The organism is Rhizobium sp. AN80A, from assembly GCF_030053015.1.
Classification (GTDB): Bacteria; Pseudomonadota; Alphaproteobacteria; order Rhizobiales; family Rhizobiaceae; genus Rhizobium; species Rhizobium metallidurans.
On record NZ_JASJPX010000003.1, the window covers coordinates 3567128 to 3621648 of the forward strand.

Here is a 54521-nt window from a genome sequence, read left to right on the forward strand (position 1 = left end):
CGCACCTTCGATCGTGCGCTCGACGTCATCGGTGAAGCTCTTCTTGATCTTGCCGGTTCCGGTCCCCGTGCCCCATTTCCATTCGACATCAGTGCCGATGCGGTACTTGCGCATGACGATCTCCTTTCGAGATGCCAATGCGCGAAGCGGGGCACAGTTCCCTCAATCGTCCTGCTGGAACAGGCGGAACTGGGCGGCTTCGAGATCCTTCGGCGGCTGCATGCCGAGATGCTTCCAGGCGGTGGCCGTCAGCACGCGCCCGCGCGGAGTGCGCTGGATGAACCCCTGCTGGATCATATAGGGCTCGATGATATCCTCGATCGCGTCGCGCGGCTCGGATAGCCCGGCGGCGATCGTCTCGATGCCGACGGGGCCGCCGCCGAAATTCACCGCGATCATGTTGAGATAGCGCTTGTCGAGCTGGTCGAGGCCGAGATTGTCGACCAGCAGACGGGTCAGCGCCTCGTCGGCGATCTCGCGGGTGACGGCTTCGGCCTTCGCGACCTCGGCGAAATCGCGCACGCGGCGCAGCAGGCGGCCGGCGATGCGGGGCGTGCCGCGGGCGCGGCGGGCAATTTCGCGCGCACCCTCGTCGGTCATCGGCAGGTTCATCAGCCGGGCGCCGCGACGCACGATCAGCTCCAATTCGTCGACGGTGTAGAAGGAGAGGCGCACGGGGATGCCGAAGCGGTCTCGCAGCGGTGTCGTCAAAAGGCCGAGGCGGGTGGTGGCGGCGACAAGCGTGAATTTCGACAGGTCGATCTTCACCGAGCGGGCGGCCGGGCCTTCGCCGATGATCAAATCGAGCTGGAAGTCTTCCATGGCAGGATAGAGAATTTCCTCGACGGCGGGGCTCAAACGATGGATCTCGTCGATGAAGAGCACGTCGCGCTCCTCGAGATTGGTGAGCAACGCCGCGAGATCTCCGGCCTTGGCGATGACGGGGCCCGACGTCGAGCGGAAATTGACGCCGAGTTCCTTGGCCATGATCTGCGCCAGCGTCGTCTTGCCGAGGCCGGGCGGGCCGACAAAGAGGACGTGATCGAGCGCCTCGCCACGGTTCTTCGCCGCCTCGATGAAGATCTTCAGATTGGCGCGGGCCTCGGCTTGGCCGGTGAACTCGTCGAGCGACTGCGGCCGCAACGTCGCGTCGAAATCCTCGCCGCGTTTTTCCGGGGTGATGAGGCGGGCGGTGTCGGTCATGCGAGAAGTTCCATTCCGGGAATTTTGCGGGCGGCCTTGCGGTCGAAGGTAAAGGTTTTGGCGCAGCCGGCATTGGCGGCGGCCCAGACAACAAGATAGTCCGCGATATCGGCGATCGGACGGGACGCATCGGCGATCAAAAGCTTCAGCTCGTCCGCATGTTCGACAATGATTTCATCCGTTTGAGCAAGCAGTCCCAACACCGTGGCGATCTCGGACTTGGCGTAACCGAGACGCCGGCTGAGCAGCCAGATAGTTTCGGCGAGCACGACCGCGCTCACATATGCTGGATCGTCGGCGGTTCGCTCTGACATGAGTTGCCGAGCCATCGCGCCTTGCGTCGGCTCATCATCGAGAAGAAACCGCAGCAGGATGTTCGTGTCTATCCCGATCATTTACGGCCTTCGCGCCATTGCCGCTGGATACGCTCCTCGTCTTCGGTCACCGCGTCCATGATGGCCTCATCGATTTCGTCCATGTTCAAGCTTCTGCCATTGCGGGGCTTGCCGAGAATGCCTGCGAAATCCATCAGTCTTTTCGTTTCCGGTAATGAGGCGCGCTTTGGCGTTGCCAACAGTCTTCCGCCTTCGACCGTCAGGTAGAATTCGGTGCCTGGCGCGATATCCAGCTTCTCCCGAATTCCCTTCGGGATCGTAAGCTGTCCTTTCGAACTTAGTTTGGTCAAAGCGCTCATCGTTGAAGCCTCTTTCGGTCGAGTGCATCAATAGTAATTGCAAACCTGCTTCCAGCCAATCACCGTGACAGCTCCTTCAGCCCAAGCCGGATCAGCTTGGCGCTGTCGGCGCCTTCTCCCGCCGTCTTCATGGCGGCGGCAACGGCGTTGGCGGCCTGGTCTCTGCTGTAGCCGAGGTTGGTCAGCGCCGAGACGGCGTCGGCGACCGGCGCGGAGGCGACACCTTCGCCGAGTTCCTGCTTAAGGCCGATATTGGCGGATGCCTCGCCGGCGAAGGCGGGGGCCTTGTTCTTGAGTTCGGTGACGATGCGGACCGCGACCTTGGGGCCGACGCCGTTGGCGCGGGAAATCGATGTCTTGTCCTGCAGGGCGATGGCGTTGGCGAGTTCGCCCGGCGTCAGCGTCGAAAGCACCGCCAGGGCCACCTTGGCGCCGACGCCCTGGACGCTCTGCAGCAGGTTGAACCATTCACGCTCAAGCGCGGTCATGAAGCCGAAGAGCTTCAGTTGGTCTTCGCGCACATAGGTCTCGATGAAGAGAATGCAGGCTTCGCCCACCGAGCCGATGCGCGACAGGGTGCGCGCCGAGCAATGGGCGACGTAGCAGACGCCGTGCACGTCGACGAGCACATAGTCGTCGCCGATTTCGTCGATGGTGCCTTTGAGCTTGCCGATCATGTTTGGTGGTCCGCCGGTTAAGAATTCAGATGGGATGGGTTTCGGGCGTGATGAGGTGGAGAGTCGGGAAGTAGGCCCGGTAGCGCCCGGGATCGCGGGTGAGCAGACGGTGGGAGCGAACGGATGCATGCGCGCCGATCAGGAAATCGGGTAGGGTGCGCTCGCGCGCGCCGCCGGCGCGGCGGTAGGCGATGTGTGCCATCCCAGCCTGATAGGCCGCAGGAAAGGGTAGCGCTTCGCGCGCCAGATTAAGACGCGCCAGCATGAACATGAGCTGATCCTCACTCGGCGCCATGCTCGCCAACTCGGCCCAGACGATCGGCGTGAGAATGAGCTGCGCTTGCGGGCGCAGCCTCAAGATCATCTCCGATGACCACTCCTTGAATTGCGTTTCCGGCCCAAAAACGTCGATGAAGACGTTGGTATCAACGAGGACCGAGGTCATCGCGCGGCCCCCTCAGCCATTCCATATATTCATCCGTGGTCATGCCGAGCGTGTCGAACGTACCCGACACACTTTTCAGCCACGTCGCGAATTCTTCGTCCGATGTGGATTTGCCTTCGGCAACAACGACGAGCCGAGCGCCTTTCTCGTCCGCGACAAAATCCACCTCCGACCCCGGGCCGATATTCAATCGGTCGCGGATCTCCTTGGGGATCGTCACCTGGCCTTTTTCGGTTACACGCATGGTAATACCTCTCAGGTATTACTTACCACGAAACGAGAACAAGTCAAGAACAAGCTAGCCGGCGAGCGCTGCCATGCGCATGCGGGCGCCGCCACGGTTATGGGCGTGGCAGATGGCGATGGCGAGTGCGTCGGCGGCGTCGTCGCCCTTGAACTCGGCTTTCGGCATCAGGATCTTCAGCATCATGTGGATCTGCTTCTTCTCGGCGTGGCCGACGCCGATGACGGCCTTCTTCACCGCGTTCGGGGCGTATTCCGAGACCTGCAGGCCGGCGCGGGCGGGGACCAGCATGGCGATGCCACGGGCCTGACCGAGCTTCAGCGTCGCCACGGCGTCCTTGTTGACGAAGGTCTGCTCAACGGCGGCTTCGTCGGGCTGGTGACTGTGGACGACGTCGGCGAGGCCGTCATGCAGCTGGCAGAGGCGCGAGGCGAGGTCCATGTCGCCATCCGACGTGACCGTGCCGGAGGCGACGAAGCGCAGCGAATTGCCGAGCGTCTCGATGACGCCCCAGCCGGTGCGGCGCAGGCCGGGATCGATGCCGATGATACGAATCGCGCTTTGCATGGCGTAATCCTATTGCAGATCAGCGATAACTGCCATCGATATGTGAACAAAACAAAAACATGCCATCGTTTTTGATGGGCCATATTTACGTGAATTTAAATTCCCTCGGTAACTTATGATCCACAAGAGATGAGAGGAGCCAGCTTTTTCGAGCGAAGGCTCCCCGTGTTCTGTTTTCAGGCCTGCCTGTGGGGCGTCCGCCTTGCCGGTATCAGCCGTTCCGGAAGGGGTTCGAGTTTTTCCATGGTTCAGAGATTCCAGTCGCTGTCCTTCAAGGTCATCGCTACTTTCATTCTGCTTACGGCGCTGTCGATCGCCGCCATCAATTGTCTCGCCTATTTCGCCAGCAGCCGGATTTCCGGCGAGCAGGCGCTGAAGGCGAAGGAGAGCGTGCTGATCTTTCGCGGCGACATGCTGCGCGATCAGCTGGCGCAGCTGGACAATCAGGCCAATTCGATTGCGCGCATCGAGGCGCTGCAGATGTCCATCACCAGCCTGAAGAGCGGCTGGAAGACGATCGAGAAGACCTCGGGGGATGCGCGCGCCGAGCTGAAGAAGGTGTTCATCACCGACAATCCCAACCCGGCCGGCGAGCGCGAGAAGCTGCTGAAGCCGGATGCGCCGAGCGGCTTCTATTATTCGAACCATGAGAAGACGCAGGGCGAGGTGGCGCGCGATCTGCAGAACACCCCGTTCAGCGATCTGCTGATCGCCGATCTCGATGGTTTCGTGCTTTACTCCTACAAGAAGAACGACGACTTCGCCGAAAACCTGAAATCGGATGCCTGGAAATCGACCGGCGCCGGTCTGGCGTTTGCCAAGGCGATCGAAAACACCGCCAAGGCGACCGACGATGGCGCGCCCGCCGGCTTCTCGGGCCTGCGGGTGGATGCGAATGGCGCGGCGGCCATCTTCTACGCTGTGCCTGTCGTCAAGCTCGGCCAGCCGAAGGGCGTGATGCTCTTCAAGGTGCGCGACGATGTCGTTGCCAGTATCCTCTCCAAGGGCATCGTTGCCGGAAGCACGGCGCAGGCCGCGATCGTCTCGGAAGACGGCTCGGCGGTCACGGTCAACGAGGCAGGTCGGCTGGCGACGCTCGATACCGCGCCCTTCACCTTCCTGAAGAATGCGTTTGCCAATTCCGCGATGTCGGTCGACGATTTCAGCCGCGCCGATGGCGCCGCGCGTGCCTATATGAAGCCCGTTGACTATGAGGGCGCGCGCTATCTGGTGGTCGAGAGCATGCGTCTCAGCGAGATCAATGCCGGCTCGCTGGAGATCGCGATGCTCCTGACGATGATCGGCTTCGGCGTGCTCGTGGTCATGGCGGTCGCCACCGGGATCATCACGAAAATGCTGTTCTCGCCGCTCGCCAGGCTTGCCGGCGTCACCCGCGCGGTGGCCGATGGCGATCTCGACGTCGAGATCGGCAGCCAGAACCGCCACGACGAGATCGGCACGATGGCCAAGGCGCTCGCCCGCTTCAAGCAGTCGCTGATCGACAGCCGCGCGCTGGAAGCTGCCAGCGCCGAGACGCGCGAACGCGCCGACCGCGACCGCCAGCAGCACATGGTCGAGCGCGAGGCGGAAGCGAAGACGCTGCAGGACGTGGTCGAGGCGATCGACGAGGGGCTGCTGCATCTGGCGAACGGCGATCTCGCCTACCAGATCGACCGCCGCTTCCCGAACGAGCTCGAGGGATTGCGCCTCAATTTCAACCAGGCGCTGGCGACGCTCAGCGACACGATGACGGCGATCGGCGGCAATTCGGCGGCGGTACGCGCGGGGTCGGAAGAGATGCGCGCCGGCTCGGACGATCTTGCCGGCCGCACCGAGCGGCAGGCCGCGTCGATCACCGAGACGGCAAGCGCCATCGACGCGATCACCCAGTCTGTCCGCGCGCAGCTCGCGCGTGCCGAAGAGGCCGAGCGGATCGCCCGCGACGCCAAGAACGAGACGTCGGGCTCCGGCCAGATCATGCGCGACACGATCGCGGCGATGGAGGCGATCCAGGCATCGTCGCGGCAGATCAACTCGATCATCTCGGTCATCGATTCCATCGCCTTCCAGACCAACCTCCTGGCGCTCAATGCTGGCGTCGAGGCCGCACGCGCCGGCGAGGCTGGCAAGGGCTTCGCGGTCGTGGCGCAGGAAGTGCGTGAGCTTGCCCAGCGCTCGTCGGGCGCCGCCAAGGAGATCTCGCATCTGCTGCAGAAATCCACGCACGAAGTAGAGGCCGGCGTGTCGCTGGTCGAGCGCGCGGGCGTCGCGCTGACGGGCATCGGCGGCCATGTCGAGGCGATCAACGGCCAGATCAGCGAGATCATGGATGCGACCCGCGAGGAGGCCGAGACGCTGCGCCAGATCAACACGGCGGTCGCGGAACTCGATCAGATGACGCAGCAGAACGCGGCGATGGTCGAAGAGAGCACGGCCGCCATTCATCTGCTCGCCACCGAAGCGGTCGAGATGGACCGCCAGCTCGCCAATTTCACGCTGGCGCAGGGCGAACACCAGCACAGCGCCGAAGTGCATGTGCTGCGGCGGCGGAGATAGGGTGTTCCTCGATGGCGCCGCTTTCCGACGAAGGCGGCGCCATCGTGAATGCCGTTCGTGAGCAGGGATTGACTGTCCGAAATTCCGAACAGCCCGTGCGGATTGTATCGGCTTATCGATGGAACCAGACTGGCCTATTTCTCGTCTTAGTCGAAACGGAGAAAGACCATGTCCAACCTCGAAAAGCCCAATCTTGAAAAGTCCGGAACATTCAAACTCGGCACGCGTTCGGTGAAACGGCTCGGCTATGGCGCCATGCAGCTTGCCGGCAAGGGGGTCTTCGGGCCGCCGAGGGATCGCGCCGAGGCGGTGACGGTGCTGCGCGAGGCGGTCGAGAGCGGGGTCGATCATATCGACACCAGCGATTTCTACGGCCCCCACGTCACCAACCAGATCATCAAGGAAGCGCTGCATCCCTATAAGGACGACCTTGTGATCGTCACCAAGATCGGCGCCACGCGCGGGGCGGATGCGTCCTGGAACCCTGCTTTCTCGAAGGAGGCGCTGACACAAGCGGTGCACGACAACCTCAGGAACCTCGGCCTGGACGTGATCGAGGTGGTCAACCTGCGCGCCATGTTCGACGTGCACGGCCCGGCCGAGGGCTCGCTGGAAGAGCCACTGAGCGCGCTTGCGGATCTGCAGCGCCAGGGGCTCGTCAAGCATGTCGGCCTCTCCAACGTCACCGCCAGGCAGATCGCCGATGGGCGCAAGATCACCGAGATCGTCTGCGTGCAGAACCAGTACAATCTCGCGCACCGGGAGGACGATGCGCTGATCGAACAGCTTGCGGGCGAGGGGACGGCCTATGTGCCCTTCTTCCCGCTCGGCGGTTTCTCGCCGCTGCAGTCCTCGACGCTGTCCGATGTCGCGGCCGATCTCGGCGCATCGCCGCTGCAGGTGGCGCTGGCCTGGCTGCTGCAGCGTGCGCCGAACATCCTGCTCATCCCGGGCACTTCGTCGCGCGGGCATCTGCGGGAGAACCTCGCGGTCGCCGATCTCGTGCTGCCGCCCGATGCCGTGGCCAAGCTCGATGGCATCGCATCGGCAAAGGCGGGTTGATCCCTTAAACTCGATGACAGGCCCGCGCCGGCAGCCGTGAGCGACCGGCGCGGGCTTTTCTCATGCTCGGCTTTTTGGCGGTGAAACCTTTGGTCGCGCCGGTCGGGCACCTACATAGGATGTCCAGTCCAATCACCGACAGGCCGCGCCATGGTTCCCTTCTCGATCCTCGATCTCTCGCCCGTTGCCGAAGGCAGCACAATCAGGCAGTCGCTTGAGAGCTCGGCGCGAATGGCGCAGAAGGCCGAGGCGTTCGGTTACAACCGGTTCTGGCTGGCCGAGCACCACGGCATGCCGGGGATCGCCAGTGCCGCCACCGCCGTGGTCATCGGCCATGTCGGGGCCGCCACGAAGAAGATCAGGATCGGCTCGGGCGGCATCATGCTGCCGAACCACTCGCCGCTCGTCATCGCCGAGCAGTTCGGCACGCTGGAGGCACTGTTTCCGGGGCGTGTCGATCTCGGGCTCGGGCGGGCGCCCGGCACCGACATGCGCACCGCGCAGGCGCTTCGGCGCAATCTCGATGCCGGCAGCTTTCCCAACGATGTCGTCGAATTGCAGCAGCTGCTCGGCGCGCCGGTCGAAAACCAGGCGATCCTCTCCGTGCCCGGCATGAACAGCAACGTGCCGATCTGGCTGCTCGGTTCCAGCCTCTACAGCGCGCAGCTCGCCGGCATGCTCGGGCTTCCCTACGCCTTTGCCTCGCATTTCGCGCCCGACTCCCTGATGGAGGCGCTCGATATCTATCGCGACCGGTTCCAGCCGTCCGCCGTGCTCGACAAGCCCTATGCGATGGTGGGCGTCATGGGATCGGTGGCGGAGACCGACGCGGAAGCCGAATATCACTTTACCTCGGCGCAGCAGCAGTTCGTCAACCTGCGCCGCAACGTGCGTGGCCAGTTCCCGAGACCGCTTGAGGACATGGAGAGCTTCTGGTCGCCGATGGAAAAGATGACGGTCGAGCATACGCTGCGCTACGCCGTGGTGGGGTCGCCGAGAACGGCGGAGGCCAAGCTCGGTCAGTTTCTGCGCGACACGCAGGCCGACGAGCTGATCATCTCGATGCCGATCCACGATATTGAGGCGCGGCTGAGATCCGTCGAACTGTTCGCGGGGCTCGATACGCTGATGCAGGCGGCCGCCTGACCGAGCGCGGCTCGGCCAACATGCGGGTCCCGCCGCGCCGCGTGTCGCGGGCCTCGACCGTCACTTTATCGTTTCGTTCGGGTAGACGCCCCAGAGCGCGGTCTGCCTGACGAAGCCGCTCAGATCGTGACCTGGCACCTCGACGTCGCACCAGCTGCCGTCGCAGGTGTTGATCGAAAGACGCACGCGCGCGGCGAGCGAAGCCAGCGTGCGAGCGGAGGATCGCGGTTCGGCTCGAAGGCTGACGTTGGACGCGGCCCAGGGGCCGATCGTGGCGGTGCGCTTGCCCGATAGCAGGGCGCGGTGCATCCAGCCCGATACGCCGTCGCTGTCGCGTACCTGGCGCCAGTTGCCATATTCCTCGATGATCTCCAGCGGCAGGCCGGGAACGCGGTAGATCCAGGCGATGCCGTAGTCGAGCGAGGGACCGACGCGCATGCGGGCCTCGCGGGACCGAAGGGATACGAAGCGAGGAACCGTCAAGCCGCTCTCACGCCCCTTTGGTTCCTGATCGGTCCGCGCCGGGGGCTCTACGCTCGCCGGCGATTGCTGGCTGGCCGCCATGGACGGGCCCGTCAGCGCGATGCCGAGGAAGCAGAGCGCCAGCGTTTTCTTCCAGCCCGTGCCCCAAGCTTGGCCGAGGTGTCGGGCAAGGGGACCGGAGGCCGGTCCCGCCCGTTCCAGTCTTGCGCGGGGCATGCTCAGTTGCACTGGGCCATGCGCTTCAGCGCGGCGGTAACGCCGTTCAGGGAGTAGGTGTAGCTGGTGGCGGTGCCGCGGCGCGAGATGGCGTCGACGGTCATGTCGCTGCCGCCGCGCATGGACTGGATCAGCTCCGGCTCCTTGCTTTCCTCCAGCACCCAGGCGGAATTGTCCTTGGTGAACATGGCGAATTCCTTGTCGCCGATCTGGACCTTGGCGCGCGAGCCGGACTTCAGCTCGTAGCCCATGATCGCCTGCGGTTCGTAGTTGGTGCCGCGGCCGGGCGCGCGACCGACCACGAAGTAGTTGCGGCCGTGTTCGACGGCCGCGGGCTGCATGGTCTTCGGCACCGTCAGAATATAGCAGACCGTCTTGCCCGAGCGGTCGTAGGAATAGACGCCCCAATCGTCGAACTGCTTGACCATGGATGGCTGCGCATGAGCCGTGATCGCGCCCGCGAGCGTGCCTGCGAGTGCGATGGAGAGCGAAAGGGCTTGTCTTTTCATGGGTCGTTTTCCCGCCGAGAGTGTGAGTTAGGCTGGCCTTGAGGCAGACCGGCTGGGTTAGCGAGGGCATTGACGGGCGGTAGCGTTACCGCTTCCTTAAAAACGGCCCGCGGTTCACAGAGTTGTGAACCGCTTTGATCCGGATCTGGACGGACCTCACAGGAAAGCGGCGATCGGCGCCGGGCCGCTTCGCTTCAGCCATGCGTCGATCGACAGCGATCCGGCGCCCGATATCGCCAGCACGAACATGCCGCCGGCGATGGCGAAGTCCTTCTCGAAATGCAGGAGTTCGTTGCGGCTGGCGAAGTCCGTGTGAAAGAGCACGGCGGTCAGCAGGCAGAAGACGCCGAGGGCCGTTGCACCCAGCCGCGTTGCCAATCCGGCGGCGACCGAAAGACCGGCGGCGAGCTGCAGCAGGATGACACCGATGGCGACGGGCAGGTCGAGACCGAGCCTGGCGAAGGTTTCGACGGTGGCGCTGAAATCGAGCGCCAGCGTTGCGCCTTCATGCAGGAAGATCGCCGAGAGCAGCAGGCGCCCGGCGAGCAGCATCGTGTTTGCGCCCGCGGATCGGATGAGTGAGCGTTCCATGATCATCTCCTTGTTGAAGCGGGGCGAGCGGCTGGGCCACCCGCCCCGGGGCAGGGGCCCTCAGTTGCCTCCCCGTGCGGCGATCGCTTGCTGCAGGTCCTCGAGCTCCTCGCAGCCCGCCGGGCAAAGCTGCTTCAGCGAAGCGAGCTGTTCGTTCGCCTTGTCCGGCTTGCCGGTTTGCAGGTAGAGCTCGCCGAGATACTCGCGGGCGGCCTTGTGATCCGGCTGCAAATCGAGCGCCTTGGTGTAGTAGGTCAGCGACGTCTCGTAGTCGCCGGTCATGCGCAGCGTGTAGCCGAGCAGATTGTAGACGTCGGCCTGCTGGTTATCCTCGGCGAGGCCGCGCAGTTCGGTGAGAGCCGCCTGATAGTCCTTGGCGGCGATCTTGGCGCGGACGGAGGTGAGGTCCGGGCCATCGCCGGTCTCCATGTTGTCGACCGCGTAGGCGGGCATCGCGGTCAGTGCCGACACGGCGGAGCCGGCCGCGCACAGCGCGTAGAAACCCATGACGCCGAGAACGGCATAGCTGGTGAACGAGCGTTTCATGACTGTTGTCTCCTCAGGCGTCAGGCCTGGCTTGTGGGGGTGAAGGCATAGGCGTTTCCGTCCTTGACGAAGCTGCCGGAGCCGGGGAAGGGGAAGTGCGAGCCGCAGACGGCGATCTTGTCCGCGATGACGCGATCGATCAGCTTGCGGCGGCTGGTGATGGCAAGCGGCCCGTCCTGATCGTAGCTGCCTTGCCATTGCGGATGCGGGGCGAGCAGCGCGGGCACGTACATGATGTCTGCCGAGACCAGCAGCTGGCTGCTTCCGGAATTCACCAGATAGGTCGAATGTCCGGGCGTATGTCCCGGCGCCGAGACCAGTTGGATGCCGGGCGCCACGTCCGCGCCGTCTTCGACCAGCTTCCAATTCTTCCATTTCGGGAAGACCTCGGCGATGCGCTTTCCGGCGGGCTTGCGTCCCTCGGCAAGCTTGTCGACCCGGCCCGGATCGGTCCACCAGTTGTATTCGGCGGAATGGACGACGAGTTCGGCGTTCGGGAAGACCGGCGCGTTCGACCCCTTCTCCATCAGGCCCCAGACGTGGTCGGGATGGAAATGCGAGATCATGACCGTGTCGATCTTCCTGTAGTCGATACCGGCGGCGGCCATGTTGCCGGGCAGGTGGGTGGCGTTTGCCTGCCACTGGCCGACGCCCGAGCCGGCGTCCATCATGATCAGCCGTCCGCCGACGTTCAGCACGATCACCGTGAGCGGGATCGGCATGAAATCGGTCGGCAGGTGGGCGTTGGCGAGCGCCTGCCTGGTCTCGTCGACGGACACGCCCCTGATGAAGGCGGGATCGTGCGGCTTGCGCCAGATTCCGTCATAGATGGCGGTCACTTCGATATCGCCGACCTTGTAGCGGTAGAAACCGGTCGACGGCTCATCCGGCGATGCGGCCAAGGCGGGTGCGGCGATTTCGAGCTTCGATGCGAGGCCGAATGCAGCTGCCGCGGCGGCCGAACCGAGCAGCGTACGGCGTGACATTGCGAACATGGGGATGCCTCCTCTGGCTTGTCCATTGTTTCAGCGGGATCGGGATGGGTTCGACGTTCCCGCTGCGGAACTAGACCGGAGTGGCCATGGGCTTATTCCCCGATGCCGCCGGGTTTCTCATCAAGATATTGAAAGTGTTCGCCTATTTTTATCGACGTGGACGCTGCGCGAAAAAATCCCGGCGGGAGGGAATAAAACACGGCCATCGTCGATCTATCCGATAAAGGGCCGCGTTGCCTGCGAGGCGGTCCAGGGATTAGAATCGGCTGGGCTGCAGCCGCGGGGACGTGATGACCCAAGTCAGTATTGCCTACCCCATGCCATCGGACGATCAGCTGGCCGAATCCGTTCTGCGGTGGCGGCGGCGGTCGCGCGCGCTGGCCGGGCGTGCCGGCCGATTGCTCGGCGAGGCTGCTTCCATCCTCATCGGCTATATGGAGATGGCCCGGGACCAAAGGCGGGCTCGCGCCGCCCAGCCGCTGCAGGCCGACCAGACGCTGCGCTTCCAGCAGAACATCCTGCCTCACATGGATGCCGCCTATAATTTCGCACGCTTCCTCAGCCGCGACCGGGATGCGGCGCAGGATATCGTGCAGGATGCCTTCCTGCGCGCCTATCGCAGTTTCGAGACATACAGGGGTGGAGATCCCCGGGCCTGGGTGTTCTCCATCGTCCGCAACTGCCACCTCGCCTGGCAGCAGCAGGGGCGGCGCAAGGCGCGCTTCGAAACGCCGCTCGACAGCGATGCCGGAAGCGAAGGCGCGGCACATGAGATCGCTTCCGATGACGATACGGCGGAGACGGCGATGATCCGCGAGAGCGAATCCTCGCGCGTGCGTCATGTCATCGGCATGCTGCCGGAGGCGATGCGCGAGATCCTGGTGCTGCGCGAGCTGGAGGAGCTGTCCTACAAGCAGATCGCCGACGTGATCGACGTGCCGATCGGCACCGTGATGTCACGCATCGCCCGCGCGCGGCGCGAATTCGGCGAAGCCTGGGATGCATTCGAAAGTCGCGGGGCCGAAAATCGCGGGGCCGAGAATGGCGGGGCGGGGACATGAGCGACGCGCCGAAGCAGGGCTGCGACCAGTGGGGACCGGTGCTGCACGCCTTCATCGATGGCGAACTCGATCTGGTGCGGGCGGCGGAGCTGGAGGCTCATCTTGCCTTGTGCACGGATTGCCGGGAGGAGGTGGAAAGGGTGCGTGGGGCGCGGCAACGGATCGGACGGGAGGGCGTGCGCTTCACGATGCCGGAAGAGGCACGCTTGCAGGTGCTTGATGCGCTGGCGCGCGAGCAGGGCGTGGGCGTACCGGCGCAAAGGTCCGGCGCGGCGGCATCGTCATGGAGCCGCTTCTTCCGCTTCGTGCGTGACTGGAGTTTCGTGCCGTCGCTGGCGGCGCTTGCCGCGAGCGCCATGCTGTTCGTCAACGCGCCGGCGCCCGAGCTCGGCATCCGGGATCAGTTGCTCGCCAGCCATGTGCAGTCGATGCTTGCCGATCACCTCGTCGACGTGCAGACCTCCGACCAGCATACCGTGAAGCCCTGGTTCAACGGCCGCATCGATTTCTCGCCGCCGGTCAATGATCTCGCCAAGGACGGCTTTCCGCTGGTCGGCGGCCGCGTCGATTATGTCGGCGGCAGGGTCGTGGCGGTGCTCGTCTACCGGCGCAACGGCCACGTCATCAATCTCTTCGTCTGGCCGCAGACGGCGGGCAGGCAGACGGACGGCGAACACGACGGCTACAACATGGTCGAATGGTCGGCGAACGGGCTGGTCTTCTGGGCGGTGTCGGATGCCAGCGTCGGCGACCTTTCCGCCTTCCGCTCAAGCTTCATGCGCGCAGCGTCCGGAACGTAAGGCAAGAAAAAGGCGGACCGGAGCCCGCCTTTCGACCATTGTTCGGAGGACAGGTCAGGCCGAGAGCTTGGCCAGCACTTCTTCCGAGACTTCGAAGTTCGAATAGACGTTCTGCACGTCGTCGTCGTCCTCGAGGCTGTCGATCAGCTTCAGCAGCGATTGGGCACGCTCCTCGTCGACCGGCACGTTGTTCTGGGCGCGCCAGACGGCTTTGACGGTTTCGGCTTCGCCGAGCGAGGCTTCCAGCGCCTTGGCGACTTCGCCGAGAGCTTCGAAACCGCAGGTGATGTAGTGGCCGTCCTCGTCGGTCTCGACGTCGTCGGCGCCGGCTTCGATCGCCGCTTCCATCATCTTGTCGGCATCGCCGGCCGCAAGCTTGTAGGTGATTTCGCCGACATGGTCGAAGGAGAAGGATACCGAGCCGGTTTCGCCCAATGCGCCGCCGGCCTTGGTGAAGATCGAGCGGACGTTGGAGGCGGTGCGGTTGCGGTTGTCGGTCAGCGCTTCGACGATGATCGCGGTGCCGCCGGGGCCGTAGCCTTCGTAGCGCACTTCATCGTAGTTCTCGCCATCGGCGCCGGCAGCCTTCTTGATGGCGCGGTCGATGTTGTCCTTCGGCATCGACTGGGCCTTGGCGTTCTGGATCGCCAGGCGCAGGCGGGCGTTCATCGTCGGGTCGGGCAGACCGGCCTTGGCGGCAACGGTGATTTCGCGCGCGAGCTTGGAGAACATTTTCGACCGCACGGCATCCTGACGGCCCTTGCGATGCATGATGTTTTTAAACTGTGAATGGCCAGCCATGGCACCCCTGTTCACGTCTTATTGTTGGGAATGGGCCGCCTTATAAGAGCGAAACGGGGCGCGTTCAAGGGAAAACAGGCGTATCGGACGGCCGCGCCGCCGCCGTGCGCTATCAATCGACGCTGTATCCGTCGCGGTTCGCGAAGAAGCCGTGTCCGCCCTTGCGGCGGCAGGTGAGGCCGGTCTCGGCGGAGGTGCAGGTGAATGGTCCGGCCTTCCAGCGCTCGCCGTAGTTCAGGACGTTGACATCGTCGCAACAGGCGGTGTCGCCCTCCATCTCGAAGATGAAGGCCTTGCCCGAGGCCGACAGGATCAGCCGGATGTATTTCGGCTCGATGCGGTCGCAGCCGAGCTCGGGGCCGCCGTCATCGGGCCTGTACATTTCGGTGCCGCCCTTGGGGATGTAGGTGCAGCCGATGTTTCTGGATGGCGTGACGAAGATGATCTGGCCGTACGCGTCGGGCATGAAGCTGCGGTCGGCGGCGGCGGTCGGCATGGCCGGCGCGAGAGACAGTGCCGCAGCAGCCAAACCCAGCGTGACCAATGCCGCGACGCGCATGACGATCCCCCCTATCCCCACGATACCAGGAGCGTAGCATCAGTTCGCGCCTTGGGGAACAAAGCCCGCGAGATGACGTTTCAAACACGGACCATTCGAAACGGAAGGAAGCGCTATGGCTAGTTTCAACGAGGCGCGGGAGCACCCGGCACGCCAGCTCTGGGATCAGGTCAACAACATTCATGCCGGCATGCTTGGTGTCGATGGCACCGACATGCACATGCAGCCCATGGCGCCGAACGCCGACCCCAAGACCAATACGATCTGGTTCTACACCAAGTCGGACGCGGAGATCGTGCGGGCGATCAAGCCCGGAACGCGCGCGCGTTTCTGCGTTGTCGGCAAGGATCACGACTATCATGCCTGCCTCGCCGGCAAGATCGAGGTTCGCCAGGATGCTTCGAAGATCGAGGAATACTGGAACTCGGTGGTGGCCGCCTGGTACGAGGACGGCAAGAAGGACCCGAAACTGACGATGCTCGCCATGCATGTCGACGATGCGGAAATCTGGGTGTCGACCGGCAGCAAGTTGAAATTCGGCTGGGAAATCGCCAAGGCCAATCTCGACGAGGACAAGATGCCCGACGTCGGCGTGCGTCAGCATTTGCAGTTTGCTTGAGGCAGGCTTTGCTGCGAGGTCGATCGAGGCCCGGGAGCTTTGGCTCCTGGGCTTTTTTGTTGCTGGCATGGCCTTGGTCGGCGGGTTTGACGCGTCTGCTGGTATGACGTAGCTTGCGTTGCAACCGGAGGTAAGGTGATGAGCAGTTATGAGCTTTCAGACCCGATCACCATGCGTCTGCCTGCCGATGTGCTCGCGGGGATCGAGCAGATCGCTGGTATTTGTGATCGGAAGAGCAGCTGGGTGTTCGTGCGCGCTCTGAAATCCTATCTCGCGTCGGAAGGCCGGCAAATCATTGAGTTGGATCAGGCACGCAAGGATATCGACGCAGGCCTTGGACATGACCTGGACGACGTGATCGATGAGGTTGATGCCATCGTGAAAGGTCCAGTCGCGTGAAGGTGGCGCCGCTTCTCTCCATGCCGACGAACGAGGCGGAGTATGATCGCCTCGTCGGGCAGCTTGACGAAATCTTTGCCGAGATCGGTGATGACGAGGATCATCCGCTCGCCTTGCTGGCGTCGCGGATCGGCGATCTTGTCGAAGCCTATGACGAAAAGAACCGCCCGATATTCCCGTCGCTCTGAGTGGCCGAGGCACCCCCTCTACTGCATCCCCTTGGCCACATAGATCTGCGGCTTCTTCGGCAGCGTGCGGATCGAGATGTCGATGCTGTTTGAAGGTGCGTAGACGACGTCGAAGTCGGGGCCGAACATCGAGAGGAAGTTGGCCAGCGGTCGTTGCTGGTGCATTGGCAGTATGAGCGACGACCGCAGGCGCTTGATGACGCGGCTCATGCTGTCGGCGCCCATGGTGAGGCCGCCGTCGACGGGCACCATGACGACGTCGAGCCGGCCGATCGCGGTGTATTGGGCGTCGGTCAGTTCATAGTGCAGGTGGCCGAGATGGCCGATACAGAGCCCCGCGACCTCGAAGATGAAGATCGAATTTCCATCCGGCTGCGGCGCGCCGTAGCCGCCCCTGATGTCGGTGGTGACGTTGCGGATGTAGGTGTCGCCGACCATGAGGTCGATCTTGGCCTTTTCTCCCGGCACGTCGCTCCAGCCATGCAGCACTTGTTCGATCGCCGGATCGGGCGTCAGCGTGTAGTGCGAGGAATGAGCGCGGTTCATCGTCGCCACCATCGGCGGCTGCGGTGTCGGGTACCAGCCGCTGTAGTCGGTGGCGATGCTGACGCCGCCGGGCGTCTCGATCAGAAAGGTCGAATGGCCGATATAGGTCAGCGTCACGGTCTCATTGTCCGCCGCGATCGGCACGGCGCCTGAGAAGCTTGCGAATGTCGCCTTGGGAATGGATTGCGCGATCGCCTGGCATTGGCTGACGTTTCGGCGCGCTTCCTGCGCCTGCGCGGTGCCGGGGCTCAACCAGCCGGGCAGCAGGCCCGACAGGATGGTCATTGCGAAGACAAGAAAATGCAGCTTCATGCCACGTCCCCAGCGCTTTCACTGGCAAAAGGATGCGGCAAGGGTCGGCGGCGGTCCAGATCAAATCCCGAAACCGCTGCTCACTTTTCCGTCACTGGCAGGCCATGCCCGGTTTAGCGCCAGAACTCCGGAATGGTCTCCGACAGTCTGGGGCCGAGGCGCAGCGGCGCGATCTTTTCGGCAAGCCCGGTCGCATCCGAGATCTCCACGCCGACGCCGCAGATGGTGGCGGGGCCGGTGGCGGCCTCCATGCGGCCTTTCGGCATCTTCGAGATGAAGCGGTTGAGCGGCTCTTCCTTGTCCATGCCGAGCGAACTGTCATAGTCGCCGCACATGCCGGCATCGGAAAGATAGGCGGTGCCGCCGTTCAGGATCTGGTGGTCGGCGGTGGGCACATGGGTGTGGGTGCCGACGACGAAGGAGGCGCGACCATCGACGAAATGGCCGAAGCACTGCTTCTCGCTGGTGGCTTCGGCGTGGAAGTCGAAGATGATCGCATCGGCCTGTTCCTTCAGCGGGCAGGCGTCGAGAATGGTTTCGGCCGCCTTGAAGGGATCGTCGAGCTCGGGATGCATGAAGACACGACCCATGACGTTGGCGACGAGCACGCGGGCGCCGTTGCGGGCGTAGAACAGGCCGGAGCCGCGACCGGGCGTGCCCTGCGGATAGTTGGCGGGGCGCAGGAACTGGTCGTTGCGGCCGGCGAAGGCGACGGCCTCCTTCTGGTCCCAGACGTGGTTGCCCGTCGTCACCACGTCGGCGCCGGCATTGATGGTCTCGAGAAAGATGTCCTCGGTGATGCCGAAGCCGCCGGCGGCGTTTTCGCCGTTGACGATGACGAAGTCGAGCTTCAGGTCCGATATCAGGCCGGGGAGGCGATCCCAGACCGCCGTGCGTCCCGTCTTGCCGACCATGTCACCCAAAAAAAGCAGTCGCATTGCTATCCAATCCAAGAGGCAAAAAAGCGCAGGCCGCTTTCTGTCAGGATGGCATCCAGGCTTACATCGTGCGGCTCGTCGGGCACATGTGCCACTTCCTGGCAGTCGAATGCAATGCCGATGAGTTTCGGATGCATGCCTTTTTGCCTGATACGGTCGATCGCGCGGTCATAATGGCCGGCGCCGTAGCCGATGCGGTGGCCGCGTCTGTCGAAGGCCGACAGCGGCACCAGCAGGATCTCGGGATCGAGAACCGGCGCGTCGGGGCCGGGACCGGATGTGCCGAAGCCGGTCGAGACCAGCGGCGCGCCATCCACGAGTTCGCGGAAGGCTATCGTCTGTCGGTCGAGAATGGCGGGCACGCACAGTCGCGCGCCGCGTGCGCGAAACCGCGCCATCAGCGGGCGAAGATCGGCTTCCGAGCGGATCGGCAGGAAGCCGGAGATGATCGTGCCTGGTTCGAAGGCAACGGCCTCGCCGGCGTGTTCGGCCATGGCAAGGCTCATCGCGGCCCTGGTCTCCGCGGGAATGGCGTCTCTCAGCGCCAGCCTTTCGGCGCGTATCGCGGCCTTGATGTCTTTCATGTTCATGGTGTCCGCCTTGCTCTTTCGGCGGGACAATAGAACGGACGGCGCGCAATGCAACGCGCGAATGCAAATGCAACGCGCGTATGCGACGTTCGTGCGTCAGGCCGCCGGCTGTGTCGCGAGCGCGTGGATGGTTTCCTCGAAGAGCGGCAGTCCGCCCGGCTGCCAGCCCAGCGCCTGCAGCTTGGTCGTGTCCATCGGCGTCAGCAGCGATTTGTCGGCGGCTACAGGCAGGCGGTTGGCGCAATCGTGCTCCCAGCGGATCGGCTCGAGGATATCCCAGGTGTCGAGCGCGAGATCGGAGACGTTGAAGGTCTCGCCGGAGATGCGACCGGCATCGGCCTCGAGCATGACGCGCACGGCCTTGCCGACATCCTGGCCGTGCACTTCGGTTCCTGCCCGTGCGGGGATCGGCCGGCCGCTCAGATAGTCGCCGAACAGCTTGTCCCATTTGTTGGGACGCAGATTGCCGTAGACGCCGGTAAGCCGCAGGCTGGCTGTCGCGAAGCCGGGGGCGGCCAGATGCGCCAGGCTGCGCTCGGCGTCGAGCTTGGTCTGGCCGTAGAGCGTTTCCGGCTTTTCCTGCGTCGCCTCGGTCAGCGTGGTTCCCGGCGGGTGCTCGCCATAGGCCGCGCGACTGGAGATGAAAATGCAGCGGCGCGTGCCGGCGCGCTTGGCGGCCTCGAACAGGCGCACGGTGCCATCGAGATTGAAGCGCCTGAAGGTCTCGGGATCATCGCCTTCGCCGCCGCGATATTTGCCGGGCGCATGGTGAAATGCGGCATGAACGAAGAAATAGGCGTCGTCGAAGGCCTCGATGTGGTCCTTTTCGGGGTCGAGCGACAGGGGCGCGAAATCGACGGGGCGGGAGAAGGCGCGCGGCAGCGGGGCATGGCGGCCACCGATGATGACCGAATATCCGGCTGCAAGCAGTTCCTCGACGATATAGCGACCGACAAGTCCTGTTCCACCCGATACCAGTACCTTCATGCTGCCCCTTTCGGATTGGCCATGGCCGATATGTCCGGCACGTCCTTGCCCGTATGGAATGCCTGCCACAGGTCGATCAGCGGCCGCAGGCTTTCGGCCTTCGGATGATCCGTTTCCCATGGCTTTTCATACTGGTAGTGCAGGATGGAAATGCTGTTCCAGTCCCAAAGCGCCGGCATGGTAAACCAGACATATTGTAGCATGTTGAAATAAACAGGTAGACCATGCCATTCCGGGAAAAACGCCTGCAGGAAGGTCTGGTCGGTGCGTTTCCACAGGATTTCCGGCTGGTCGAGCCGCTCCAGCATGGCGCTGAATGTTTCGCTCGAAGGCTTGGCGACGAAGACGCCGGAGTTCATGCGGTGAAAATCGGCCAGCGATTCGTAGACATTCGGTGCGGCGGAGAACTCGGGATAGGCGAACAACCGGTCGATATTGCGCAGCACGATGGCATCGGCGTCGATGAAGACACAGGTCGCGTATTCGGTCAGTTCCCAGAGGCGGAGCTTGCAGAAATTGTCGAGCGGCGAGTGGAACAGCGGCTTGCGGCCCTTGGTGAAGGGGGCGGCGGCATGGAGTTTGCCGCGCGCGTGGCGCTCGTTGAAGGCGTCCGACAGCGGCAGATGTTCGACGGGGATGAGGCGGCAGCCGAGGGTGCTCAAGGGTTCGAGGTCAGCGTCGGTCACGCCGCCGGTGTGGAGGACGACGATGTCGGCGGTGGTATGGGTCATGCGCAGCGAGCGGGCGAGCGCGGTGGCACCCATGGCGTAGTCGGCATTGGTGACGAGGGTGACGTAGGCGTTGGGGGAGGTCATCGTGCGTGGGTCTCGGGGAGGGCTGTGAGGGTGGCCTTCGCTTGCCGCTCAGGCCGCTCGGCATGCCTCGCCCCCCTCATCGCCTCGCTGGCGCTCCGGCACTTCTCCCCGTTGGGGAGAAGAGGCAGGTGGTGAGCGTTCTGCGCTATTGCAGGAGCGGTGAGGTTAGACGACGTCGAGCGCGCGCCACGAGTCTCTTCTTCCCAATGGGGAGAAGGTGCCGGCAGGCGGATGAGGGGGCTCCGGGCAGCAACGTCAAAACTATTCCCCTTCACGACACCGACTTCAATCGCTTGCCCTCGGGGTCGTGGTTGATGGTCGGCGCGATGTCCCGTGTCCAGGCCGACACCGCCGGCACGCGGCTGCGGTCGACGCGATAGGCGAACTTCTTCGCGACGTCGACGATCTCGCCCATCAGTCCCGTTTTCAGCGTGATCGGATCGAGGCCGAGATTGCGGAACTTGTCGTTTTTCACGATCAGCTCGTTCTCCGGCGCTTCCTTGCGCGGATTGGGCAACCAGGCGATCTCGGCGCCGGTGAGCTTCGAAATCATCTCGGCGAGGTCGCGGACGCGGTGGGTTTCGGTCATCTGGTTGAAGATCTCGACGCGGGCGCCGCGGGCCGGCGGGTTCTTCAGCGCCAGCTCGATGCAGCGCACGGAATCCTGGATGTGGATGAAGGCGCGGGTCTGGCCGCCGGTGCCGTGGACGGTCAGCGGATAGCCGATCGCGGCCTGGATCAGGAAGCGGTTCAGAACGGTGCCGTAGTCGCCGTCATAATCGAAGCGGTTGACCAACTGCTCGTGCCGGCGGGTCTGTTCGGTGTGGGTGCCCCAGACGATGCCCTGGTGCAGGTCGGTGATCCTGAGGCCGTCGTTTTTGGCGTAGAAATGGAAGAGCGTCTGATCCAGGCACTTGGTCATGTGGTAAATGGAGCCCGGATTGGCGGGGTAAAGGATTTCCTGCCTGACCGTCTCGCCACTGGTCGTCTCGATGCCGACGGGGAGGTAGCCCTCGGGGATGGCGGCGCCGACCGTCGAATAGCCGTAGACGCCCATGGTGCCCAGGTGGATCAGATGCGCGTCGAGCTGCAGTTCGACCAGCGCGTTCAGGAGATTGTGGGTGGCGTTGATGTTGTTGTTGACCGTGTAGTTCTTGTGGCGGTCGCTCTTCATCGAATAGGGCGCGGCGCGCTGCTCGGCGAAATGGATGATGGCGTCGGGACGGTTTTCGGCAAGCCACTTCTTCAGGAGCTCGTAATCCCTGGCGAGATCGATCAGGTTGAAGTGGATGCGGCGGCCGGTCTCGGCGTGCCAGATGCGGGTGCGCTCCTGGATCGAGTCCATCGGGGTGAGCGACTGGACGCCGAGTTCTGTGTCGATCCAGCGTCTGGAGAGGTTGTCGAGGATGTGAACATCGTGGCCGGCGTCCGACAGATGCAATGATGTTGGCCAGCCGATAAATCCATCTCCGCCCATCACCGCAATCTTCATCGTGTCGTCTCCTTGTTGGCCTTCGGTATCGAGGATTACTTAGAAAGCGTGACAATTGTTCAATGCTTGCAAGGCGGAATGTCTTCAGCCAAAGAGGGCGCGCGACTTTGGAGAAAATTATGGCGGACGGTGTGCATTCGATCTCTCATTCGATCTCGGGCGAACTGACGGAAGCGGGCCATCGCCTGCTGCAGCGGGTCTATTACGAGGACACCGACTTCTCCGGTCTCGTCTACCACGCCCGCTATCTGCACTTCCTCGAACGCGGCCGCACCGACTATCTGCGCTGCCTCGGCGTCGAGCAGCGCGAGCTGATCAGCGCCGACGAGGAGGGGCTCGTCTTCGTCGTCCACCGCATGGAGATCGACTTCAAGTCGCCGGCGCGCATGGACGATATCCTGACGGTGACGACGCGCACCGAAAAGGCCGGCGGCGCCAAGATGGTGCTGGCGCAGGAGATCCGCCGCGACGACACGCTCTTGATCGCGGCCAAGGTGATCATCGCCGTCATCAACGCCAGCGGCCGTCCTCGGCGGTTGCCGGAGGGGCTGGCGAAGCAGATGATGATCGAGGTCTGACGTCGGCGGTTCATTGAAATTTCTCGAGCGGACTGCTATGTAGTTACTTGTGGTCACACTGAGGTCTCGATGACGACAGTTACGCTTCGCGATGCAAAGGCAACCTTCTCCAGTCTCGTCGATGAAGCGATGAGCGGCGAGTTCGTGACGATTACTCGGCACGGAAAGCCGGTCGCCGCTATCGTTTCGCTTGAAGCGGCGGAGGAGGCGAAGAAGGCGCTTGCCAGGACGAAGCTCAATCTTGGCGAATATCTGATGTCATTTCCCGGCGGTCTCGACGATGACCTCGATCTGCGTCGGAACACGTCCGGCATGCGTGATATCGAGCTGTGACTGGTTACCTGCTCGATACAAACGTCATCTCGCTGTTCGCGCCCGGTCGGCCGGCAATCTCACCCGGCCTTCGAGACTGGATATTTGAACGGGGTGCCGAAGGAGCGCTCTATCTCTCGGCCATAACCATCGCCGAAATCCAGCGCGGTATCAAAAAGCTGGAACGCAAAGGCGCTGATGCGAGGGCCGCCAAGCTCGCGGAATGGCTTTCCGGGTTGACGGGTCAGTTCGGCGATCACGTTCTGGCTGTCGACGCGGATATCGCGATGGCGGCCGGTACGATCGAGGAGCAGGCAGAGGCAGTTGGGCAAAGGCCGGGCTTGGCTGACGTGCTGATCGCGGCAACGGCTTCGGTGCGCAATCTGACGGTTGTCACGTCGAATGTCCGTCATTTCGCGCCGTTGGGCGTGATCTTGCTCAGCCCTGACGACATGGCAGTTTTCTGAAAACGCTGCTTGCAAAAACATGACTTTCATGTGAAGGAATTGCCGCGCGCAAGATTTGTGCGGTTTTGGTCATCGATTAGAGATCTGGCCAAGTATTCCAAGGGATCATCCTCTCGCCAATAGTCAGCCTTTTATGATCCGGCGCTAACGAACTATTAACGATAATAGTGTCTTACTCGGATTGTCAGAGTTTGTGCGGTGCACGCCTTCCTTTGACCAAATTTGACGGCAAGGAAGGCGGATAAGAGCTTGGAAGCTTGACCAAGGCTTTAGGCGGCGGCAGCCAGACATATCTTGCGAGATCATTTTGTGCCGCCCGGTCAAGTGCCGGGCGTTTGGATTCGGGGATTTTGGATCAATGGAACAAGTAGGATTGGCAGCAGCAACGACGGACGTCAGCCTCTGGTCGCTGTTCATGCAGGCAGGTCTCGTCGTCAAGCTGGTCATGCTCGGGCTGGTCGCGGCGTCCGTGTGGACCTGGGCGATCGTCATCGACAAGTATCTGGCCTTCGCCCGCGCACGCCGGCAGTTCGACAAGTTCGAGCAGGTTTTCTGGTCGGGCCAGTCGCTCGAAGAACTCTACCGCTCGCTGTCGGAACGCAACAATACCGGCCTCGCCTCGATCTTCGTCGCCGCCATGCGCGAGTGGAAGAAGTCGTTCGAGCGCGGCGCGCGCTCGCCGATCGGCCTGCAGATGCGTATCGACCGCGCCATGGACGTGACGCTGGCGCGTGAAGCCGAAGGGCTGACGGCGCGTCTCGGCTCGCTGGCGACGATCGGTTCGGCCGGCCCGTTCATCGGTCTGTTCGGCACCGTCGTCGGCATCATGACATCGTTCCAGGCCATCGCCGGTTCGAAGTCGACCAACCTCGCCGTCGTCGCGCCGGGTATCGCCGAGGCGCTACTCGCAACCGCGATCGGTCTCGTGGCCGCTATCCCGGCGGTTATCGCCTACAACAAATTCTCCGCCGACGCGGGCAAGCTCTCGGCGCGCATGGAAGGTTTCGCGGATGAATTCTCCGCCATCCTTTCGCGCCAAATCGACGAGAAGCTGCAGCCACGCCAGGCCGCGCAGTAAACGACGGACACGGGGAGAACGACATGGGTATGGGTGCTCCAAGCGGTGGCGGAGGCGGTGGCAACCGCCGGCGTCGTCGCGGTGGCCACAGAGGTGGCGCCATTTCCGAAATCAACGTGACGCCGCTCGTCGACGTCATGCTCGTGCTTCTGATCATCTTCATGGTCGCCGCGCCGATGATGACCGTCGGCGTGCCGATCGACCTGCCGGAAACGCAGGCCAAGGCGCTGAATTCCGAAACGCAGCCGATCACGATCTCCGTCAAGAACGACGGCACCGCGTTCCTGCAGGAAACGCCGATCCCGGTCGAGGAAATCGCCGCCAAGCTCGAGGCGATCGCCACCACCGGCTACAACGAGCGCATTTTCGTTCGTGGCGATTCGGCCGCGCCTTACGGCGTGATCGCCGATGTCATGGCGCGTATCCAGGGTGCCGGCTTCAAGAACATCGGTCTGGTCACCCAAGAGAAGAAGGGCCCGTAGTAGACCTATGAAGGCCAGTCTCGTCTCATCTGCTGTCCTGCATTCCGCCGTGGTCGCCTGGCTGCTGGTTTCGATCGGCTCGCCATCCGACTTCAAGGTCGAGGATTTCGAGGCCATGCCCGTCAACCTCGTGCCTGTCGAGGACCTGACGCAGCTGCAGCAGGGCGACAAGACGGCCAAGCCGAGCGACAAGCCGGCGCCGAAGCCGACCTCCAAGCCGACCAATGTGGCCAATGCCGAGAACATGGGCGAGAACAAGGTCGACCTGAAGACGCCGCCGATTCCGAACGCCAAGCCGAGCAACAACGAGTCGGCAGCGGCTCCCAAGGCATCCGAAAAGCCGCTTCCCCAGAATGATCCCGTGCCCAACGAGGTGAAGGAGATCATGAAGGAGGATACGGCGGTCGAGCCGAGCCAGGTCGCGTCGATCACGCCGCCGAAGCCGGAGATCGCGCCGACACCGACGCCGCCCAAGGCCGAGGAAAAGCCGCAGGACATGCCCGAGCCGCCGAAGCCGGATGCGGAAGCATTGCCGGACAAGGTGCCGACGCCGGTGATCAAGCCGCAGCCGAAGCCGCCGGAACAGAAGCCGGCCGAAAAGCCGCCGGAGAAGAAGACGGAAGACAAGGCGCAGACCCAAGAGAAGCCGTCCGACAAGAAGAAGTCCGACAAGAAGCAGGAAAAGGCCAAGGCCTCGTCCTCGCAGCAGAGCGACTTCAACGCCGACGATATCTCGGCCCTTCTCAACAAGCAGGATCCGTCGAACGGCGGCGCCAAGAGCTCGACCGAAGAGGCATCGCTCGGCGCCAAGAAGGCGACCGGCGGGTCCAAGCTGTCGATGAGCGAAATGGATGCGCTGCGCAGCGCGATCGCCGGCAACTGGTCGGTCATTCCCGGCATGGAAGGCGCCGGCGACGTTCGCATCAGGGTGCGCATGAAGCTCGATCCCGACGGCAACATCGTCGGTTCGCCCGAGGTCGAGGCCATCGGCGGCACGAACGAGGCGACCCGCATGGCGCTTGCCAGCGGCGCCAAGCGCGCCGTCATGAAGTCCTCGCCGTTTTCCAATCTGCCAAAAGACAAATACGACGCCTGGGGCGAAGTCATCGTCAATTTCGACCCCAGCGATCTAGCCCTTTAAAATGCTGAAAGGCTTGTGCTCAATGACCAAGTGTTCCCTTTTCCGCGCCCTGATGGTCGCCGTCGGCATGATGAGCGCCGCGGTTATCGCCACGCCGGCGCACGCGCTTGTCGAAATCAACATCAACAAGGGCAATGTCGAGCCCCTGCCGATCGCGATTACCGACTTCCAGGGCGACATGGGCGCCCAGGTTTCGCAGGTTATCGCCGCGGATCTGCAGCGCTCGGGCCTGTTCAAGCCGATCGACAAGAACGCCTTCATCGAGAAGATCTCCAATCCCGACGGCGCGCCGCGCTTCGAGGACTGGAAGGTCATCAACGCGCAGGCGCTGGTCACCGGCCGCGTCACGAAGGAGGCCGACGGCCGCCTTCGCGCCGAGTTCCGCCTCTGGGACACGTTCGGCGGCACCCAGATGACCGGACAGCAGTTCTACACGCAGCCGGAAAACTGGCGCCGCGTGGCCCACATCATCGCCGACGCGATCTACAAGCAGATCACCGGTGAAGAAGGCTATTTCGATACCCGCGTCGTCTTCGTCTCCGAATCCGGCAGCAAGCAGCAGCGCAAGCGCCAGCTGGCGATCATGGACCAGGACGGCTTCAACGTCCGCATGCTGACCAATGGCAGCGACCTGGTTCTGACCCCGCGCTTCTCGCCGAACCGGCAGGAAGTCACCTACATGTCGTTCGCCAACCAGCAGCCGCGCGTCTATCTGCTGCAGCTGGAGACCGGACAGCGCGAAGTGGTGGGCAACTTCCCCGGCATGACGTTCTCGCCGCGCTTCTCGCCCGACGGCCAGAAGGTGGTGATGAGCCTGCAGCAGGAGGGCAATGCGAACATCTACACGATGGACCTGCGTTCGCGCACCACGACCCGCCTGACCTCGACGGCGGCGATCGATACCTCGCCATCCTATTCGCCCGACGGTGGCCAGATCGTGTTCGAAAGCGATCGCGGCGGTCGCCAGCAGCTCTACAAGATGAATTCCGACGGCTCCGGCCAGACGCGTATCTCGTTCGGCGACGGCTCCTATTCCACGCCGGTCTGGTCTCCGCGCGGCGATCTCATCGCCTTCACCAAGCAGTCGGGTGGCAAGTTCTCGATCGGCGTGATGAAGCCGGATGGTTCGGGTGAGCGCATCCTGACCACGGGCTTCCACAATGAGGGCCCGACCTGGGCGCCGAACGGACGCGTCATCATGTTCTTCCGCCAGGCGGCGGGCGCAGGTGGCCCACAGCTCTATTCGATCGATCTGACCGGCTACAACGAGCAGATGATCAAGACCCCCGCATACGCTTCGGACCCGGCCTGGTCGCCGCTTCTGGAGTAGGAAGTTTGGATGCCTGCCTTCTTGTCGCCTCAAAAATCTACGAATTGGGCGGCAGAGGGCCGAATCAACCACTCGTTAACCATAGTTGTTGAAAGCCGATTAACCGAGAACGGTTACAGTCCGGCAACCCTAATCAAGTCGCAAGGAGACCGGCCATGAGCCGAATTCATACCCCGGCAGTGAGCCGCATGCAGAACTTCGCCCGCAACCCGGTCATGATCGCGCTCGTCGCCGGTCTGGCACTGGCTGGTTGCGCCAACAAAAAGAACATGGCCAACAGCGCCGGTGACCTCGGCCTCGGCGCAGGCGCCGCGACGCCGGGCTCGACCCAGGACTTCACCGTCAATGTCGGCGACCGCATCTTCTTCGACACCGACTCGACCTCGATCCGCGCCGACGCCGCCCAGACGCTCGACCGTCAGGCTCAGTGGCTCGGCCGTTATCCGAAGTACGCCGTCACGGTCGAAGGCCATGCCGACGAACGCGGCACGCGCGAATACAACCTTGCTCTCGGCGCTCGTCGTGCCGCCGCCGCCAAGGACTATCTCGCTTCGCGCGGCGTTCCGGCTCAGCGCATGAAGACGATCTCCTACGGCAAGGAACGCCCGGTCGCCGTCTGCGACGACATTTCCTGCTGGTCGCAGAACCGTCGCGCCGTTACCGTTCTCGGCGGCGCCGGCATGTAATTGCCGATCCGGCGGCAAAAGCCGGGTTTCATTACAAATCGGAAAGGCGGCTCCATCGCGGGCCGCCTTTTCTTTTTGACCACACTTTGGCCGAACTCCGTTGCTTTTTGAAAGCAATTGGAAAAATCTCCTGTTCGTGCCATCGAGGCGCGAAGAATCACTGGGACAGGACGAACCAAATGAAGAAATTTGTCGTGGCGGGCATGCTCTGCCTCGCAACGGTGGCCGGGGTTGGCCCGTCGGCGAACGCGTCGTCGCTATTCGGCTTGCATTTAGGAAGCAAGGCAGCAAGCCAGGCGCCCGCGCAGGCGCCTGTTATCAACGTTCAGGCCGGCGGCCCGGAAGTGCGCATCCAGCAGCTCGAAGACCAGCTTCGCCAGCTCAACGGTCGTATCGAGGAAATGAGCTTCCAGCTGCTGCAGATGCAGGAGACGATCCGCAAGGCGCAGGAAGACAATGAATTCCGCTTCCAGGAGCTCGAAAAGGGCGGCGCCAGCAGCGCCGGCGGCGGAGCCAAGCCGATGAAGAAAAGCGAAGCCGATATCCCGGCTTCCAACCAGACGGCGCAGGGCCAGGGAATGGGCCAGGGTGGTGGCGACGATGTCGCCCGCACCATCCAGGCCTCGAGGGCACCCGAAACGGCGCCCTCGACCGACGTTCCCGAGAATACCGGCCTCGGCCAGCCGCCGCAGCAGCTCGGTTCCATGCAGTTCGACCAGAACGGCAACCCGATCGGCGGTTCGGTCAATCCGGGCGCCGAGGTCGGCTCCAGCCCGTTGCCGCCGGTCGGCGGCGCCGGCTCGCAGACGGCCTCGCTCGGCAGCGGATCGGATCAGTACAAGGCCGCCTATGGCCTTGTGCTTGCCGGCGACTACGCGACCGCCGAGAAGGAATTCAACGCCTATATCCGCCAGTATCCGAACAGCTCGCGTTCGGCGGACGCCAATTTCTGGCTCGGCGAGGCGCTCTATTCGCAGGGCAAGTTCAACGAATCGGCCAAGACCTTCCTGAACGCGCACCAGAAGTACGGGACCTCCGAGAAGGCGCCGGAAATGCTGCTCAAGCTCGGCATGTCGCTGGCCGCTCTCGACAATACCGAAACCGCCTGCGCGACGCTCCGGGAAGTGCCGAAGCGTTACCCGAAGGCATCGCGCGCCGTCATATCCAAGGTCGCCAGCGAACAGAAGCGTCTTTCCTGCTAAGGTTTTCCGGTCTTGCGCCCGGACGGTATCCTACCTCTCGAGACGGCGACACGCCGCTTTCTCTCCTCGCTTGACCAGCCCTCGCGCATTCTCGTCGCGATCTCGGGCGGCAGCGATTCCACCGGCCTGCTGATCGCGCTCTTCGATGCGCTGAAGGCCGAACCAGCTTCCGCAATTTCTCTTTGTGCCGCGACTGTCGATCACGCGTTGCGCCCGCAATCGGCCGATGAAGCGCGCGATGTCGCCGCTCTTTGCCGATCGCTCGATATTCCTCATGTCATCAAGGTCTGGCGCGGCGCCAAGCCGAAGGCCGGCATCATGGCCGCGGCACGCGACGCCCGCTACGCGCTGCTCGCCGAGGCGGCGACCGAGTTCGGCGCCGACATCATCGTGACCGGCCATACGCTGGACGATCAGCGCGAGACATTTGCCATGCGCGGCCAGCGCTCGGCCCTCAACATGACCGGAATCGCCGACGCGATGCTGTTTGACCGCCGCGTCTGGATCGCGCGGCCACTGCTTTCGTCGCTGCGGGCGGATATTCGCGCGATGCTGGAGCTGCGTGGTATCGGCTGGAGCGATGACCCAAGCAACGAGGACACGAGGTACGAGCGGGTGCGGACGCGCCAGGCATTGGCGGGCGAGGGGATCTCGGTCGCCGAGATCGAGGCGATGACGGCTTCGCGGATGGCGCTCGACGAGGCTGCTGCCGGGTGGGTCGATGCGCATGTCGATGTGCATGCGGGGATGCTGGCGCGGGTCGGCGTTGCCGGGCTCTCCGGCGACCGCGCGGTGCTCGGGCATGGACTTGCGCGGCTGGCGGCCGTGATTGGCGGGCAGGCGTTTGCGCTAGGGGCGGAGCAGATCGGCGCGGTGCTCGACTTTCTTGCCGCAGGCCGGCTCGGCCGGATGACGGCGGGGCGGGTGGTGTTCGATCTCAGGCGCGATGGATTGTATCTGGCGCGGGAGACGCGGGGGCTGTTGCCGCTGACGGTTGGGGCCGGAGAGCGTGGCGTTTGGGATGGGCGGTTCGTGGTGGCGAACAGGTCTGACATTGAGGTGACGGTGGCGGCTGCTGGCGATGCTTTGGCCGCCAAAGCTTCTGCAGAGACTGAAGCGGCCGCGAGTGCTGATGCTGCAGTAGGGCACCAAGCGCCTAACTCACGCTCCCTCATTCCTGTGCTTGTCACAGGAATCCAGCGTGCCCAAGTCCTTGGGCACAAAAGAGTCTCTCACGGCGCGGACGCGCCGTTGCTGGATTCCTGTGACAAGCACAGGAATGAGGGTGGAGAGGAGGCCGTCGCCGAAACAGTCAGAGAGGAGCGAGGCACCGAGAGAGCCGGAGCGCGACCTGCCGCCATGCCCGCACCCGAAAACCTCCCCAAAAGCACGCTCGCCAGAGCCGCTGCGGCGCAACCGCGCATCCTGGCGGCCGATCCGTCGGCCGATCTCGCCGGCAAGATCGAGGTCGTGCCCTATTTCGCGCTCTTTGACCGTTTTTTGACACGATTGGACGTCAAGTTCGCCGCCAGCCTCGCGGCAGCCTTTGGAACACGCCCCTATCCAAAACCGCCTTTAGGTCTTATTGACGGAAAAACCATCTAACTGATGGGTTTGCCTTGGCAACCGCCTGACGCAATCCTATGTTAGAAGCCAAATAAAGCGGTCGCCATGAGGCGGTCGTTCCAGTGCTGGGGAGTTCGATGAACCCTAACTTACGTAATTTCGCCTTGTGGGCAATCATAGCGCTTTTGCTGATTGCCCTCTTCAGTATGTTCCAGACGTCGCCGGCGCAGACCAGCTCCCGCGATATCCCTTATTCGCAGTTCCTGCGTGAAGTGGATGCGGGCCGCGTCAAGGAAGTCGTCGTCACGGGTAACCGCGTCTCCGGCAGCTATGTTGAAAATGGCACCACCTTCCAGACCTATACGCCTGTCGTCGACGACAATCTGCTCGATCGCCTGCAGACGAAGAATGTCCTCGTTTCGGCTCGTCCGGAAACCGACGGCTCGTCCGGTTTCCTGAGCTATCTCGGCACCCTGCTGCCGATGCTTCTCATCCTCGGCGTCTGGCTGTTCTTCATGCGGCAGATGCAGGGTGGTTCGCGCGGCGCGATGGGCTTCGGCAAGTCGAAGGCAAAGCTTCTCACCGAAGCGCATGGCCGCGTGACGTTCGATGACGTCGCCGGCGTCGACGAAGCCAAGCAGGACCTCGAGGAAATCGTGGAGTTCCTGCGCGATCCGCAGAAGTTCCAGCGTCTCGGCGGCAAGATCCCGCGCGGCGTGCTCTTGGTCGGCCCTCCCGGTACCGGTAAGACGCTGCTCGCGCGCTCCGTCGCAGGCGAAGCCAATGTGCCGTTCTTCACGATCTCCGGTTCCGACTTCGTCGAAATGTTCGTCGGTGTCGGCGCAAGCCGCGTTCGCGACATGTTCGAGCAGGCCAAGAAGAACGCGCCCTGCATCATCTTCATCGACGAAATCGACGCCGTCGGCCGTCATCGTGGCGCCGGTCTCGGCGGCGGTAACGACGAACGCGAACAGACGCTGAACCAGCTGCTGGTCGAGATGGACGGCTTCGAAGCGAATGAGGGCATCATCCTGATCGCGGCGACCAACCGCCCCGACGTTCTCGATCCGGCACTGCTGCGTCCGGGCCGTTTCGACCGCCAGGTCGTCGTTCCGAACCCCGATATCGTCGGCCGCGAGCGCATCCTCAAGGTTCACGCCCGCAACGTGCCGCTGGCGCCGAACGTCGATCTCAAGGTTCTGGCTCGCGGTACGCCCGGCTTCTCCGGTGCCGATCTGATGAACCTCGTCAACGAAGCCGCCCTGATGGCCGCGCGCCGCAACAAGCGCGTCGTCACCATGCAGGAATTCGAAGACGCCAAGGACAAGATCATGATGGGCGCCGAGCGCCGCTCGTCCGCCATGACCGAAGCCGAAAAGAAGCTGACCGCCTACCACGAAGCCGGCCACGCCATCACGGCGCTCAAGGTTCCGGTGGCCGATCCGCTGCACAAGGCGACGATCATTCCGCGCGGCCGTGCACTCGGCATGGTCATGCAGCTTCCCGAGGGCGACCGCTACTCGATGAGCTACAAGTGGATGGTGTCGCGCCTCGTCATCATGATGGGTGGCCGCGTCGCCGAAGAACTGACGTTCGGCAAGGAGAACATCACATCGGGCGCATCGTCCGACATCGAGCAGGCCACCAAGCTTGCCCGTGCGATGGTCACCCAGTGGGGCTTTTCCGACAAGCTCGGCCAGGTTTCCTACGGTGAGAACCAGCAGGAAGTCTTCCTCGGCCACTCGGTTTCGCAGTCGAAGAACGTATCGGAAGCGACGGCCATGACCATCGATTCGGAAGTTCGCAAGCTGATCGACGAAGCCTACACCGAAGCGCGCCGTATCCTGACCGACGACCACGATGCGTTCGTGGCGATCGCCGAAGGCCTGCTCGAATACGAGACGCTGACCGGCGAGGAGATCAAGGCGTTGATTCGCGGTGAAAAGCCGTCGCGTGATCTCGGTGACGACACGCCTCCGAGCCGCGGCTCGGCCGTGCCGAAGACCGGCACGCGTCCGGCCAAGGGCGACGAGGCCGAAGGCGGCATGGAGCCGCAACCACACTGATTTTCTTTGGAAATCATGAGAAGGCCGGACACCCGAGGTGGTGTCCGGCCTTTTTCGTTGGTAACGGGATATAATCGATTTTCTCGGTAATTGACGTGATGGCTGCCGCGATTTGTGGCATTCCGCTGACATAAGGTGGCCTCAATGAAGGCCTCACTGGCGAGGGAACACGCGCAGGCGTGCAAATTGCGATTAAGACGATGCGCCGCGTGACGCGCGCTCAAGGCACAGGGGTGCACATGAAAAGACGCTATTTCGGCACTGATGGTATTCGCGGTCAGTCCAACGTGTTTCCGATGACGCCGGATCTCGCCATGCGGGTCGGTATCGCGGCTGGCACGATCTTCCGGCGCGGCAACCATCGACACCGGGTCGTCATCGGCAAGGATACGCGGCTTTCCGGCTACATGCTTGAAAACGCCATGGTCGCGGGCTTCACCGCAGCCGGCATCGACGCCTTCGTTCTGGGCCCGATCCCGACCCCCGCCGTCGCCATGCTGACGCGCTCGCTGCGCGCCGATATCGGCGTGATGATCTCCGCCTCGCACAATCCCTACGAGGATAACGGCATCAAGCTCTTCGGCCCGGATGGCTACAAGCTGTCGGATGATCTGGAAATGCAGATCGAGGACCTGCTCGAAAAGGACATGACCTCGCAGCTGGCCAAGTCCGACGATATCGGCCGCGCCAAGCGCGTCGATGGCGTGCATGACCGCTATATCGAGCATGCCAAGCGCACGCTGCCGCGCGACGTCACGCTGCAGGGGCTGAGGATCGCCATCGATTGCGCCAACGGCGCCGCCTACAAGGTGGCACCGGCCGTGCTCTGGGAGCTGGGCGCCGAAGTCGTCGTCATCGGCAACGAGCCGAACGGCACCAACATCAATCTCAACTGCGGCTCCACCAGCCCGGTGGCCTTGCAGAAGAAGGTCGACGAAGTGCGCGCCGATATCGGCATCGCGCTCGATGGCGACGCGGATCGCGTCATCATCGTCGATGAGAACGGCGCGATCGTCGATGGCGACCAGCTGATGGCCGTGATCGCCGAGAGCTACGCCGACAACCAGCAGCTGCGCGGCAACGGCATCGTCGCCACCGTGATGTCCAATCTCGGGCTCGAGCGCTTCCTGCAGGGCAAGGGCCTCGGCCTGGTGCGCACGGCCGTCGGCGACCGCTATGTGGTCGAGCACATGCGCAACAACAATTACAATGTCGGTGGCGAGCAGTCCGGCCATATCGTGCTGTCGGATTACGGCACGACGGGCGATGGTCTGGTGGCGGCGCTGCAGATCCTTGCCGCCGTCAAGCGTACCGGCAAGACGGTCAGCGAGATCTGCCGCCGCTTCGAGCCCGTGCCGCAGCTCCTGCGCAACGTGCGCTATTCCGGCGGCAAGCCGCTGGAAGACCTGCATGTACAGCAGGCGATCGCCGAAGCCGAAGCCGAGCTCGCCAAGAGCGGGCGCCTGGTCATCCGCCCGTCCGGCACAGAGCCTCTGATCCGCGTCATGGCGGAGGGCGACGATCGCAGCCAGATCGAGCGCATCGTCAACGACCTGATCGGAACGATCTCGAGCGTGCGCACGGCCGCCTGACACGCGTCAGGCACCGTCAACAAGCATTCCAATGCCCAGCCTTTAGCTGGGCATTTTCATTTTCATCGCGATTTCGTCAGATCACGTCCCGACGCATGAGCTCGAGAAGCGCTGGTGTCGTGATGGCACCGTCTTCGAAGAAGTCGAGCAGCCTGGATGCGGCTGCGCAGCCTGAAGGCTGTCGGCCCCGAATTTCTGCTCCCTGCACCAAAGCGACAGGGCCTCGAACACGGGCGACAGATCATCTTCGAACGAAATAGCTCTATTGAGCTTCGACATGGGCGCACCTCCATAAGGGGGCGGAAGCGCTTAGTAACTCCCAAGCGGTCATTGCCTTAAAGTCCTGACCGACGATGCACCCTACGCCCTTGCGGCCGGAACCGCTATTAACTTTGTTAACCCGGGCGATTTTATCGGCGCTTCGGCGGCCATCGCCGCGTTCGGCACGGATGGCCGTTGCATGAATAAAATGCGAACTATATCAGCGGTTTGATAGTGCCTTTGAGTAAAAGGCGATGTTTCACAATTACAGTTAAGCAGCGCTTAACGTTTCCACTTCATTATCCTTACCGAAACGTATTCAACTGGCGGAGTTCGATCCTGCCAGGCGTCGAACCTTGGAGTGGGATCCATGAAGAGAAGTTTGTCCGGCGTCTTCGCCGCATTGCTCATTGCCTCGAATTCTTACGCCGCGGACCTCGCGCCCGCCGAACCGATCGCCCCGCCGGAAGTCACCGTGACCGAAGCGACGGGCTGGTATCTGCGCGGCGACGTCGGCTACGGCTTCAACGATCTGCGTGGCGCGAAATATTTCCAGGGCAGCAATGCCAGCGAAGTCGATTTCGACAGTGCCGATATCGATGACGCCTGGACCATCGGCGGCGGTGTCGGTTACCAGATCAACAGCTACCTGCGCACCGACCTGACGCTCGACTACCTCGGCAAGTCCGACTTCAAGGGGTCGACTATCGGCGGCGGCGCCGGTGTCGGCGGCGGCGCATGCTCCTTCTCGTGCTCCTCCACGGACATTTCCTCGATGACCGCGTGGTCGCTGATGGCCAATGCCTATGTCGATCTCGGCACCTATGGCTACGTCACGCCTTACGTCGGCGCCGGCATCGGCGGCACCTACGTCAAGTGGAAGGACCTGAACAACACGTCTTGCGACACCAGCGGCAGCGGCATCGGTTGCGATCCCACCGTCACCCATGGCGGCAAGGGCAGCTGGCGCTTCAGCTACGGCCTGATGGCCGGTGCGTCGATCGACGTGACCTGCAACGTCAAGGCCGACGTCGGCTACCGCTACCTGCGCGTCAATGGCGGCGACATGTTCGGCTACAACCTGAACGGCGGCCCGGGCCGCGACAAGGGTTTCAACATTCACGAAGCACGCGTCGGCGCCCGCTACATGTTCGGCGGTTGCCAGACGGCGTCCTACGAGCCGCCTCCGGAAATTCCGCTGCAGCAGCCGGTCTACAAATAACAGACAGCATCAAAAGAAAGCCGCCCGACAATCGCCGGGCGGCTTTTTTCGTTTCGGGCGATCGTTCAAGCCGGATCAGAATTCCTTCTTGAGCAAGGTACGGTCCACCGAGAAGGCGCCGCCGCCGAAGGCCGCGAACAGGCCGGCGCCGCCGGTCCAGAAGAGCGAGGCCAGTTCGGCCTTGGTCTGGACGGCGCTGAGGAAGGCGCCGCCGCCGTCGCTGAGGCGCTTCATGGCCGCGGGCGTGAAGTATTCGGTGGCGCCGCTCTTCAACGCCTCGACCCCGGCCGGTGTCAGGAATTCCGAACCGTAGGGATTGGCGAAGTGAAACCAGAGCGTGATGGCCAGCATCACGGTGTTGGCCAGCGCCAGCGGACGGGTGAACAGGCCGATCGCGATCAGAAAGCCGCCGAAGAACTGCAGGCCGGCCAGGAGCGGCGACCACAGCCATCCGGGATAGAAGCCGATATTCTCGACGAATCCCACCTGGGCGAAGGGATGGCTGATCTTCTGCCAACCCTCGATGACAAGCATGCCGCCGACGGCGATGCGCAACGCCGCCCATGCGAAGGGCTCGGCGACGCGATCGTAGAAGCCGCACATGAATGGAATGATCAAATTGTTCTTGGTGCTGTAAAAAGTGGTCGGGGCATTCATGGCAATCACTCTTTCTGATGTCCTGTGTTTGCTTACGGATCAGTGATGCTTCAATTCTGCCGTGGTCGGTTTGATCTGCGTCAAGCGCGCGATTGTCATTCGTCACGTTTCCGTGATCGCCAATCGGCGTCCCAATACCCGTTGTCCGGTACCGACGATTTTCCGCTTGACTGCGACAGGGAGCAGGAATACATCCGACGGCGGGACACCTCTCCCCAACGAGAGGCTAATTACCTGGAAGGGTATACATATGGCCACTGCCACCGCGAAGCCGGACGTCCGTCCGAACAACACCCATTTTTCTTCTGGCCCTTGCTCGAAGCGCCCCGGTTGGTCGCTCGAAGCCCTTTCCGACGCGCCGCTTGGCCGTTCGCACCGCGCGAAGATCGGAAAGACGAAGCTCAAGCAGGCCATTGATCTCACTCGTGAAATTCTGGAAGTGCCTGCGGATTACCGCATCGGCATCGTGCCCGCTTCCGATACCGGCGCCGTCGAAATGGCGCTCTGGTCGCTGCTCGGCGAGCGCGGCGTCGACATGGTCGCCTGGGAAAGCTTTGGCGCCGGTTGGGTCACCGACGTCGTCAAGCAGCTGAAGCTGAAGGACGTGCGCAAGATCGAAGCCGGTTACGGCGATCTGCCCGACCTCTCGACCATCGATTTCGACCGCGACGTCGTCTTCACGTGGAACGGCACCACTTCGGGCGTTCGCGTCCCGAATGGCGATTTCATCCCCGCCGACCGTAAGGGCCTGACGATCTGCGACGCGACGTCCGCCGCCTTCGCGCAGAACCTCGATTTCGCCAAACTCGATGTCGTCACCTTCTCCTGGCAGAAGGTTCTCGGCGGCGAGGGCGCTCATGGCGTCATCATCCTGTCGCCGCGCGCCGTCGAGCGTCTCACCACCTACGCACCGGCCTGGCCGCTGCCGAAGATCTTCCGCATGACCTCGGGCGGCAAGCTGATCGAAGGCATCTTCACCGGCGAAACCATCAACACGCCGTCGATGCTTTGCGTCGAGGATTATATCGATGCGCTGCTATGGTCGAAGGATGTCGGCGGCCTGAAGGGCCTGATGGCCCGCGCCGACGCCAATGCCAAGGTCATCGCCGACTTCGTCGCCGCCAATGACTGGATCGCCAACCTGGCGGTCAAGGCCGAGACGGCTTCCAACACCTCGGTCTGCCTGAAGATCATCGACAAGGACGTTCTGGCGCTCGACGCCGACGGCCAGGCGAACTTCGCCAAGGGCATCGTCAGCCTGCTCGACAAGGAAGGTGTCGCCTACGACATCGGCCATTACCGCGACGCGCCGTCGGGCCTACGCATCTGGGCCGGCGCCACGATCGAAACTTCTGACATGCAGAAGCTGATGCCGTGGCTCTCCTGGGCGTTTTCGACCCAGAAGGCGACGCTTTCCCAGGCTGCTGCCTGAGTTGATCGCATCCGGCTCCGCTCACGAAGCGGAGCCTCGCAATCCCGATTACATTCCATCGTTGAACCTTTTTGAAGGAAGCCCCCAATGGCACCTCGCGTTCTCGTATCCGACGAACTGTCGGAAACCGCCGTCCAGATCTTCCGTGATCGCGGCGTCGAAGTCGATTTCCAGCCGCAGCTCGGCAAGGACAAGGACAAGCTCGCCGAAATCATCGGCAATTACGACGGTCTCGCCATCCGTTCCGCCACCAAGGCGACGGAAAAGCTGATCGCGGCCGCGGCCAACCTCAAGGTCATCGGCCGCGCCGGCATCGGCGTCGACAACGTCGATATCCCGGCCGCCTCGCGCCGCGGTATCATCGTCATGAACACGCCGTTCGGCAACTCGATCACGACCGCCGAACACGCGATCGCTCTGATGTTCGCCGTTGCCCGCCAGCTGCCGCAGGCCGACGCCTCCACGCAGGCCGGCAAGTGGGAAAAGTCGAAGTTCATGGGTGTCGAAATCACCGGCAAGACGCTCGGCGTCATCGGCGCCGGCAATATCGGCGGCATCGTCTGCAAGAAGGCCATCGGTCTCGGCATGCATGTTCTGGCCTACGACCCCTTCCTCTCGGCCGAGCGCGCGCAAGAGATGGGCGTCACCAAGGTCGAGCTCGACGAGTTGCTCGCCAAGGCTGACTTCATCACGCTGCATGTGCCGATGACCGACAAGACGCGCGGCATTCTCGGCAAGGAAAATCTCGCCAAGACCAAGCCCGGCGTCCGCATCATCAACTGCGCCCGTGGTGGCCTGGTCGACGAAGCGGCACTTGCCGAAGCCATCAAGTCCGGCCATGTCGCCGGCGCAGGCTTCGACGTGTTCGAGGTCGAGCCCGCCAAGGAAAGCCCGCTGTTTGGCCTGCCCAACGTCGTCTGCACGCCGCACTTGGGCGCATCGACCACCGAAGCGCAGGAAAACGTTGCCCTTCAGGTCGCCGAGCAGATGTCGGACTATCTGGTCAAGGGTGCCGTTTCCAACGCCATCAACATGCCGTCGATCACCGCTGAAGAAGCGCCGATCCTGAAGCCGTTCATCAAGCTCGCCGACGTTCTCGGCGCCTTCGTCGGCCAGGTTTCGGACGATCCGATCAAGGAAATCGAGATCCTCTACGACGGCGCGACCGCGACGATGAACACCAAGGCGCTGACGTCTGCGCTGCTGGCTGGCCTCATTCGCAACCAGGTCGCCGACGTCAACATGGTTTCGGCACCGATCATGATCAAGGAAAAGGGCATCGTGCTCGCCGAGGTCAAGCGCGACAAGACCGGCGTCTACGACGGCTACATCAAGCTGACGGTCAAGACCGACAAGCAGACCCGCTCGGTGGCCGGCACGGTGTTCTCCGACGGCAAGCCACGCTTCATCCAGATCAAGGGCATCAACCTCGACGGCGACGTCGGCGCCAACATGGTCTACATCTCGAATACCGACGTTCCCGGCATGATCGGCTTCATCGGTACGACGCTGGGTGCCGCCGGCGTCAACATCGCCAACTTCCAGCTCGGCCGCGGCGAGCAGGGCGGCGACGCGATTGCGCTGCTCTATGTCGACGGCCCCGTCAGCGACGAGGTGCTTGGAAAATTGACCGCCAATCCGGCAATCCGACAGGCCAAGCCGCTCGTATTTGCAGTTGATTGAGCTTTCCTCCCAGGGAAGATGTGAAGAGACCCGGCGCAGGCGACTGTGCCGGGTTTTCTGTTTCGGGCTCTCGCGGCGGCGTTGATCGCGTAGGGGCGGGCGCTATCTGTCTGATTGCGTGCCGTTCCGGCCGACCACTTCACTATTCCGAACACTAGGGAGATTTTCATGACACGATTTGCCGTCGCCATCGCGCTCACCTCGATGCTTGCCCTGTCTTCCTGCGCCAATACCGCCAACGGGCTGGCCAAGGACGGGCGCCAGATGGGCAATGCCCTCGATGACAGCACGCACCGGGTGCTGAAAGCCGGCCAGAACTGACGCCTGGAGCAAGCATCGGCCTTGCCTGAAAGACGGCCTCGCACGAAAAAGCCCGCCTGAACCGGCGGGCTTTCCCTCGTCTGCGATTGATCCGGCTTTTACTGCGGGTTCGCGGGAGCCGGCGTTGCGGGCGCTGGTGTCGCGGGTGCTGGCGTTGCCGGGGCCGGGGTCGCGGGATCGGCTGCCGGTGGCGTCGCGGCCGGAGGCGTGGCCTGCGAGGCAGGCGGTGTTGCCGGGGCCGCGGGTTCGGTTACCGGTGCCGTCGCGCTTGGCGCGGATGCCGTGGGAGCGGATGCACCCCTTGGCCAATAGGTCGCCGCCAGGGCGACGATGACGACCAGAAGTGCGATTGCAACCCACATGGTCTTCGAAGAACTCTTCGCCGGCGGGGTGTTCGCGGCATTCGGACGATTGAAATCATTGGTCATGGTGCTTCTCCTCCTCAGCGACAAACGCGCGAGAAAGGGATAGGTTCCAGAATGTGACAATCGCTGCCTTCGGTTGCAGCTTCAGGCTGTCAACGCCCCGCACGGAAGGCGGGCCGGGCTTTGTCCTCGCGGTCACGGCGCACTGGCGCAGGGAAAGTCAAAACCAGCGGTAGAGCCGCAAGCCGACATCGACCAGATCGTTCATCGATCGCTTGCTTGTCATTGACAAGTATCCCTCCCATATTACTCTAGAGACTAGAGAGTTAAAGGAGCGCGTGATGAGAAGGATCACCATCGGCGAGGCATCGCGCCAGAGTGGCGTCAAGGTGCCGACGATCCGCTATTATGAAGGCATAGGGCTGCTGAACGTGCCGAGCCGCAGCGAGGGCAATCAGCGCTCCTATGAGCGTGCCGATATCCGGCGGCTGGCGTTTATCCGCCATGCGCGCGAACTCGGTTTCGAGGTCGATGCGATCCGCACGCTTCTGACGCTGCAGGACGATCCCAACCAGCCCTGCGCTTCGGCCGATGCGATTGCCAAGGCGCGGCTCGTCGATGTCGAGCAGCGCATCCGCAGCCTGACGGCGCTCAAGGTGGAACTGGAGGCGATGGTCGCCGGATGCGGCCACGGCCGTGTCGATGAGTGCCGGGTGATCGAGGTTCTGGCCGATCACGGGCAATGCGAGCATAGCCGCCATTGAGCTGGTCGATCTTTGGGCAGACCTTTCCAAGGTGTGAAGAAAAGCTGCGAAACGTCATGACAAGCGGTTGCCGATGCCCATGGCGAGGGCGGTTCGCCTAAAGTTTGTGCGAACTATGATTCTGATTTTATTTAGCTTTTTTCACTATTACTGGTGAAATCAGCCATCAAATTCATGTGACATCGCCGATGACAGGTATTCAGAGAGCATTCGCTTCGACCGATACGCCCAATGATGATTTCCAGTCTCTGTTCGCAACCCATCCGTCGCCGATGTGGGTCTACGACCCTGATACGTTGCGCTTCCTGATCGTCAACAACGCCGCCGTCGATCTCTATGGCTACTCGCGCGAGGTCTATGATGGCATGACCGTGCTCGACATCCGCCCGGCGCACGAGCGCCAGCGGATGATCGCCGCCGTGCATGCGCGCTCCGACATGGAGCGGGCCGAGCGCTGGACGCATCTGAAGGCCGACGGCACCATGCTCGAGGTGCTGACCTACGGGCGCGGCGTTCGGTTCAACGGCCGCGACGCGATCCTCGCCATCGTGCAGGATCGCACCGAGGTCAATGCCGCGCATCGCGAGATCAGCGACACGCGCTCGCTGCTCGACAGCATCGTCGACAATCTGCCGGTCGGCGTGTTCGTCAAGGACATGGAAGCCGATGGTCTTTATATCCTCTTCAACGAAGCCTGCGGCGACATCGTCGGCCGTCAGTCTCTCGACGTGGTCGGCCACAGCGATCGCATTTTCTTCGACAAGGACCAGACCGCGGCGTTTCGCGAGCAGGATGCCCGTGCCTTCGCGGCGCCGGCGGCGATCAGCTTCGAAGAGACGATGCAGCGCACCGACGGCCAGCAGCGGATCTTGAGGACCGTCAAGCGCGCCCTGCCGTCGCCCGATGGCAGCGCCCCCGCGCTACCTGCTCGGCATTTCGCAGGATGTGACCGAGGAGCGCTCCGTCGAGGCGCGGCTCGCCTACATGGCCATGCACGACGTCCTCACCGGCCTGCCGAACCGCGCCGCTTTCGCCGAGCATATCAAGCGCGCTTCCGCCTGCGCCACCGCCGACAAGCCGGTGGCGCTGCTCTATCTCGATGTCGATCACTTCAAGCATATCAACGACAGCAAGGGCCACGCGGCCGGCGACGCGCTGCTCTGCCAGGTGGCCGGGCGGCTGACCGATCTCGCCGACGAGGGCGATCTGGTGGCGCGTCTCGGCGGCGACGAGTTCGCGCTGGTGGTGGGCTTCAGGGAGCCCGGCTGCATCGAGCGTTTCGCCGAGCGCCTGCTCGCCTCACTGTCCTCTCCCTTCGATCTCGACGGCGTCAACGAGCATGTGACCTGCAGCATCGGCATCGCTCTGGCGCCCGATCACGCCGAGGACGACGACGTGCTGATGCGGCATGCCGATCTCGCGCTCTACGCCGCCAAGGAAAGCGGCCGCTCGACCTACCGCTTCTACGAGCCGTCGATGCGGCTCGAGGCGGAACGCCGGCACATGCTGACGGCGGAACTGCGCGAGGCGCTGCAGAAGAACCAGTTCGAGCTCTATTACCAGCCGATCGTGCAGCTGGAAAACGACCGGCTGGGCGGCTTCGAGGCGCTGATCCGCTGGAACCATCCCGAGCGCGGGCTGATCCCGCCGATGGAGTTCATTCCCGTCGCCGAGGAGACCGGGCTGATCGTGGCGATCGGCGAGTGGGTGCTGCGCGAAGCCTGCCGGACGGCGGCGGACTGGCCCCTGAACCTGAAGATTGCCGTCAATCTCTCGGTCAGCCAGTTCCGCCACACCGGTCTGCTTGCCAGCGTCGTTTCGGCGCTCGACGAGAGCGGCCTGCAGCCGGAGCGGCTGGAGATCGAGATCACGGAATCGGTTTTCCTCGCCGATGTCGGCCAGAGCCTGCCGCTCCTGAAGTCGCTGAAGGAGCTAGGCATCCGCATCGCCATCGACGATTTCGGCACCGGCTATTCCTCCTTCAGCTATCTGCGCGCCTTCGCCTTCGACAAGATCAAGCTCGACCGCAGCTTCATCGCCGGCATCGACACCGATCCCGGCAACCTGGCGATCGTCCGCGCCGTGGTCGGCATCGGCTCGGGCTTCAACGCGACGACGCTCGCCGAGGGGATCGAGACGGAGGCGCAGCTGCTGCGGTTGCGCCAGGAGGGGTTTCACGAGGTTCAGGGGTATCTGCTGGGCAAGCCGATGCCGCTTGCCGAGGCCAACAGGTTGATTGCGGGCGGGGGCGTTGTGGCTTCGACGGCGGCTTGAGGTGTGGGAGTTCGGTGTGCCTTTGGAGAGGGTGTGCCGTGGAATACCCCCATCTGTCCTGCCGGACATCTCCCCCACAAGGGGGGAGATTGGCTAGGGGCCGCCGCTCACTTCACCTTCATTGTTTGGCGGAGACCTCACCACGAGTCGATCTCCCCACCTGTGGGGGAGATGCCCGGCAGGGCAGAGGGGGGTATCTCACGGCACAACAGTCATGAGACCAAGCGCCACACGCCAAAACGCCCACCACCACCCCAGAATCGCCGCCCCTTGCACGCGCCTCCAATCCTTTCTATATCCACGGCCAGACAAGAACTGGCGGTCGATCCCGTCGGTCGCGATGCAAATCCGCCAAGATTCTGTAGGATAGGGCGGATCGAGACACCCATTTGAATTGGCAGCACCCCCGTGAACACACTGGATTTTGACAAGAGGCCGGAAGATACGCGCGTTGTCGTCGCCATGTCTGGCGGCGTCGACAGCTCGGTCGTGGCCGGAATTTTGAAGCGGCAAGGCTACGACGTGCTCGGCATCACGCTGCAGCTCTACGATCATGGCGCGGCCGTGCATCGCGCCGGCTCGTGCTGCGCCGGCCAGGATATCGACGATGCGCGCCGGGTCTGCGAAACGCTGGGCATTCCGCATTACGTGCTGGATTACGAAAAGCGTTTCCGCGACACCGTCATCAATCCGTTCATGGAAAGCTATGTCGCCGGCGAGACGCCGATCCCCTGCGTGTCGTGCAACCAGACGGTCAAGTTCGCCGATCTGCTCGAGACCGCGCGCGAGCTCGGCGCCGATGCGCTGGCGACCGGTCATTATATCCGCTCCGGCGCCAACCCGGCGCCCGGCAATCCCGGCCGCCGTGCGCTCTACCGCCCGGCTGACGCCGATCGCGACCAGAGCTATTTCCTGTTCGCCACGACGCAGGAGCAGATCGACTATCTGCGCTTTCCGCTCGGCGGACTGCCGAAGGCGGAGACCCGCAAGCTCGCCGAGGAGATGGGCCTTGTCGTCGCCAAGAAGGCCGACAGCCAGGACATCTGTTTCGTGCCGCAGGGCAAGTACACCGACATCATCAACAAGCTGAAGCCGAACGCGGCGCTGGCGGGCGAGATCGTGCATCTCGACGGCCGGGTGCTCGGCCAGCATGAGGGCATCCTGCATTATACGATCGGCCAGCGGCGCGGCATTGGCGTTGCCACCGGCGAGCCGCTCTACGTCGTCTATCTCGACGCCCGCTCGCGGCGCGTCATCGTCGGCCCCAAGGAAGCGCTGGAGACGCACCGCGTCTATCTGCGCGACGTGAACTGGCTGGGCGACGAGGAACTCGCGCAGGCGGCATCGGGCGAGGGCTTTGCCTGCTTCGCCAAGGTGCGCTCCACCCGCATGCCGACGCCGGCCGTGCTGCATGCCGATCACACCGGGATCTATGTCGATCTCGCGGTGGGCGAGGCGGGTGTCGCGCCGGGGCAGGCCTGCGCGCTCTACTCGGCGCCGGGCGACAATGCGCGGGTCTATGGCGGTGGTTTCATCGAGCGCTCGGAGCGCGAGCCGGCGGCGGAAGCGTCGCTGAAGGCGCTCTTGGCGGGCGCCGTGGCGGCGTGACAAAAGCCCGGTGATTTTCTCGATCATGTGCTTGACATGACAGTGAGGCGCGCCTTATAAGCCGCTCATTCCACGGGCCGGGCGCATTGCAAACGGCATCGTCGGTGGTGTGGCTGGGTAGCTCAGTTGGTGAGAGCGCAGGATTCATAACCCTGAGGTCGGCGGTTCAATTCCGCCCCCCGCTACCATTCTTCCAGTGATAACACCGCTTCAAGACAATAATATTTGTCTCAGGAAAAAGTCGCTGCGACCAAAAACACGCCAGCCCAGAAAAGGGCGGACATTTCCGCGGCGACCAGAAAGCCAACAACGCTATCGTTCATGTTTCCCTCCTTCGGCAACCTCCATTGCCTAAAGGGAACGATAGGTCGGATCGTATTGTTCCGCCACCAAAAAAACATGTCCTCGCCTCTTCGTGTCTCTAAGCCGGCTATTGCGTGGCGGCGATGCAACTTTTTCTGCGTGGCGGCGATGCAACTTTTTCGCCGTCCGCGCGTATTAGCTCCGGGCGAGCATGCTTGCCCGGGATTTTACGGTTCGTTGCAGGATTGATGATGCGGTCCGTGCTTTACCTGCTTGGAATTGCCGCGATAGCGGGCGGCGCCGCGCTGGCGGCGCATGCGAGCGGCTTTATCGGCGACGGCAGCCTGAGGTCGTCGGCGACAGACTGGTGGATGTTCGGCGGGTTGCTGATCAGCCTCGCAGGGGCCGCGATCATCTTCTGCGCCCGTGGCGCGGATTAAGCGTTTGGAACCGCACAGCCGGACGGGCCGCCGTGCCTGGCTTGCCCGCCCAGGCACGGATTGCTACCTCAGGTTTCCTAAACTCGCCCGCCGACGAACCGCCTAGCCCTTGGTGAACTGCGCGGCGCGAGGCCCCGCCAGCGTCACCTGCCATGCAGCCTTGCGATTGAAGTTCTGGCTGGCGAGGAAGGTGTAGCCGGTGCGCTGCCACGGCTTGACGCTGTAGGCGAGATTGTCGAGCACGTAATCGCCGGACTTCAGTCGGGCGATCAGGACGAGATGGTTGCCGCCGTTGCGATCAAGGGCCACCGAAAGTGCCAGCTTGCTGGTCGGAAAGCCGATATCGAGCAGCGTCTTCATCTTCAGGAGCGCATAGTCCTCGCAGTCCCCCCTGTTGTTGATCGGCAGCGTCCAGTTCTCGGATTTGCCGCTCGTCGCCCGGTCCTCGGCCGGCTTCACCTTCGCGTTGACGTAGCGATTGACCGCCTGAATCGCGCGAAGCGCCTCCTTGTCATCAACATCGACACCACCCGCGCCGTTGCAAACCCATCCGTATTTGGCACAGGCTTGTCCAAATCCAACAGGAGGAGCTATAGAACGGCTGGCGGGAATTTCGGATCCTGCAAAACTCTGACTAGAAACTAAAGGAATACCGATAACAAAACTTAGAATGGCCGCAATTCTCCGCATATAAAGCTCCTTGTGTTATTCAGAGGTTCCGCGATTATCTACTATTAGATGATGCTTTTATACTAAATAATGCAATTGCAGCCGAAATGAGTACGCTCTTCATTTTTATTTGTCCTTCCTAATTTACTGCTCACTCATATAAAAATTCCCTGGTTAACGCCACGTTAACGATGGGAGTGAGCGAAATGAACAGAACACTATTGAAGCTCTCTGTCAGCTTAGGATTTCTGCTGGCAGGAACGAGCCTAGGGAGCGCCCAGGCGCTCAATCTCAATTGCAGAAACGTGCAGCCGGGATCGATCGAGGAGCGACTGTGCTTTCCGGTTCAGTCGATTTTCGAAGTGAATCCCTTCCTCGATTCCAACCATGATCGAAATGGACGGAACGGAGACAACGGTTCTTCCAACAACCGCAATGGCGGCAGCGATACGGCGAGCGCCGCCCCAGGCGCCGGGATAGTCGATCCCGGCGGGAATGGTAACGGCCAGGGCAATGGAAACGGCCAGGGCAACGGCAATGGCAACGGTAATGGCCACAACCATGGCAACGGCAATGGTAATGGCAACGGTAATGGTAATGGCCACAACCATGGCAATGGCAATGGTAACGGCAATGGCAATGGCAATGGTAATGGCAACGGCCACAACCATGGCAATGGTAACGGCAACGGCAATGGCAACGGCTACGGCAATGCCGGAAGCGGTGGCAATGGCGGCGCCGGTGGCAATGGCGGCGATAACCATGGCGGTGACGGCGGTAACGGCGGAGCTGCCGGTAACGGCGGCAACGGCGGCAACAACCGCGGCGGCAATGGCGGCAACGGCGGCAACGGCGGCGGCGGCGGCAATGGCGGCTTCTGGTGGGGCGGTGACGGCGGTAACGGCGGAGCGGCCGGCAACGGTGGCAACGGCGGCAACAACCGTGGCGGCAACGGCGGCAAGGGCGGCAACGGCGGCGGCGGCGGCACTGGCGGCAGCTGGTGGGGTGGCGACGGCGGTAACGGCGGAGCAGCCGGCAACGGCGGCAACGGCGGCAACAACCGTGGCGGCAACGGCGGCAAGGGCGGCAACGGCGGCAAAGGCGGCAATGGCGGAAGCTATGGCGGCGGTGACGGCGGCAATGGCGGCAAGGCCGGCAATGGCGGCAAGGGCGGCAGCAACAACGGTGGCAATGCCGGCGACGGCGGCAACGGTGGTGCTGGCGGCAATGGCGGCAGCACCTTCGGTGGCAGCGGCGGTAAGGGCGGCAATGCCGGCAATGGCGGCAATGGCGGCGACAACGGCGGTGGCAGCGGCGGTAAAGGCGGCAACGGTGGCGGCGGCGGCAGCGGCGGCTCCAATGGCGGCGGCAGCGGCGGCAGCGGCGGTAATGCCGGCAACGGCGGCAATGGCGGCGCCAACGGCGGCGGTAACGGCGGTTCCGGCGGCAACGGCGGCAGCGGCGGTAACGGCGGCAGCGGCAGCGGCGGCGGCGGCGGTGGCGGCGGCGGTTCCGGCGGTTCCGGCGGCAATGGCGGTGCCAACGGCGGCGGTAACGGCGGCGGCGGCGGCAACGGCGGCAATGGCTCCAACGGCGGCAGCAACGGCAGCGGCGGTGGCGGCGGCGGCAACGGCGGCGATGGCGGCAGTGGCGGCAGCGGCAACGGCGGTGGCAACGGCGGCTCCGGCGGCAACGGCGGCAATGCCAACGGCGGCTCCGGCGGCAACGGCGGTGCTGGCGGTGCCGGCGGCAAGAGCGGCAGCTAAGCACTGGTCGCGTCTGCCTCGCTCGGGAAATGGCGGCGGTTTACCGAAGCCGCGCCATTTCTCCGTCGCAAACATCAAGCCCGGGCGAGGTGCCCGGGCTTTTGCGGTGTGAACACGATGTCGTCGGGCGCGTAGCGGATGCCGGCGATTTCCGTGCGGAGTCCGTTCATGTGCCGGAGAACTGGGCCGCGCGCGGTCCGGCAAGCGTCACCTGCCATGCGCTCTTGTTGTTGAAGTTCTGGCTGGCGAGGAATGTATATCCGGTGCTGGACCAGGGCTTGACGCTGCCCGAGAGGTTGTCGAGCACGTAGTCGCCCGACTTCAGGCGGGCGAGGAGCACGACGTGGTTGCCGCCGTTGCGGTCGATGACCACGGATATGGCGAGTTTGTTGGCGGGGAAGCCTGCGTCGAGAAGGGTTTTCATCTTGAGCAAGGAGTAATCCTCGCAATCGCCCCTGTTGCCGATCGGGAGCGACCAGTATTCCGCCTTGCCCGTCGTGGCGTAGTCCGTCGCCGGCCTGACGCTCGAATTCGCATCGCGGTTGATCTTCTTCAGAAGCGGCATCGCCTTTTCGTCGCTGATGTCGCCGCTGCTGGTATTGCGGCACAGCCAGGCATAGCGGGTGCACGCGGAGGGGAAACCGATCGGCGCGCCGATCGCGCGGGAGGCGCGCAGCGCGGAGCCGGCCGTGCCGGTATTGGGGAAGGCCATCAGCATCGTCGCCAATACTGAAATCATGAATGATATCCGCATCATCATACCTTTCGGCTCGCCGAGCGGCGGCATCCTATCCTGTTGAATTTTATGGAAATTTTATGCGTTAGAGGTTGATAACATACTAACGGATCGGCCTGTTCACGCGGCCTTGTATTAGCCTCTTCTTACCTTCCGACGGTGAGTCGGACAAGGAAAGCGGGGCGCGATCCCCAGATATCCCACAGGTTTTTCGCGTCCGATGGTGGCTTTACGTCCCCCTGTCGAAACCGATGAGGCCTCCAGACATGGAAAAGCCCGGTGCGGGACCGGGCTCTTTCAACAGGCGGCATTCAGCCGCCAAGCATGCTGGGTCAGAACTTGATGCCGACGCCGACGGTCACGACATTCTGGTTGAAGTCGGTGTCGACGCCCAGAAGATCCTTGCTGCCGTAGTCGTTGTAGCGATATTCGACACGACCGAAGACATTGTCGGTGAAGGCGTAGTCGACGCCGGCGCCGACGGTCCAGCCGGAGAAGGTGGCGCTGTCGCTGCCGACGGGCGTATCGACACTGCCGCGGGCACCGGTCCAGCCGGCCGCGCCGTAGAGCAGGGCGCGGTCAAGCGCGTAACCGACACGGGCGCGAACCGATCCCGTCGTGTCGAACTTGTAGCTGTTGGGACCGACGTCCTCGGAATTCCAGTTGTAGGAGACGTCGCCTTCCAGACCGAGCACGATGCTGTTGTCGAGCTGCCAGTTATAGCCGGCGAAACCCGTGACCAGGCCGCCATTCATGCTGGACGAGCCGATGCCGGAGAAATCACCATTGCCCCAGGCGCCGCCGCCCTGGATACCGGTGTAGAAGCCGTTCCAGGTAAAGAGCGGCGCGGCCTGCTCGACCGGTGCGGGCGGCTGTTCCGCGACGATGTCTGCCGCCGAGGCCGACCCGGCGATCATGAGAAGCGCTGCTGACGCAGTCACGATACGAACATTCATGATAAGATCCCTCTCCTATGAATAAGGGTACACTCTTGACTGAATTGTCGGGAACCGCGGTGCCCGACCGTGGATCGCTGCATCTGGCAAGCCGAGGGCATGCCGCAGACAATGGCGCCTATGCGACCCGACGTACCAACGTCGCCACATCTTAAATGGTTCCATCACAAATAGCTAATTTTACGGCAAAAGGCCCGGTTGGTGCCTATTCGGCCGCCAAAGTCCTGTTTCTCGCGTGCAGGAAGGGGCCGATTTCGTCGGCGGGCATCGGCCTGCCGAAGAGATAGCCCTGGCCGACATCGCAGCCGAGCTCGAGCAGGTGGTTGAGCTGTCGCGGCTCCCTCGATGCCTTCGGCGGTGGTCTTGATGTTGAGGCTGAGGCCGAGCGCGAGCATGGCCCGCACGATCTTTTCCTGGCGCTCGTCGTCGCGATAGGTGGCGGTGAAGCTCTTGTCGATCTTGATCTTGTCGAAGCGGTAGTTGGCGAGCTGCGACAGGCTGGAATAGCCCGTTCCGAAATCGTCGAGCGCGATCTGCACGCCGGCATCGTGCAATTCGTCGAGGACGGCGGCGGCGCTGGAGGGGTCCTGGATCAGGGCGTTTTCGGTGATCTCGATTTCGAGGCGGTGGGCCGGCAGGCCGTTTACCGTCAGCGCCTTGAAGATGCGCGCCGTCAGCAGGCGGTCCTCCATCTGCACCGGCGAGACGTTGAACGACAGCGTGATGTGATCGTCCCAGGCGAGTGCATCATGACAGGCCTGGCTGAGCAGATCCTCGAACAGGACGGTGATCAGCCCGGTCTCCTCGGCGATGCCGATGAAGACCGAAGGCGGAATGCTGTTGCCTTCGTCGTCGGTCCAGCGGGCGAGCGCCTCGAAGCCGCAGACCTCGTCGGTCTTCAGATCGATCAGCGGCTGATAGAACGGGCGGATCGCCTTGTCCTTGATCGCCAGGCGCAGCTTGGCTTCCAGCGAGGCGCGCAGCGCGACCTTGTCGCGCATCCATGCCTCGAAGGCCAGATAGTTGTTCGGGCCGCGCGATTTGGCCTCGTACATGGCGAGGTCGGCGCGGTGGGCGGTGTCTTCCAGCCGTTCGCCCTGTTGCCAGCGGTCGTAACCGACGCTGGCGCCGACTTCGACGGCGAAGCCGTTGATGTGGATCGGGCGCGTCACGGCCTGGATCAAAAGCCGCGACAGGCGCTCCTCGTGCTGCGACGACAGGCCGGTCGCGACGATGATGAATTCGTCGCCGCCGAAACGATAGACGGAGTCGGCGCTGCCGATGGCGCAGATCCGCTTGGAGACCTCGACCAGCAGCGCATCGCCGCCATTGTGGCCGATCAGGTCGTTGACTTTCTTGAAACCGTCGAGATCGACGCAGAAGACGCTGACGTTGCGCGCCCATTCCTCGCTGTATTCGTCGATCTGCGCGCGCCGGTGCAGGAGCACGGCGCGCTCGAAGGCATAGCGGTTGGGAAGCTTGGTCAGGTGGTCATGCGTCGCGGTCCAGTCGGCCCTGGCTTCCGCCTTGGCGCGCAGGTCCATTTCCTTGCGAAGATCGGTGATGCGCAGGACGGAATAGACGAAGCTCATCGTGCCGCCGACGGCGAGCGCCAGCACCAGCTTGTCGGCGCCGTAGTTATCGAATTGCTGGACGAACCAGGCGAGCAGTTCGCCGAATTCCAGCAGCGCTCCCACGACCCACAGGGCCGCGCCAAGCACCACGAGGGACAGCCACTGCCGTCCGGCTCTGCTCCGGAAAAATGCCGGCATGCTCCCACTCCATCTCCACCTTCAAGAGATATAGCATGGAAGTCTAAAGTATCCGTTGAAACTAGGAGGTGACTTCTAGTTATCCTCACCTACCCATAGGCGTATCTCGATCTGTTGAAATACCTGCCTCAAGGGAGAGGAAACGGGCGAACGCAGTCGTTCGCCCGCTGTCCGCATGGTCTACAGTCGCATCAGTATGGACACGGTGACAGCAAGGCACAGGAAGATCGCGCCGCCGGTGAGCCGCATGAGGCGCGTGCGTCTCAGCCGCGCCCCGTTCCAATCGTAAGACATGGTCAGGCCTCCTTTTACGAAGGATTATCACCTGGAAATGCCAGGCGAATTAGCTTTCGCGCAATTGGCTTGCGCAAGGCTTATCTAAATTTCAAGATGTGAAATCTCCGCGTCTACACGCGATCGAAGCGCAGCGACCAGCGTGCGCCGTTGCTGGTCATTTCGATGGCTGAAAGCGGTTCGACGTCGATATGCCAGAAGGAGGACAGCGGTGCCGCAAGGGCGATCAGGGCCGCGACCCTGATGACGGGGGCGTGGCTGACGGCGATCACCTGGCCGCCCTGCGCGGACTGCGCCCGCATCCACGGCTCGACGCGGTCCCTCAGCGCGCGGATGCTCTCGCCGCCGTGCGGGGCCGCGTCGGTATCGGTCAGCCATTCGGACAGGGCGTGCGGCTCGCTCTCGTGCAGCGCCGCGATCGGCTGCCCGGCCCAGCGGCCGTAATCGCAGTCGGACAAGGCCGGAACGACGCCTGCGTCCAGCCCGAGGGCGTCGGCGGTCTGGCGGGCGCGGAGCGCCGGGCTGGTGAAGACGCGCTCGGCGCGCGGCATTCGCGAGGCCAGCGCCCGGCCCCCGGCGATCGCCTTCTCCTCCAGCGCTTCGTCGAGCGGGAAACGCGCTTTCCGGATGGCGTCGGTGGCGCCGTGGCAGATGAAGGTGAGGCGCGTCATCACGCTTGCTGTTCTCCTCGTCATCGAGGCGCCGCCCGCCCTGTGTGACAGTGCGTTGACAGGCCCGGGGTCGCAGCTATATCGTCGATTCCGTAGGTTTGGAAGCCGGTGAAATTCCGGTGCGGTCGCGCCACTGTGATCAGGATGAGGATACCTCAGACTGGAAGTCAGACCCTACCCACGAACATTCTCGACTGAACGCGTTATTCCAGGAGGAATTCATGTCTCGTACCACGCTCGCGCCCACTTCGGTGGCCGCACCCATTCCCGTCGGCGACATCCTGCCATGGGCCATTTTCGGCGGCCTGCTGATGCTGATCGCCATCTATTTCGTCGGCACCGAAGAAGGCGCGATGGCGCTGTTCGACGGCATGTATGTGCACGAATTCGTACATGACGGCCGACACCTTCTCGGCTTCCCCTGCCACTAAAGCGTGTCGCGATCCGCAGGGTTCGCTCGTTACGCTTCAAGTCTTTGTTTTGTCGCATGTCGTTGCCGCAAAAGCGCTGCACGCTTTCGCGCGACATGCTTTGAGGGAGTTTGAGATATGGTTGGAAAACTTTTGCTTCGCGGCATGCTGGCGGGCCTGATCGCCGGCGTCCTTGTGTTTGCCTTCGCCCACACCTTCGGCGGGCCGCTCGTCGATCAGTCGATCGCTATCGAGGAAGCAGCGGCGCAAGCCGCGGGCGAGGCGCCGGAACCGGAATTGTTCAGCCGGACCGTACAGGTGGGCATTGGCCTGTTCATCGCGGTCACGGCCTACGGCATGGCCATCGGCGGCATTTTCGCGCTGATCTTCACCTTCGTGCAGGGCCGCGTCAGCAGCCTTGGCGCGCGGGCGACCTCGGCCGCCATCGCGGCCCTGGCCTTCGTTGCCATCGTCATCGTGCCCGCCATCAAGTATCCCGCCAATCCGCCCGCGGTCGGCCGTCCCGAGACCATCGAGGTCAGGACCCAGCTGTTCTTCCTGATGATCGTGGTGTCGATCGCCGCGCTGGTTGCCGCGATCGTCCTTGCCCGGCGGCTTTCGCCCAGGCTCGGAGCGTGGAATGGCGCGATCGCGGCCGGATTTGCCTATGTCCTGTTCATCGGCGCGGTGCTCTATCTTCTGCCTGCGATCAACGAGGTGCCGGATAACTATCCGGCGATGCTCCTCTGGCGGTTCCGCACCACCTCGATCGGCATGCACGCGATCCTCTGGACGGTGATCGGCCTTGCCTTCGGGGCGCTTGCCGAACGCAAGCTCTCGGCCGCGCCGGGTGTTCGCCGCGCGTCCGCGCCGGTTCTTCGCTAAGGAGAAGGCAAAGCCCCGGTCCGCCGGGGCTTTGCCTTGCCTAAACATCTAGTTCCGGTCGGTCTCGCGGTGCAGGTGCATCGCCACCAGCATGGCGGTGAGGTGCACCGTGTTCTTGGCGCCGTAGCGTTCCTTCATCCGCTCCAGCCTGTGCTCGACCGTGCGGTGGGAGATGCCGAGTTCGCTGGCGATCTGCTTGGCGGTCGCGCCCTCGGCCAGCAGCTGCACGACGGCTTCGTCGGTGACGTCGAGCTTGGCCTGCCGCTCGGGCGCGTTGAACATGAAGCGGCCATTGGTGACGGTGAGCAGCCAGGCCGGTCGCGCCTCGGTCGTCCTCTGCGGCAGCACCATGCGCTCGTAGGCGATGTCGACGCCGAGCAGCCTTGTCTTGACCATTTCCATCGACGGCTTCTGCGAGGCGATCACCTCGCGATAGCGCGGAATGACCGCCGTCTCCATGTAGCTGCGATCCTTGAAGTCGCCGATGCGCT

Annotated in this window: 58 protein-coding genes, 1 tRNA gene, 2 pseudogenes and 1 riboswitch (2 of these 62 running past the window's edge); of the genes and pseudogenes, 32 read left to right on the forward strand and 29 right to left on the reverse strand. The window is 63.1% G+C overall.

The window, feature by feature from the left end:
* The 8 genes in view from P3R82_RS29135 to ruvC are tightly spaced (at most 59 nt apart) and all read right to left on the reverse strand, a layout consistent with a single transcriptional unit that may run on beyond the window.
* Nucleotides 1–114, reverse strand: partial view of a DUF2945 domain-containing protein gene (locus P3R82_RS29135; protein ID WP_283196274.1) — the 5' portion only. The gene continues 105 nt to the left of window position 1, outside the view; only the first 114 of its 219 coding nucleotides appear in the window; it begins with the start codon at nucleotides 112–114; its stop codon lies off the left edge, out of view.
* A 48-nt stretch (nucleotides 115–162) separates the two neighbouring features.
* Nucleotides 163–1203, reverse strand: a complete 1041-nt coding sequence (gene ruvB / locus P3R82_RS29140; protein ID WP_111563312.1) for a Holliday junction branch migration DNA helicase RuvB — start codon at nucleotides 1201–1203, stop codon at nucleotides 163–165.
* Entirely contained in the window at nucleotides 1200–1598 is a 399-nt protein-coding gene (locus P3R82_RS29145) for a PIN domain-containing protein (protein WP_183900459.1), read from the reverse strand. The genes ruvB and P3R82_RS29145 overlap by 4 nt, the downstream gene beginning before the upstream one ends.
* Nucleotides 1595–1897: an AbrB/MazE/SpoVT family DNA-binding domain-containing protein gene (locus tag P3R82_RS29150; protein ID WP_283196275.1), complete on the reverse strand. Its 303-nt coding sequence runs from the start codon at nucleotides 1895–1897 to the stop codon at nucleotides 1595–1597. The genes P3R82_RS29145 and P3R82_RS29150 overlap by 4 nt, the downstream gene beginning before the upstream one ends.
* A 59-nt stretch (nucleotides 1898–1956) precedes the next feature.
* Entirely contained in the window at nucleotides 1957–2574 is a 618-nt protein-coding gene (ruvA, locus tag P3R82_RS29155; protein WP_112944919.1) for a Holliday junction branch migration protein RuvA, read from the reverse strand.
* Between the two features lie 25 nt (nucleotides 2575–2599).
* Complete coding sequence (locus P3R82_RS29160) at nucleotides 2600–3019, reverse strand: type II toxin-antitoxin system VapC family toxin (RefSeq protein ID WP_283196276.1); 420 nt, start codon at nucleotides 3017–3019, stop codon at nucleotides 2600–2602.
* Nucleotides 3000–3263: an AbrB/MazE/SpoVT family DNA-binding domain-containing protein gene (locus tag P3R82_RS29165; RefSeq protein WP_018899646.1), complete on the reverse strand. Its 264-nt coding sequence runs from the start codon at nucleotides 3261–3263 to the stop codon at nucleotides 3000–3002. The genes P3R82_RS29160 and P3R82_RS29165 overlap by 20 nt, the downstream gene beginning before the upstream one ends.
* Nucleotides 3264–3317: 54 nt before the next feature.
* A complete protein-coding gene (gene ruvC, locus P3R82_RS29170; protein WP_111563306.1) occupies nucleotides 3318–3830 on the reverse strand; it encodes a crossover junction endodeoxyribonuclease RuvC in 513 nt (170 codons plus the stop codon).
* 243 nt (nucleotides 3831–4073) lie between these two features.
* On the opposite strand from ruvC, the gene P3R82_RS29175 reads away from it, so the two are divergent.
* From P3R82_RS29175 to P3R82_RS29185, 3 genes are all read left to right on the forward strand, one after another.
* Nucleotides 4074–6386 (forward strand): methyl-accepting chemotaxis protein, encoded by a 2313-nt coding sequence (locus tag P3R82_RS29175; RefSeq protein WP_283196277.1) that lies wholly within the window; start codon nucleotides 4074–4076, stop codon nucleotides 6384–6386.
* Nucleotides 6387–6554: 168 nt separating this feature from the next.
* A complete protein-coding gene (locus P3R82_RS29180; protein WP_283196278.1) occupies nucleotides 6555–7448 on the forward strand; it encodes an aldo/keto reductase family oxidoreductase in 894 nt (297 codons plus the stop codon).
* A gap of 150 nt (nucleotides 7449–7598) precedes the next feature.
* The gene (locus P3R82_RS29185; protein WP_283196279.1) at nucleotides 7599–8594 is read left to right on the forward strand and encodes an LLM class flavin-dependent oxidoreductase; all 996 of its coding nucleotides are present in this window, start codon (nucleotides 7599–7601) and stop codon (nucleotides 8592–8594) included.
* 60 nt (nucleotides 8595–8654) lie between these two features.
* Here the strand turns inward: P3R82_RS29185 and P3R82_RS29190 are convergent, their stop codons facing one another.
* The 5 genes from P3R82_RS29190 to P3R82_RS29210 form a co-directional block, all read right to left on the reverse strand.
* A complete protein-coding gene (locus tag P3R82_RS29190) occupies nucleotides 8655–9293 on the reverse strand; it encodes an SH3 domain-containing protein (protein ID WP_283196280.1) in 639 nt (212 codons plus the stop codon).
* 2 nt (nucleotides 9294–9295) lie between these two features.
* Nucleotides 9296–9802 carry an invasion associated locus B family protein gene (locus P3R82_RS29195; protein ID WP_283196281.1) on the reverse strand — a complete coding sequence of 169 codons (507 nt, stop codon included), beginning with the start codon at nucleotides 9800–9802 and terminating at the stop codon, nucleotides 9296–9298.
* A gap of 156 nt (nucleotides 9803–9958) precedes the next feature.
* Nucleotides 9959–10393 (reverse strand): DoxX family protein, encoded by a 435-nt coding sequence (locus P3R82_RS29200; RefSeq protein WP_283196282.1) that lies wholly within the window; start codon nucleotides 10391–10393, stop codon nucleotides 9959–9961.
* 60 nt (nucleotides 10394–10453) lie between these two features.
* On the reverse strand, nucleotides 10454–10939 hold the full coding sequence (locus P3R82_RS29205) for a tetratricopeptide repeat protein (RefSeq protein WP_283196283.1): 486 nt from the start codon (nucleotides 10937–10939) through the stop codon (nucleotides 10454–10456).
* A gap of 20 nt (nucleotides 10940–10959) precedes the next feature.
* Nucleotides 10960–11934 (reverse strand): MBL fold metallo-hydrolase, encoded by a 975-nt coding sequence (locus tag P3R82_RS29210; protein ID WP_283196284.1) that lies wholly within the window; start codon nucleotides 11932–11934, stop codon nucleotides 10960–10962.
* Nucleotides 11935–12221: 287 nt separating this feature from the next.
* Here P3R82_RS29210 and P3R82_RS29215 point away from each other — a divergent pair, with 287 nt between their 5' ends.
* Nucleotides 12222–12995: a sigma-70 family RNA polymerase sigma factor gene (locus tag P3R82_RS29215; RefSeq protein WP_283196285.1), complete on the forward strand. Its 774-nt coding sequence runs from the start codon at nucleotides 12222–12224 to the stop codon at nucleotides 12993–12995.
* On the forward strand, nucleotides 12992–13795 hold the full coding sequence (locus P3R82_RS29220; RefSeq protein ID WP_283196286.1) for an anti-sigma factor: 804 nt from the start codon (nucleotides 12992–12994) through the stop codon (nucleotides 13793–13795). Before P3R82_RS29215 ends, P3R82_RS29220 begins: the two co-directional genes overlap by 4 nt.
* 54 nt (nucleotides 13796–13849) lie before the next feature.
* On the opposite strand, the gene P3R82_RS29225 is transcribed toward P3R82_RS29220, so the two are convergent.
* Both P3R82_RS29225 and P3R82_RS29230 read right to left on the reverse strand, forming a co-directional pair.
* The gene (locus P3R82_RS29225; protein WP_283196287.1) at nucleotides 13850–14596 is read right to left on the reverse strand and encodes a YebC/PmpR family DNA-binding transcriptional regulator; all 747 of its coding nucleotides are present in this window, start codon (nucleotides 14594–14596) and stop codon (nucleotides 13850–13852) included.
* Between the two features lie 112 nt (nucleotides 14597–14708).
* On the reverse strand, nucleotides 14709–15155 hold the full coding sequence (locus tag P3R82_RS29230) for a DUF6636 domain-containing protein (protein WP_283196288.1): 447 nt from the start codon (nucleotides 15153–15155) through the stop codon (nucleotides 14709–14711).
* A gap of 115 nt (nucleotides 15156–15270) precedes the next feature.
* On the opposite strand from P3R82_RS29230, the gene P3R82_RS29235 reads away from it, so the two are divergent.
* The 3 genes from P3R82_RS29235 (at nucleotide 15271) to P3R82_RS29245 (ending at nucleotide 16361) form a co-directional block, all read left to right on the forward strand.
* On the forward strand, nucleotides 15271–15774 hold the full coding sequence (locus P3R82_RS29235; RefSeq protein WP_183900473.1) for a pyridoxamine 5'-phosphate oxidase family protein: 504 nt from the start codon (nucleotides 15271–15273) through the stop codon (nucleotides 15772–15774).
* Nucleotides 15775–15912: 138 nt separating this feature from the next.
* The gene (locus P3R82_RS29240; RefSeq protein WP_283196289.1) at nucleotides 15913–16173 is read left to right on the forward strand and encodes a CopG family transcriptional regulator; all 261 of its coding nucleotides are present in this window, start codon (nucleotides 15913–15915) and stop codon (nucleotides 16171–16173) included.
* Entirely contained in the window at nucleotides 16170–16361 is a 192-nt protein-coding gene (locus P3R82_RS29245; protein ID WP_283196290.1) for a hypothetical protein, read from the forward strand. Before P3R82_RS29240 ends, P3R82_RS29245 begins: the two co-directional genes overlap by 4 nt.
* Nucleotides 16362–16379: 18 nt before the next feature.
* Here the strand turns inward: P3R82_RS29245 and P3R82_RS29250 are convergent, their stop codons facing one another.
* The 6 genes from P3R82_RS29250 to P3R82_RS29275 all read right to left on the reverse strand — a co-directional run bounded on the left by P3R82_RS29250 (nucleotide 16380) and on the right by P3R82_RS29275 (nucleotide 22041).
* Nucleotides 16380–17219, reverse strand: coding sequence for an MBL fold metallo-hydrolase (locus P3R82_RS29250; protein ID WP_183900476.1), 840 nt, complete (start codon nucleotides 17217–17219; stop codon nucleotides 16380–16382).
* Nucleotides 17220–17332: 113 nt separating this feature from the next.
* Nucleotides 17333–18157 (reverse strand): TIGR00282 family metallophosphoesterase, encoded by an 825-nt coding sequence (locus P3R82_RS29255; protein WP_183900477.1) that lies wholly within the window; start codon nucleotides 18155–18157, stop codon nucleotides 17333–17335.
* A 2-nt stretch (nucleotides 18158–18159) separates the two neighbouring features.
* Nucleotides 18160–18747 carry a 5-formyltetrahydrofolate cyclo-ligase gene (locus P3R82_RS29260; protein ID WP_283196291.1) on the reverse strand — a complete coding sequence of 196 codons (588 nt, stop codon included), beginning with the start codon at nucleotides 18745–18747 and terminating at the stop codon, nucleotides 18160–18162.
* A 96-nt stretch (nucleotides 18748–18843) separates the two neighbouring features.
* Nucleotides 18844–19734 (reverse strand): NAD(P)-dependent oxidoreductase, encoded by an 891-nt coding sequence (locus tag P3R82_RS29265; RefSeq protein ID WP_112980024.1) that lies wholly within the window; start codon nucleotides 19732–19734, stop codon nucleotides 18844–18846.
* Complete coding sequence (locus P3R82_RS29270; RefSeq protein WP_283196292.1) at nucleotides 19731–20549, reverse strand: glycosyltransferase; 819 nt, start codon at nucleotides 20547–20549, stop codon at nucleotides 19731–19733. The genes P3R82_RS29265 and P3R82_RS29270 overlap by 4 nt, the downstream gene beginning before the upstream one ends.
* Before the next feature lie 271 nt (nucleotides 20550–20820).
* The gene (locus P3R82_RS29275; RefSeq protein WP_283196293.1) at nucleotides 20821–22041 is read right to left on the reverse strand and encodes an NAD-dependent epimerase/dehydratase family protein; all 1221 of its coding nucleotides are present in this window, start codon (nucleotides 22039–22041) and stop codon (nucleotides 20821–20823) included.
* A 119-nt stretch (nucleotides 22042–22160) separates the two neighbouring features.
* On the opposite strand from P3R82_RS29275, the gene ybgC reads away from it, so the two are divergent.
* The 13 genes from ybgC (at nucleotide 22161) to P3R82_RS29340 (ending at nucleotide 36024) form a co-directional block, all read left to right on the forward strand.
* Nucleotides 22161–22619 (forward strand): tol-pal system-associated acyl-CoA thioesterase, encoded by a 459-nt coding sequence (gene ybgC / locus P3R82_RS29280; RefSeq protein WP_283196294.1) that lies wholly within the window; start codon nucleotides 22161–22163, stop codon nucleotides 22617–22619.
* Between the two features lie 69 nt (nucleotides 22620–22688).
* Entirely contained in the window at nucleotides 22689–22952 is a 264-nt protein-coding gene (locus P3R82_RS29285; protein ID WP_283196295.1) for a type II toxin-antitoxin system prevent-host-death family antitoxin, read from the forward strand.
* Nucleotides 22949–23398: a type II toxin-antitoxin system VapC family toxin gene (locus P3R82_RS29290; RefSeq protein ID WP_283196296.1), complete on the forward strand. Its 450-nt coding sequence runs from the start codon at nucleotides 22949–22951 to the stop codon at nucleotides 23396–23398. Before P3R82_RS29285 ends, P3R82_RS29290 begins: the two co-directional genes overlap by 4 nt.
* A 358-nt stretch (nucleotides 23399–23756) precedes the next feature.
* Nucleotides 23757–24476: a protein TolQ gene (gene tolQ, locus P3R82_RS29295; RefSeq protein ID WP_183900484.1), complete on the forward strand. Its 720-nt coding sequence runs from the start codon at nucleotides 23757–23759 to the stop codon at nucleotides 24474–24476.
* Nucleotides 24477–24499: 23 nt separating this feature from the next.
* A complete protein-coding gene (tolR, locus tag P3R82_RS29300; protein WP_026283221.1) occupies nucleotides 24500–24958 on the forward strand; it encodes a protein TolR in 459 nt (152 codons plus the stop codon).
* A gap of 7 nt (nucleotides 24959–24965) precedes the next feature.
* Nucleotides 24966–26099: a hypothetical protein gene (locus P3R82_RS29305; protein ID WP_283196297.1), complete on the forward strand. Its 1134-nt coding sequence runs from the start codon at nucleotides 24966–24968 to the stop codon at nucleotides 26097–26099.
* 22 nt (nucleotides 26100–26121) lie between these two features.
* A complete protein-coding gene (gene tolB, locus P3R82_RS29310) occupies nucleotides 26122–27429 on the forward strand; it encodes a Tol-Pal system beta propeller repeat protein TolB (RefSeq protein ID WP_283196298.1) in 1308 nt (435 codons plus the stop codon).
* Between the two features lie 155 nt (nucleotides 27430–27584).
* Nucleotides 27585–28115, forward strand: a complete 531-nt coding sequence (gene pal / locus P3R82_RS29315) for a peptidoglycan-associated lipoprotein Pal (protein ID WP_283196299.1) — start codon at nucleotides 27585–27587, stop codon at nucleotides 28113–28115.
* Between the two features lie 179 nt (nucleotides 28116–28294).
* Entirely contained in the window at nucleotides 28295–29317 is a 1023-nt protein-coding gene (gene ybgF, locus P3R82_RS29320) for a tol-pal system protein YbgF (RefSeq protein ID WP_283196300.1), read from the forward strand.
* Between the two features lie 12 nt (nucleotides 29318–29329).
* Nucleotides 29330–30922, forward strand: a complete 1593-nt coding sequence (gene tilS, locus P3R82_RS29325) for a tRNA lysidine(34) synthetase TilS (RefSeq protein ID WP_283196301.1) — start codon at nucleotides 29330–29332, stop codon at nucleotides 30920–30922.
* 98 nt (nucleotides 30923–31020) lie between these two features.
* The gene (gene ftsH, locus P3R82_RS29330; protein ID WP_113200111.1) at nucleotides 31021–32949 is read left to right on the forward strand and encodes an ATP-dependent zinc metalloprotease FtsH; all 1929 of its coding nucleotides are present in this window, start codon (nucleotides 31021–31023) and stop codon (nucleotides 32947–32949) included.
* 239 nt (nucleotides 32950–33188) lie between these two features.
* Nucleotides 33189–34541: a phosphoglucosamine mutase gene (gene glmM, locus P3R82_RS29335; protein ID WP_183900491.1), complete on the forward strand. Its 1353-nt coding sequence runs from the start codon at nucleotides 33189–33191 to the stop codon at nucleotides 34539–34541.
* 631 nt (nucleotides 34542–35172) lie between these two features.
* Nucleotides 35173–36024 (forward strand): outer membrane protein, encoded by an 852-nt coding sequence (locus tag P3R82_RS29340; RefSeq protein WP_283196302.1) that lies wholly within the window; start codon nucleotides 35173–35175, stop codon nucleotides 36022–36024.
* Between the two features lie 75 nt (nucleotides 36025–36099).
* On the opposite strand, the gene P3R82_RS29345 is transcribed toward P3R82_RS29340, so the two are convergent.
* Complete coding sequence (locus P3R82_RS29345; RefSeq protein WP_283196303.1) at nucleotides 36100–36681, reverse strand: DoxX family protein; 582 nt, start codon at nucleotides 36679–36681, stop codon at nucleotides 36100–36102.
* A gap of 250 nt (nucleotides 36682–36931) precedes the next feature.
* Here P3R82_RS29345 and P3R82_RS29350 point away from each other — a divergent pair, with 250 nt between their 5' ends.
* The 3 genes from P3R82_RS29350 (at nucleotide 36932) to P3R82_RS29360 (ending at nucleotide 40117) form a co-directional block, all read left to right on the forward strand.
* Entirely contained in the window at nucleotides 36932–38113 is a 1182-nt protein-coding gene (locus tag P3R82_RS29350; RefSeq protein ID WP_283196304.1) for a phosphoserine transaminase, read from the forward strand.
* An 87-nt stretch (nucleotides 38114–38200) separates the two neighbouring features.
* Nucleotides 38201–39796 (forward strand): phosphoglycerate dehydrogenase, encoded by a 1596-nt coding sequence (gene serA, locus P3R82_RS29355; RefSeq protein WP_283196305.1) that lies wholly within the window; start codon nucleotides 38201–38203, stop codon nucleotides 39794–39796.
* Between the two features lie 168 nt (nucleotides 39797–39964).
* Entirely contained in the window at nucleotides 39965–40117 is a 153-nt protein-coding gene (locus P3R82_RS29360) for an entericidin (protein ID WP_183900497.1), read from the forward strand.
* 98 nt (nucleotides 40118–40215) lie between these two features.
* On the opposite strand, the gene P3R82_RS29365 is transcribed toward P3R82_RS29360, so the two are convergent.
* Nucleotides 40216–40545, reverse strand: a complete 330-nt coding sequence (locus P3R82_RS29365; protein WP_183900498.1) for a hypothetical protein — start codon at nucleotides 40543–40545, stop codon at nucleotides 40216–40218.
* 278 nt (nucleotides 40546–40823) lie between these two features.
* Here P3R82_RS29365 and P3R82_RS29370 point away from each other — a divergent pair, with 278 nt between their 5' ends.
* The 5 genes and pseudogenes from P3R82_RS29370 to P3R82_RS29390 all read left to right on the forward strand — a co-directional run bounded on the left by P3R82_RS29370 (nucleotide 40824) and on the right by P3R82_RS29390 (nucleotide 45871).
* Nucleotides 40824–41246, forward strand: coding sequence for a helix-turn-helix domain-containing protein (locus P3R82_RS29370; protein WP_183900499.1), 423 nt, complete (start codon nucleotides 40824–40826; stop codon nucleotides 41244–41246).
* A gap of 188 nt (nucleotides 41247–41434) precedes the next feature.
* Nucleotides 41435–43520, forward strand: a pseudogene (locus P3R82_RS29375) (EAL domain-containing protein).
* Nucleotides 43521–43928: 408 nt separating this feature from the next.
* Nucleotides 43929–45128 carry a tRNA 2-thiouridine(34) synthase MnmA gene (gene mnmA / locus P3R82_RS29380; protein WP_283196306.1) on the forward strand — a complete coding sequence of 400 codons (1200 nt, stop codon included), beginning with the start codon at nucleotides 43929–43931 and terminating at the stop codon, nucleotides 45126–45128.
* A 111-nt stretch (nucleotides 45129–45239) separates the two neighbouring features.
* Nucleotides 45240–45316 (forward strand) — tRNA-Met (locus P3R82_RS29385).
* Between the two features lie 366 nt (nucleotides 45317–45682).
* Complete coding sequence (locus P3R82_RS29390; protein ID WP_283196307.1) at nucleotides 45683–45871, forward strand: hypothetical protein; 189 nt, start codon at nucleotides 45683–45685, stop codon at nucleotides 45869–45871.
* A 102-nt stretch (nucleotides 45872–45973) separates the two neighbouring features.
* Here the strand turns inward: P3R82_RS29390 and P3R82_RS29395 are convergent, their stop codons facing one another.
* Entirely contained in the window at nucleotides 45974–46561 is a 588-nt protein-coding gene (locus P3R82_RS29395; RefSeq protein ID WP_283196308.1) for a transglutaminase-like cysteine peptidase, read from the reverse strand.
* Between the two features lie 185 nt (nucleotides 46562–46746).
* Between P3R82_RS29395 and P3R82_RS29400 the strand changes: the two genes are divergently transcribed.
* A complete protein-coding gene (locus P3R82_RS29400; RefSeq protein WP_283196309.1) occupies nucleotides 46747–48306 on the forward strand; it encodes a hypothetical protein in 1560 nt (519 codons plus the stop codon).
* A gap of 166 nt (nucleotides 48307–48472) precedes the next feature.
* Here P3R82_RS29400 and P3R82_RS29405 read toward each other — a convergent pair whose 3' ends face one another.
* From P3R82_RS29405 to P3R82_RS29420, 4 genes and pseudogenes are all read right to left on the reverse strand, one after another.
* Nucleotides 48473–49045 carry a transglutaminase-like cysteine peptidase gene (locus tag P3R82_RS29405; protein WP_283196310.1) on the reverse strand — a complete coding sequence of 191 codons (573 nt, stop codon included), beginning with the start codon at nucleotides 49043–49045 and terminating at the stop codon, nucleotides 48473–48475.
* Nucleotides 49046–49374: 329 nt separating this feature from the next.
* Complete coding sequence (locus P3R82_RS29410; protein ID WP_183900504.1) at nucleotides 49375–49998, reverse strand: outer membrane protein; 624 nt, start codon at nucleotides 49996–49998, stop codon at nucleotides 49375–49377.
* Nucleotides 49999–50203: 205 nt separating this feature from the next.
* Nucleotides 50204–51770: pseudogene (locus tag P3R82_RS29415) on the reverse strand (EAL domain-containing protein).
* Nucleotides 51771–52177: 407 nt separating this feature from the next.
* A complete protein-coding gene (locus P3R82_RS29420) occupies nucleotides 52178–52738 on the reverse strand; it encodes a histidine phosphatase family protein (RefSeq protein ID WP_283196444.1) in 561 nt (186 codons plus the stop codon).
* Between the two features lie 97 nt (nucleotides 52739–52835).
* A riboswitch (cobalamin riboswitch) is annotated at nucleotides 52836–52908 on the forward strand.
* A 48-nt stretch (nucleotides 52909–52956) separates the two neighbouring features.
* On the opposite strand from P3R82_RS29420, the gene P3R82_RS29425 reads away from it, so the two are divergent.
* The gene (locus P3R82_RS29425; RefSeq protein ID WP_183900506.1) at nucleotides 52957–53166 is read left to right on the forward strand and encodes a CbtB-domain containing protein; all 210 of its coding nucleotides are present in this window, start codon (nucleotides 52957–52959) and stop codon (nucleotides 53164–53166) included.
* A 117-nt stretch (nucleotides 53167–53283) separates the two neighbouring features.
* Nucleotides 53284–54030, forward strand: a complete 747-nt coding sequence (locus P3R82_RS29430) for a CbtA family protein (RefSeq protein ID WP_283196311.1) — start codon at nucleotides 53284–53286, stop codon at nucleotides 54028–54030.
* Between the two features lie 48 nt (nucleotides 54031–54078).
* Here the strand turns inward: P3R82_RS29430 and P3R82_RS29435 are convergent, their stop codons facing one another.
* On the reverse strand, nucleotides 54079–54521 hold the 3' portion of the coding sequence (locus P3R82_RS29435) for a helix-turn-helix transcriptional regulator (protein ID WP_283196312.1). Its footprint extends 247 nt past the window's final position; 443 of the gene's 690 nt are visible here — the last part of the coding sequence; its start codon lies beyond the right edge, outside the window — the gene reads right to left on this strand; the stop codon is at nucleotides 54079–54081.

Coding starts and splice junctions, on each gene's coding strand:
- P3R82_RS29345 (WP_283196303.1), bottom strand. CDS start 36,681: ATGAATGCCCCGACCACTTTTTACAGCACCAAGAACAATTTGATCATT.
- P3R82_RS29180 (WP_283196278.1), top strand. CDS start 6,555: ATGTCCAACCTCGAAAAGCCCAATCTTGAAAAGTCCGGAACATTCAAA.
- P3R82_RS29235 (WP_183900473.1), top strand. CDS start 15,271: ATGGCTAGTTTCAACGAGGCGCGGGAGCACCCGGCACGCCAGCTCTGG.
- P3R82_RS29250 (WP_183900476.1), bottom strand. CDS start 17,219: ATGAAGCTGCATTTTCTTGTCTTCGCAATGACCATCCTGTCGGGCCTG.
- P3R82_RS29275 (WP_283196293.1), bottom strand. CDS start 22,041: ATGAAGATTGCGGTGATGGGCGGAGATGGATTTATCGGCTGGCCAACA.
- P3R82_RS29410 (WP_183900504.1), bottom strand. CDS start 49,998: ATGAATGTTCGTATCGTGACTGCGTCAGCAGCGCTTCTCATGATCGCC.
- ruvC (WP_111563306.1), bottom strand. CDS start 3,830: ATGCAAAGCGCGATTCGTATCATCGGCATCGATCCCGGCCTGCGCCGC.
- P3R82_RS29390 (WP_283196307.1), top strand. CDS start 45,683: ATGCGGTCCGTGCTTTACCTGCTTGGAATTGCCGCGATAGCGGGCGGC.
- P3R82_RS29225 (WP_283196287.1), bottom strand. CDS start 14,596: ATGGCTGGCCATTCACAGTTTAAAAACATCATGCATCGCAAGGGCCGT.
- pal (WP_283196299.1), top strand. CDS start 27,585: ATGAGCCGAATTCATACCCCGGCAGTGAGCCGCATGCAGAACTTCGCC.
- P3R82_RS29160 (WP_283196276.1), bottom strand. CDS start 3,019: ATGACCTCGGTCCTCGTTGATACCAACGTCTTCATCGACGTTTTTGGG.
- ybgF (WP_283196300.1), top strand. CDS start 28,295: ATGAAGAAATTTGTCGTGGCGGGCATGCTCTGCCTCGCAACGGTGGCC.
- P3R82_RS29230 (WP_283196288.1), bottom strand. CDS start 15,155: ATGCGCGTCGCGGCATTGGTCACGCTGGGTTTGGCTGCTGCGGCACTG.
- ruvA (WP_112944919.1), bottom strand. CDS start 2,574: ATGATCGGCAAGCTCAAAGGCACCATCGACGAAATCGGCGACGACTAT.
- P3R82_RS29260 (WP_283196291.1), bottom strand. CDS start 18,747: ATGAACATGAAAGACATCAAGGCCGCGATACGCGCCGAAAGGCTGGCG.
- P3R82_RS29190 (WP_283196280.1), bottom strand. CDS start 9,293: ATGCCCCGCGCAAGACTGGAACGGGCGGGACCGGCCTCCGGTCCCCTT.
- glmM (WP_183900491.1), top strand. CDS start 33,189: ATGAAAAGACGCTATTTCGGCACTGATGGTATTCGCGGTCAGTCCAAC.
- P3R82_RS29350 (WP_283196304.1), top strand. CDS start 36,932: ATGGCCACTGCCACCGCGAAGCCGGACGTCCGTCCGAACAACACCCAT.
- ftsH (WP_113200111.1), top strand. CDS start 31,021: ATGAACCCTAACTTACGTAATTTCGCCTTGTGGGCAATCATAGCGCTT.
- P3R82_RS29370 (WP_183900499.1), top strand. CDS start 40,824: ATGAGAAGGATCACCATCGGCGAGGCATCGCGCCAGAGTGGCGTCAAG.
- tolQ (WP_183900484.1), top strand. CDS start 23,757: ATGGAACAAGTAGGATTGGCAGCAGCAACGACGGACGTCAGCCTCTGG.
- P3R82_RS29270 (WP_283196292.1), bottom strand. CDS start 20,549: ATGACCTCCCCCAACGCCTACGTCACCCTCGTCACCAATGCCGACTAC.
- ybgC (WP_283196294.1), top strand. CDS start 22,161: ATGGCGGACGGTGTGCATTCGATCTCTCATTCGATCTCGGGCGAACTG.
- P3R82_RS29305 (WP_283196297.1), top strand. CDS start 24,966: ATGAAGGCCAGTCTCGTCTCATCTGCTGTCCTGCATTCCGCCGTGGTC.
- P3R82_RS29265 (WP_112980024.1), bottom strand. CDS start 19,734: ATGAAGGTACTGGTATCGGGTGGAACAGGACTTGTCGGTCGCTATATC.
- P3R82_RS29255 (WP_183900477.1), bottom strand. CDS start 18,157: ATGCGACTGCTTTTTTTGGGTGACATGGTCGGCAAGACGGGACGCACG.
- serA (WP_283196305.1), top strand. CDS start 38,201: ATGGCACCTCGCGTTCTCGTATCCGACGAACTGTCGGAAACCGCCGTC.
- P3R82_RS29150 (WP_283196275.1), bottom strand. CDS start 1,897: ATGAGCGCTTTGACCAAACTAAGTTCGAAAGGACAGCTTACGATCCCG.
- P3R82_RS29220 (WP_283196286.1), top strand. CDS start 12,992: ATGAGCGACGCGCCGAAGCAGGGCTGCGACCAGTGGGGACCGGTGCTG.
- P3R82_RS29425 (WP_183900506.1), top strand. CDS start 52,957: ATGTCTCGTACCACGCTCGCGCCCACTTCGGTGGCCGCACCCATTCCC.
- P3R82_RS29240 (WP_283196289.1), top strand. CDS start 15,913: ATGAGCAGTTATGAGCTTTCAGACCCGATCACCATGCGTCTGCCTGCC.
- P3R82_RS29210 (WP_283196284.1), bottom strand. CDS start 11,934: ATGTTCGCAATGTCACGCCGTACGCTGCTCGGTTCGGCCGCCGCGGCA.
- P3R82_RS29185 (WP_283196279.1), top strand. CDS start 7,599: ATGGTTCCCTTCTCGATCCTCGATCTCTCGCCCGTTGCCGAAGGCAGC.
- P3R82_RS29145 (WP_183900459.1), bottom strand. CDS start 1,598: ATGATCGGGATAGACACGAACATCCTGCTGCGGTTTCTTCTCGATGAT.
- P3R82_RS29285 (WP_283196295.1), top strand. CDS start 22,689: ATGACGACAGTTACGCTTCGCGATGCAAAGGCAACCTTCTCCAGTCTC.
- P3R82_RS29340 (WP_283196302.1), top strand. CDS start 35,173: ATGAAGAGAAGTTTGTCCGGCGTCTTCGCCGCATTGCTCATTGCCTCG.
- P3R82_RS29365 (WP_183900498.1), bottom strand. CDS start 40,545: ATGACCAATGATTTCAATCGTCCGAATGCCGCGAACACCCCGCCGGCG.
- P3R82_RS29200 (WP_283196282.1), bottom strand. CDS start 10,393: ATGGAACGCTCACTCATCCGATCCGCGGGCGCAAACACGATGCTGCTC.
- P3R82_RS29165 (WP_018899646.1), bottom strand. CDS start 3,263: ATGCGTGTAACCGAAAAAGGCCAGGTGACGATCCCCAAGGAGATCCGC.
- P3R82_RS29195 (WP_283196281.1), bottom strand. CDS start 9,802: ATGAAAAGACAAGCCCTTTCGCTCTCCATCGCACTCGCAGGCACGCTC.
- P3R82_RS29405 (WP_283196310.1), bottom strand. CDS start 49,045: ATGATTTCAGTATTGGCGACGATGCTGATGGCCTTCCCCAATACCGGC.
- P3R82_RS29175 (WP_283196277.1), top strand. CDS start 4,074: ATGGTTCAGAGATTCCAGTCGCTGTCCTTCAAGGTCATCGCTACTTTC.
- P3R82_RS29205 (WP_283196283.1), bottom strand. CDS start 10,939: ATGAAACGCTCGTTCACCAGCTATGCCGTTCTCGGCGTCATGGGTTTC.
- P3R82_RS29400 (WP_283196309.1), top strand. CDS start 46,747: ATGAACAGAACACTATTGAAGCTCTCTGTCAGCTTAGGATTTCTGCTG.
- tolB (WP_283196298.1), top strand. CDS start 26,122: ATGACCAAGTGTTCCCTTTTCCGCGCCCTGATGGTCGCCGTCGGCATG.
- P3R82_RS29395 (WP_283196308.1), bottom strand. CDS start 46,561: ATGCGGAGAATTGCGGCCATTCTAAGTTTTGTTATCGGTATTCCTTTA.
- P3R82_RS29430 (WP_283196311.1), top strand. CDS start 53,284: ATGGTTGGAAAACTTTTGCTTCGCGGCATGCTGGCGGGCCTGATCGCC.
- P3R82_RS29360 (WP_183900497.1), top strand. CDS start 39,965: ATGACACGATTTGCCGTCGCCATCGCGCTCACCTCGATGCTTGCCCTG.
- ruvB (WP_111563312.1), bottom strand. CDS start 1,203: ATGACCGACACCGCCCGCCTCATCACCCCGGAAAAACGCGGCGAGGAT.
- tolR (WP_026283221.1), top strand. CDS start 24,500: ATGGGTATGGGTGCTCCAAGCGGTGGCGGAGGCGGTGGCAACCGCCGG.